51 protein-coding genes (2 of these 51 cut by a window edge) are annotated in these 57,671 nt (G+C 52.4%); 37 read left to right on the plus strand and 14 right to left on the minus strand.

Translation table 11 applies throughout. The features are described from left to right. Positions 1-93, plus strand: partial view of a methylated-DNA--[protein]-cysteine S-methyltransferase gene (locus QP938_00575; GenBank protein ID WIO74429.1) — the end only. It extends 375 nt beyond the left edge of the window; 93 of the gene's 468 nt are visible here — the last part of the coding sequence; its start codon lies beyond the left edge, outside the window; it ends in the stop codon at positions 91-93. Positions 94-106: 13 nt separating this feature from the next. Here QP938_00575 and QP938_00580 read toward each other — a convergent pair whose 3' ends face one another. Together QP938_00580 and ubiD are read right to left on the minus strand one after the other, a co-directional pair. Next, positions 107-424 carry a cupin domain-containing protein gene (locus tag QP938_00580; GenBank protein ID WIO74430.1) on the minus strand — a complete coding sequence of 106 codons (318 nt, stop codon included), beginning with the start codon at positions 422-424 and terminating at the stop codon, positions 107-109. Between the two features lie 1,175 nt (positions 425-1,599). Further along, complete coding sequence (gene ubiD, locus QP938_00585; GenBank protein ID WIO74431.1) at positions 1,600-3,066, minus strand: 4-hydroxy-3-polyprenylbenzoate decarboxylase; 1,467 nt, start codon at positions 3,064-3,066, stop codon at positions 1,600-1,602. A gap of 230 nt (positions 3,067-3,296) precedes the next feature. On the opposite strand from ubiD, the gene QP938_00590 reads away from it, so the two are divergent. After that, positions 3,297-3,512: a cold shock domain-containing protein gene (locus QP938_00590; GenBank protein WIO74432.1), complete on the plus strand. Its 216-nt coding sequence runs from the start codon at positions 3,297-3,299 to the stop codon at positions 3,510-3,512. A 64-nt stretch (positions 3,513-3,576) separates the two neighbouring features. On the opposite strand, the gene rho is transcribed toward QP938_00590, so the two are convergent. Then, on the minus strand, positions 3,577-4,836 hold the full coding sequence (gene rho, locus QP938_00595) for a transcription termination factor Rho (protein WIO74433.1): 1,260 nt from the start codon (positions 4,834-4,836) through the stop codon (positions 3,577-3,579). Positions 4,837-5,081: 245 nt separating this feature from the next. Further along, positions 5,082-5,402, minus strand: a complete 321-nt coding sequence (trxA, locus tag QP938_00600) for a thioredoxin (GenBank protein ID WIO74434.1) — start codon at positions 5,400-5,402, stop codon at positions 5,082-5,084. A gap of 175 nt (positions 5,403-5,577) precedes the next feature. On the opposite strand from trxA, the gene ppx reads away from it, so the two are divergent. Then, a complete protein-coding gene (gene ppx, locus QP938_00605; protein WIO74435.1) occupies positions 5,578-7,074 on the plus strand; it encodes an exopolyphosphatase in 1,497 nt (498 codons plus the stop codon). A gap of 8 nt (positions 7,075-7,082) precedes the next feature. Here ppx and ppk1 read toward each other — a convergent pair whose 3' ends face one another. Beyond that, positions 7,083-9,200: a polyphosphate kinase 1 gene (ppk1, locus tag QP938_00610; protein ID WIO74436.1), complete on the minus strand. Its 2,118-nt coding sequence runs from the start codon at positions 9,198-9,200 to the stop codon at positions 7,083-7,085. A 186-nt stretch (positions 9,201-9,386) separates the two neighbouring features. Between ppk1 and QP938_00615 the strand changes: the two genes are divergently transcribed. Further along, a complete protein-coding gene (locus tag QP938_00615; protein WIO74437.1) occupies positions 9,387-9,602 on the plus strand; it encodes a SlyX family protein in 216 nt (71 codons plus the stop codon). Positions 9,603-9,785: 183 nt separating this feature from the next. Further along, positions 9,786-11,150 carry a leucyl aminopeptidase family protein gene (locus tag QP938_00620; protein WIO74438.1) on the plus strand — a complete coding sequence of 455 codons (1,365 nt, stop codon included), beginning with the start codon at positions 9,786-9,788 and terminating at the stop codon, positions 11,148-11,150. Positions 11,151-11,218: 68 nt separating this feature from the next. Here QP938_00620 and QP938_00625 read toward each other — a convergent pair whose 3' ends face one another. Further along, positions 11,219-13,891, minus strand: a complete 2,673-nt coding sequence (locus QP938_00625) for an EAL domain-containing protein (protein WIO74439.1) — start codon at positions 13,889-13,891, stop codon at positions 11,219-11,221. Between the two features lie 108 nt (positions 13,892-13,999). Continuing rightward, the gene (locus QP938_00630) at positions 14,000-14,992 is read right to left on the minus strand and encodes a serine/threonine protein kinase (GenBank protein WIO74440.1); all 993 of its coding nucleotides are present in this window, start codon (positions 14,990-14,992) and stop codon (positions 14,000-14,002) included. Positions 14,993-15,175: 183 nt separating this feature from the next. Between QP938_00630 and gcvT the strand changes: the two genes are divergently transcribed. From gcvT to QP938_00655, 5 genes are all read left to right on the plus strand, one after another. Beyond that, positions 15,176-16,267 (plus strand): glycine cleavage system aminomethyltransferase GcvT, encoded by a 1,092-nt coding sequence (gene gcvT / locus QP938_00635; GenBank protein WIO74441.1) that lies wholly within the window; start codon positions 15,176-15,178, stop codon positions 16,265-16,267. Positions 16,268-16,339: 72 nt separating this feature from the next. Next, on the plus strand, positions 16,340-16,729 hold the full coding sequence (gcvH, locus tag QP938_00640; GenBank protein WIO74442.1) for a glycine cleavage system protein GcvH: 390 nt from the start codon (positions 16,340-16,342) through the stop codon (positions 16,727-16,729). Between the two features lie 141 nt (positions 16,730-16,870). Then, positions 16,871-18,061, plus strand: coding sequence for a class I SAM-dependent rRNA methyltransferase (locus QP938_00645; protein WIO74443.1), 1,191 nt, complete (start codon positions 16,871-16,873; stop codon positions 18,059-18,061). A gap of 24 nt (positions 18,062-18,085) precedes the next feature. After that, on the plus strand, positions 18,086-18,313 hold the full coding sequence (locus QP938_00650; protein WIO74444.1) for a DUF1653 domain-containing protein: 228 nt from the start codon (positions 18,086-18,088) through the stop codon (positions 18,311-18,313). A 195-nt stretch (positions 18,314-18,508) separates the two neighbouring features. Next, a complete protein-coding gene (locus tag QP938_00655; GenBank protein WIO74445.1) occupies positions 18,509-19,915 on the plus strand; it encodes a PhoH family protein in 1,407 nt (468 codons plus the stop codon). Between the two features lie 43 nt (positions 19,916-19,958). On the opposite strand, the gene QP938_00660 is transcribed toward QP938_00655, so the two are convergent. Further along, positions 19,959-20,612 carry an HAD family hydrolase gene (locus QP938_00660; GenBank protein ID WIO74446.1) on the minus strand — a complete coding sequence of 218 codons (654 nt, stop codon included), beginning with the start codon at positions 20,610-20,612 and terminating at the stop codon, positions 19,959-19,961. 124 nt (positions 20,613-20,736) lie between these two features. On the opposite strand from QP938_00660, the gene rppH reads away from it, so the two are divergent. From rppH to QP938_00715, 11 genes are all read left to right on the plus strand, one after another. Next, positions 20,737-21,225, plus strand: a complete 489-nt coding sequence (gene rppH / locus QP938_00665; protein ID WIO74447.1) for an RNA pyrophosphohydrolase — start codon at positions 20,737-20,739, stop codon at positions 21,223-21,225. A 13-nt stretch (positions 21,226-21,238) separates the two neighbouring features. Next, a complete protein-coding gene (gene ptsP, locus QP938_00670; GenBank protein ID WIO74448.1) occupies positions 21,239-23,536 on the plus strand; it encodes a phosphoenolpyruvate--protein phosphotransferase in 2,298 nt (765 codons plus the stop codon). Between the two features lie 108 nt (positions 23,537-23,644). Further along, positions 23,645-24,466, plus strand: a complete 822-nt coding sequence (gene lgt, locus QP938_00675; GenBank protein ID WIO75680.1) for a prolipoprotein diacylglyceryl transferase — start codon at positions 23,645-23,647, stop codon at positions 24,464-24,466. After that, the gene (locus QP938_00680; GenBank protein WIO74449.1) at positions 24,463-25,296 is read left to right on the plus strand and encodes a thymidylate synthase; all 834 of its coding nucleotides are present in this window, start codon (positions 24,463-24,465) and stop codon (positions 25,294-25,296) included. The genes lgt and QP938_00680 overlap by 4 nt, the downstream gene beginning before the upstream one ends. 15 nt (positions 25,297-25,311) lie before the next feature. Continuing rightward, positions 25,312-25,815 carry a dihydrofolate reductase gene (locus QP938_00685; GenBank protein WIO74450.1) on the plus strand — a complete coding sequence of 168 codons (504 nt, stop codon included), beginning with the start codon at positions 25,312-25,314 and terminating at the stop codon, positions 25,813-25,815. Between the two features lie 368 nt (positions 25,816-26,183). Beyond that, positions 26,184-26,972, plus strand: a complete 789-nt coding sequence (locus QP938_00690) for a DUF3450 domain-containing protein (protein WIO74451.1) — start codon at positions 26,184-26,186, stop codon at positions 26,970-26,972. Continuing rightward, the gene (locus QP938_00695) at positions 26,972-28,351 is read left to right on the plus strand and encodes a MotA/TolQ/ExbB proton channel family protein (GenBank protein WIO74452.1); all 1,380 of its coding nucleotides are present in this window, start codon (positions 26,972-26,974) and stop codon (positions 28,349-28,351) included. The genes QP938_00690 and QP938_00695 overlap by 1 nt, the downstream gene beginning before the upstream one ends. A gap of 2 nt (positions 28,352-28,353) precedes the next feature. Beyond that, entirely contained in the window at positions 28,354-28,884 is a 531-nt protein-coding gene (locus QP938_00700; protein WIO74453.1) for a MotA/TolQ/ExbB proton channel family protein, read from the plus strand. 53 nt (positions 28,885-28,937) lie between these two features. After that, the gene (locus QP938_00705; protein ID WIO74454.1) at positions 28,938-29,339 is read left to right on the plus strand and encodes a biopolymer transporter ExbD; all 402 of its coding nucleotides are present in this window, start codon (positions 28,938-28,940) and stop codon (positions 29,337-29,339) included. 5 nt (positions 29,340-29,344) lie between these two features. Further along, positions 29,345-29,962, plus strand: coding sequence for a TonB family protein (locus tag QP938_00710; GenBank protein ID WIO74455.1), 618 nt, complete (start codon positions 29,345-29,347; stop codon positions 29,960-29,962). A gap of 352 nt (positions 29,963-30,314) precedes the next feature. Continuing rightward, the gene (locus QP938_00715) at positions 30,315-31,796 is read left to right on the plus strand and encodes a hypothetical protein (GenBank protein WIO74456.1); all 1,482 of its coding nucleotides are present in this window, start codon (positions 30,315-30,317) and stop codon (positions 31,794-31,796) included. A gap of 82 nt (positions 31,797-31,878) precedes the next feature. Here QP938_00715 and argA read toward each other — a convergent pair whose 3' ends face one another. After that, a complete protein-coding gene (gene argA, locus QP938_00720) occupies positions 31,879-33,180 on the minus strand; it encodes an amino-acid N-acetyltransferase (protein WIO74457.1) in 1,302 nt (433 codons plus the stop codon). Between the two features lie 143 nt (positions 33,181-33,323). Here argA and QP938_00725 point away from each other — a divergent pair, with 143 nt between their 5' ends. Genes QP938_00725 through QP938_00750 form a run of 6 tightly spaced genes read left to right on the plus strand, consistent with a single transcriptional unit; the run spans position 33,324 to position 41,795 of the window. Beyond that, entirely contained in the window at positions 33,324-35,099 is a 1,776-nt protein-coding gene (locus QP938_00725) for a GspE/PulE family protein (protein WIO74458.1), read from the plus strand. Between the two features lie 8 nt (positions 35,100-35,107). After that, complete coding sequence (gene glnE, locus QP938_00730) at positions 35,108-38,014, plus strand: bifunctional [glutamate--ammonia ligase]-adenylyl-L-tyrosine phosphorylase/[glutamate--ammonia-ligase] adenylyltransferase (protein ID WIO74459.1); 2,907 nt, start codon at positions 35,108-35,110, stop codon at positions 38,012-38,014. A gap of 26 nt (positions 38,015-38,040) precedes the next feature. Then, entirely contained in the window at positions 38,041-39,096 is a 1,056-nt protein-coding gene (gene waaF / locus QP938_00735) for a lipopolysaccharide heptosyltransferase II (protein WIO74460.1), read from the plus strand. Then, positions 39,093-40,226 (plus strand): glycosyltransferase family 4 protein, encoded by a 1,134-nt coding sequence (locus tag QP938_00740; protein WIO74461.1) that lies wholly within the window; start codon positions 39,093-39,095, stop codon positions 40,224-40,226. The genes waaF and QP938_00740 overlap by 4 nt, the downstream gene beginning before the upstream one ends. Next, complete coding sequence (gene rfaP, locus QP938_00745; GenBank protein WIO74462.1) at positions 40,223-41,029, plus strand: lipopolysaccharide core heptose(I) kinase RfaP; 807 nt, start codon at positions 40,223-40,225, stop codon at positions 41,027-41,029. Before QP938_00740 ends, rfaP begins: the two co-directional genes overlap by 4 nt. After that, positions 41,022-41,795, plus strand: coding sequence for a lipopolysaccharide kinase InaA family protein (locus QP938_00750; protein ID WIO74463.1), 774 nt, complete (start codon positions 41,022-41,024; stop codon positions 41,793-41,795). The genes rfaP and QP938_00750 overlap by 8 nt, the downstream gene beginning before the upstream one ends. On the opposite strand, the gene QP938_00755 is transcribed toward QP938_00750, so the two are convergent. Further along, the gene (locus tag QP938_00755) at positions 41,756-42,847 is read right to left on the minus strand and encodes a glycosyltransferase family 9 protein (protein WIO74464.1); all 1,092 of its coding nucleotides are present in this window, start codon (positions 42,845-42,847) and stop codon (positions 41,756-41,758) included. The genes QP938_00750 and QP938_00755 overlap by 40 nt on opposite strands. 148 nt (positions 42,848-42,995) lie before the next feature. Between QP938_00755 and hldE the strand changes: the two genes are divergently transcribed. Then, positions 42,996-44,426 (plus strand): bifunctional D-glycero-beta-D-manno-heptose-7-phosphate kinase/D-glycero-beta-D-manno-heptose 1-phosphate adenylyltransferase HldE, encoded by a 1,431-nt coding sequence (gene hldE, locus QP938_00760; GenBank protein WIO74465.1) that lies wholly within the window; start codon positions 42,996-42,998, stop codon positions 44,424-44,426. Positions 44,427-44,511: 85 nt separating this feature from the next. Here the strand turns inward: hldE and QP938_00765 are convergent, their stop codons facing one another. The 3 genes from QP938_00765 to QP938_00775 are packed head-to-tail and all read right to left on the minus strand — an operon-like array spanning position 44,512 to position 47,296. Then, on the minus strand, positions 44,512-45,294 hold the full coding sequence (locus QP938_00765) for a polysaccharide pyruvyl transferase family protein (protein WIO74466.1): 783 nt from the start codon (positions 45,292-45,294) through the stop codon (positions 44,512-44,514). A 6-nt stretch (positions 45,295-45,300) separates the two neighbouring features. Further along, positions 45,301-46,098: an aldo/keto reductase gene (locus tag QP938_00770; GenBank protein ID WIO74467.1), complete on the minus strand. Its 798-nt coding sequence runs from the start codon at positions 46,096-46,098 to the stop codon at positions 45,301-45,303. Beyond that, on the minus strand, positions 46,091-47,296 hold the full coding sequence (locus QP938_00775; protein ID WIO74468.1) for an FAD-dependent oxidoreductase: 1,206 nt from the start codon (positions 47,294-47,296) through the stop codon (positions 46,091-46,093). Before QP938_00775 ends, QP938_00770 begins: the two co-directional genes overlap by 8 nt. 121 nt (positions 47,297-47,417) lie before the next feature. Between QP938_00775 and waaA the strand changes: the two genes are divergently transcribed. Then, entirely contained in the window at positions 47,418-48,689 is a 1,272-nt protein-coding gene (gene waaA / locus QP938_00780) for a lipid IV(A) 3-deoxy-D-manno-octulosonic acid transferase (protein ID WIO74469.1), read from the plus strand. 71 nt (positions 48,690-48,760) lie between these two features. Here waaA and QP938_00785 read toward each other — a convergent pair whose 3' ends face one another. Continuing rightward, the gene (locus tag QP938_00785; protein WIO74470.1) at positions 48,761-50,152 is read right to left on the minus strand and encodes a TolC family outer membrane protein; all 1,392 of its coding nucleotides are present in this window, start codon (positions 50,150-50,152) and stop codon (positions 48,761-48,763) included. A gap of 221 nt (positions 50,153-50,373) precedes the next feature. Between QP938_00785 and QP938_00790 the strand changes: the two genes are divergently transcribed. The 8 genes from QP938_00790 to parC form a co-directional block, all read left to right on the plus strand. Next, positions 50,374-51,012, plus strand: coding sequence for an NUDIX domain-containing protein (locus QP938_00790; GenBank protein ID WIO74471.1), 639 nt, complete (start codon positions 50,374-50,376; stop codon positions 51,010-51,012). Positions 51,013-51,078: 66 nt separating this feature from the next. After that, the gene (locus QP938_00795; GenBank protein ID WIO74472.1) at positions 51,079-51,486 is read left to right on the plus strand and encodes a DUF1249 domain-containing protein; all 408 of its coding nucleotides are present in this window, start codon (positions 51,079-51,081) and stop codon (positions 51,484-51,486) included. 36 nt (positions 51,487-51,522) lie between these two features. Then, on the plus strand, positions 51,523-52,329 hold the full coding sequence (locus QP938_00800; GenBank protein WIO74473.1) for a phosphodiesterase: 807 nt from the start codon (positions 51,523-51,525) through the stop codon (positions 52,327-52,329). Between the two features lie 62 nt (positions 52,330-52,391). Continuing rightward, complete coding sequence (locus QP938_00805) at positions 52,392-52,976, plus strand: YqiA/YcfP family alpha/beta fold hydrolase (GenBank protein WIO74474.1); 585 nt, start codon at positions 52,392-52,394, stop codon at positions 52,974-52,976. Positions 52,977-53,224: 248 nt separating this feature from the next. After that, positions 53,225-55,108 carry a DNA topoisomerase IV subunit B gene (gene parE / locus QP938_00810; protein ID WIO74475.1) on the plus strand — a complete coding sequence of 628 codons (1,884 nt, stop codon included), beginning with the start codon at positions 53,225-53,227 and terminating at the stop codon, positions 55,106-55,108. Beyond that, a complete protein-coding gene (locus tag QP938_00815) occupies positions 55,109-55,561 on the plus strand; it encodes a hotdog fold thioesterase (protein ID WIO74476.1) in 453 nt (150 codons plus the stop codon). A gap of 41 nt (positions 55,562-55,602) precedes the next feature. Beyond that, on the plus strand, positions 55,603-56,706 hold the full coding sequence (locus tag QP938_00820) for a peptide-N-glycosidase F-related protein (GenBank protein ID WIO74477.1): 1,104 nt from the start codon (positions 55,603-55,605) through the stop codon (positions 56,704-56,706). A 70-nt stretch (positions 56,707-56,776) separates the two neighbouring features. Then, positions 56,777-57,671, plus strand: partial view of a DNA topoisomerase IV subunit A gene (gene parC, locus QP938_00825; protein WIO74478.1) — the 5' portion only. The gene runs 1,358 nt beyond the window's last position; 895 of the gene's 2,253 nt are visible here — the first part of the coding sequence; the start codon lies at positions 56,777-56,779; the stop codon falls past the right edge of the window.

Genomic DNA, 57,671 nt, shown 5'->3' on the forward strand with positions numbered 1-57,671 from the left:
CGTGTTATTGGAGCCAACGGAACTCTGACTGGTTATGCTGGTGGTCTAAAGCGCAAGCAATGGCTGCTGGAGCATGAGCAGAACATGATTTGATAGTCGGTGATATTTATTGGTAAAAAATGGCCAGCCAGATAGTTTTTGGTGAGCTGCTGGTGGAAATGACACGGTGCTTGCAGTGGGCGGGAATGTTCAGGTGGTCGCCAACGTTTAGTTTTCTGGGTTTGTTTTCCCCTTCCAATAATAACTCGGCATCTCCTTGCAAAATTAGAACCCACTCATGTTCTTCCTGGTCATACCAGAAGTTCTCTGGGGAGCTATGTCCTTGGGACACAATGCGCTCGACTCGAAAGTTTTTTCCATTAATTAAATCGGTATAGAGTTCATTCGGTAATTGTGCGGGGATATCATTTAGCATGTTTTTCATGATCTTCTCCGAAAATATCTTTCGCTATTCTAATGAAGTTTTCTGATTGCAGGTAAACAGGTATTCACTCAATCCTGGAAAGTTGCGACGATTTGTGGGTTATATGAGGAGTGGCTTTTCAGGGTTGAGTGAATGCCGGGCTACGGAGTACTAAACCCGCCCCATTACAGCGGAAAGGCCTCACCCTCATATGACTGACAAATCGGGTGAAACCTTTCCGCTGAACTGGGGCTCACACTGTGAGTACTGAAAGTGGTGGGTTAACTTTTTTGGTTGTTTTTTTGGTTATGCCTTAGCAGGCATTTGCTCAATCCTGGAAAGTCGCGACGATTTGTGGGTTATATGAGGAGTGGCTTTTCAGGGTTGAGTGAATGCCGGGCTACGGAGTACTAAACCCGCCCCATTACAGCGGAAAGGCCTCACCCTCATATGACTGACAAATCGGGTGAAACCTTTCCGCTGCACTGGGGCTCACACTGTGAGTACTGAAAGTGGTGGGTTAACTTTTTTGGTTGTTTTTTTGGTTATGCCTTAGCAGGCATTTGCTCAATCCTGGAAAGTCGCGACGATTTGTGGGTTATATGAGGAATGGCTTTTCAGGGTTGAGTGAATGCCGGGCTACGGAGTACTAAACCCGCCCCATTACAGCGGAAAGGCCTCACCCTCATATGACTGACAAATCGGGTGAAACCTTTCCGCTGCACTGGGGCTCACACTGTGAGCGCTGAAAGTGGTGGGTTAACTTTTTTGGTTGTTTTTTTGGTTATGCCTTAGCAGGCATTTGCTCAATCCTGGAGAGTCGCGACGATTTGTGGGTTATATGAGGAGTGGCTTTTCAGGGTTGAGTGAATGCCGGGCTACGGAGTACTAAACCCGCCCCATTACAGCGGAAAGGCCTCACCCTCATATGACTGACAAATCGGGTGAAACCTTTCCGCTGCACTGGGGCTCACACTGTGAGTGCTGAAAGTGGTGGGTTAAATTTTTTGGTTGTTTTTTTGGTTATGTCTTAGCAGGCATTTGCTCAATCCTGGAAAGTCGCGACGATTTGTGGGTTATATGAGGAATGGCTTTTCAGGATTGAGTGAATGCCGGATCTACGGAGCACTGACCAGCCCTAATAAAAAGCCGGGAATTATCCCGGCTTTTACATATCGATTAAAAATTAATGGTGGTCAATCAATCCCTAAGCTGTCCCAGATCTCATCGACGCGATTTTTAATGTCGTCGCTCATGGTAATTGGCTCGCCCCACTCGCGATTCGTTTCACCGGGCCATTTATTGGTTGCATCAAAACCGATTTTTGAACCGAGCCCGGAAACCGGTGATGCAAAGTCCAGATAATCAATCGGAGTGTTGTCGACGATCACAGTATCGCGGCCCGGATCCATACGAGTGGTCATCGCCCAGATTACATCGTTCCAGTCGCGAGCATTTACATCGTCATCGGTAACGACCACAAATTTGGTGTACATAAACTGTCGCAGAAATGACCACACACCCATCATTACACGTTTGGCGTGACCGGCGTACTGCTTCTTGATTGTGACAACAGCAAAGCGGTACGAGCAGCCTTCTGGCGGCAGATAAAAATCTGTGATCTCCGGAAATTGCTTTTGCAAAATCGGCACAAAAACTTCGTTCAGTGCCACGCCCAGTATGGCGGGCTCATCTGGTGGCCGGCCGGTGTAGGTGCTGTGGTAGATCGGGTTTTCACGATGGGTAATTCGCTCAACGGTAAATACCGGGAACTGCTCAACCTCATTGTAATAACCGGTATGGTCACCAAACGGGCCTTCATCGGCCATCTCGCCAGGATAGAGGTAACCTTCGAGAATAAATTCTGCACTTGCCGGCACCTGTAAATCGTTACCAATACTTTTCACTACTTCGGTTTTGTCGCCGCGCAGCAACCCGGCAAAAGCGTATTCCGACAGTGTATCCGGTACTGGTGTAACAGCTCCGAGAATGGTGGCTGGGTCTGCCCCTAATGCGACGGAAACTGGAAATGGCTCGCCGGGGTGCTTGAGTTGCCAATCGCGAAAATCGAGTGCGCCGCCGCGATGCGCCAGCCAGCGCATGATCAGTTTGTTTTTGCCGATCTTCTGCATTCGGTAAATGCCGAGGTTCTGGCGTTCTTTCTCTGGACCACGGGTAATAACCAATGGCCAGGTTACAAGAGGGGCTGCATCACCTGGCCAGCACGTTTGAATGGGGATCCGGTCCAGGTCTACCTCATCGCCTTCCAGCACGACTTTTTGGCAGGGGGCTTTCTTCACCTCTTTTGCAGGCATATTCAGCACCTGTTTAAAGGTGCCCCGCTTTTCCCAGAGTTCTTTAAATCCTTTCGGCGGCTCAGGTTCTTTCAGGAAAGCCAGCAATTTGCCGACATCGCGCAGTGCAGTGACATTTTCCTGACCCATGCCCAGTGCGACCCGGTCCGGCGTGCCAAACAGGTTGGCCAGTACAGGAATGTCATAACCCACCGGGTTTTCAAACAGTAAGGCTGGGCCACCAGCACGCAACGTGCGGTCGGCTATTTCGGTCATTTCCAGGTTGGGGTCAACAGGCGCGGTAATGCGCTTTAATTCACCGCGTTTCTCCAGGGCGGTAATAAAATCGCGCAGATCTCGGTATTGCATGCACAAATCCAGCTAAATATTCGATAAGCGCCGACTTTACCATACTCGGATTCGGCATTTGGGCCCTTTTCAATACCGATCAGGGTTGAAAACTTGTAAATCGAATAATTCAACCCTAAAGTAAGCCGGTGTCCATGGTAGTAGGGCGCTGTTCCGTGTCTTCATATTCGAGTGTGGCGGCATGAAACAAAGGTTCCAAGACTAAATGATAATAAAACATGAGGTTTTCTATGTCTGAGTTGGTAACAGGCATCGTCAAGTGGTTTAACGATGCGAAAGGGTACGGGTTTATAGAACGAGAAGGCAGCGCTGATGTGTTTGTGCATTACCGCGCAATCAATGGCACTGGTCGCCGCACTCTGTACGAAGGTCAACAAGTGAGCTTTGAAGTGAGCGATGGTCAGAAAGGCCCGCAAGCTTCCAACGTTACAGTTGTTGGCGCCTGATAATATCGGGCAATAAAAAACCGGCTTAGGCCGGTTTTTTTATTGCTGGTGAAAACGCAGGTGGTTATTTGCGTTTCATTGCCAGGAAGAATTCGTCGTTGGTTTTGAAGCCTTTCAGGCGATCCACCAGGAATTCGGTAGCGGAGATGTCTTCCATGTCGTGCAGCAGTTTACGCAGAATCCATACCCGCTGCAGCTCGTCTTCTTTCATCAACAGGTCTTCGCGGCGAGTGCCGGAGCGGCGCACGTTGATGGCAGGGAAAACACGCTTCTCTGCGATCTTGCGATCCAGGTGAAGTTCCTGGTTACCGGTGCCTTTAAATTCTTCGTAAATTACTTCGTCCATTTTTGAGCCAGTGTCTACCAGTGCGGTGGCGATAATGGTCAGTGAGCCACCCTGTTCGATATTGCGCGCGGCACCGAAGAAACGCTTGGGCTTTTCCAGAGCGTGGGCGTCAACACCACCGGTCAGTACCTTGCCAGAGGACGGCTGTACGGTGTTGTAGGCTCGTGCCAGACGGGTGATGGAGTCGAGCAGGATTACCACGTCTTTTTTGTGCTCTACCAGGCGCTTGGCCTTTTCGATCACCATTTCGGCAACCTGTACGTGGCGCGAGGGCGGCTCGTCAAAGGTGGAGGCAACCACTTCGCCGCGCACGGTGCGCTCCATTTCGGTAACTTCTTCCGGACGCTCGTCGATCAGCAGCACCATAATGTGCGCTTCCGGGTTGTTGCGGATAATCGACTGGGCGATGTTCTGCATCATGATAGTTTTACCGGCCTTGGGTGGAGCCACGATCAGGCCGCGCTGGCCTTTGCCGATAGGGGAGATAAGGTCAATGATGCGACCGGTCAGGTCTTCGGTACTGCCATTGCCGGCTTCAAGTTTGAGGCGTTCATCCGGGAACAGCGGGGTAAGGTTTTCAAACAGGATTTTGTTGCGGGCGTTTTCAGGCTTGTCGAAGTTAATGGTGTCCAGCTTGAGCATGGCGAAGTAACGCTCGCCATCCTTGGGTGGCCGGATTTTGCCCGCCAGGGAGTCACCAGTGCGCAGGTTAAAGCGACGAATCTGGCTGGGAGAGACGTAAATGTCATCCGGACCTGCCAGGTAAGAACCGTCGGCGGAACGAAGGAAACCAAAACCATCCGGAAGAATTTCCAATACCCCTTCGCCAAAAATGTCTTCGCCGGATTTGGCGTGGCGTTTGAGGATATTGAAGATGATGTCTTGTTTGCGGGAGCGGGCCAGATTGTCGAGGCCAATGCTTTCGGCGATTTGAAGGAGTTCGCCAATGGGTTTGGTTTTCAGATCGGTCAGGTTCATAGAGGCGTGACTTTGTTGGAATTAGGAATTAACTATTTGCGCAGATTTGGCAATAGAGTCGTACAGAATTAGTTAGTTAAAAGAGCCGCAAAGATTGGCTGAACGGAGCGATTGGAAGCAAATCTTGGATTAAGGGCGGCAGGTTGATTCGTTTTATTGGGCTAAGTATACAGGCTATCAGGGATTGTGCAAACTCTGAGCATGTTGAAGCGAGACTTTATACCAGTCTCGCTTCAACTGGCTACTTAGCAGTTCTCTTCAACAAACTGGGTCAGTTGCGGCTTGGACAGTGCGCCCACTTTGCTCGCTTCCAGATTGCCGTCTTTGAACATCATCAGAGTTGGTACACCGCGCACATTGTACTTGGCTGCCATCTCTTTGTTGGTGTCTACGTCGATTTTGCAGATTTTAACTTTGCCTTCCAGTTCGCCAGCCAGTTGATCCAGGATCGGGGCGATCATTTTGCAAGGGCCGCACCAGGTTGCCCAGAAGTCTACCAGTACAGGAATGTCTGAATTCAGTACTTCTGCTTCAAAAGAGGCGTCGGTGATTTGCGCGATGCTCATAAACTATTCTCCAAATTTGAGGGGTACTGCGCAGGTGGCCGAAGCCGGCAGCGTTGATACAATGCGGGCGATAATAACACCCGCGGTCCCTGCTGAACAACGGTGTCAACATATGGTAGTGGACCTGTAATAGTCTTTAATATGGGTTAGCTCTTTATATTTCAAGGCATCGATAGTGGAACAACAAAACCAACCAACAACTCTGGCCGCGGTGGATCTCGGTTCAAACAGTTTTCACCTGATTGTGGCTCGTGAGGAGCACGGGGAAATCAGGCCCATTGAAAGGATTGGCGAAAAGGTGCAGTTGGCAGCCGGAATTGGCAAGAAAGGGAAGTTGTCCGCTGAAGCAATTGGTCGAGGCCTCTCCTGCCTGGCGCGCTTTCGCCAGGTCATCGACAGCCTGCAGCCGGATATGGTGCGGGTTGTGGGTACCAATACCCTTCGTGCCGCAAAAAACAGCAAAGAATTTACCGTGCCCGCCGAAGCGGTGCTGGGCTGTCCGGTGGAGATTATTCCTGGTCGTGAAGAGGCGAGGCTGATCTATCTGGGAGTTGCCCACACCCTGGCTGACGATGAGCAGTCGCGGCTGGTGGTGGATATCGGCGGTGGCAGTACCGAGTTTGCTATCGGCCAGCGCTTTGAACCCAAGCGCCTTGAAAGTCTGCACATGGGGTGTGTCAGCTATATGAAGCGCTTTTTCGACGATGGAAAAATCACCGAAAAAGCGTTTCAGAAAGCCGTTGAGGCAGCCAGCCTGGAGGTGCTCAATATTCGCGATGCCTATCGGCAGATGGGCTGGCAGGAATGTGTCGGTTCATCCGGAACACTGCTGGCAGTTCACCAGGTATTGCAGGAGCAGGGCTGGGCTACTGAGTCAATAACACCGGGCGGACTCGCCAAACTCAAACAGGCTGTGTTGGCAGTCGACTGTATGGATAACCTGGATTTTCCCGGCTTGAAAGAAAATCGTCGCACGGTATTTCCGTCCGGGTTGGCGATTACCTGTGCGTTGTTTGACGTGCTCGGCATAGAGAATATGACAGTCTCCAATGGCGCCCTGCGTGAAGGGGTTGTGTACGACATGATCGGCCGCCTGCGCCATGAGGATGTGCGTGAGCGAAGTGTCAATGCCCTGATGCAGCGTTGCGCGGTAGATGACAAAGTTGCCGGGCGTGTCGAACAGATGGCCGGGCAGTTGTACGAATTTGTTTGCGACAGCTGGAAACTCAATCAGGACGACCAGATGATGTTGTGCTGGGCAGCGCGATTGCATGAAATCGGACTGACCATTGCTCATAACCAGTTTCACAAGCACGGTGAATACCTGATTCACAATTCCGACCTGCCCGGCTTCTCGCAGCGGGATCAGCAGGTGCTGGCACTGCTGGTGCGCAGTCACCGCCGCAAGCTGCCAATGGATCTGTTTAAAGAATTACCCAAAAAGCGCCGCTCGGCTTTGCTGAAAATGGCCATGCTGCTGCGCCTTGCAGTGCTGTTCAAATACGTTGCCCAAGAAGAGGGGGAGCCGGAGTTTACGGTTTCGGCTGAGGGCAAAACCCTCAGCCTTAATTTCCCGCTCGACTGGCTGTCGCGACACCCATTGACCGCCAACGAACTGGAAAATGAAGCGGAGCTGATCTCCGACTCGGGGTATCAGCTCCACATTCGTTGACGCTGGATTTAACCGGAAAACAGCTCGAGCAATTGCTGTTGGGATGAGCTGGCCGGTTCGTCACCGGCCGGAGCCAGTCTCAAATAAGTTCCATCGGATTGCAGTTCCCAGCTGAAGGTGTTGTCATCCAGGTAGCAGTTCAGCTCATCCATAATGCGATTGTGCAGCTTATGATTCTCTACCGGGAAAGCGATCTCGACGCGATGTTTGAGATTGCGCTCCATCATATCGGCGCTGCCGCAGAACAGCTGCGGTTGAGCATTTTCAAAGTAATACACGCGGGAGTGTTCCAGAAAGCGGCCGACAATCGAGGTGACGCGAATATTTTCGGAAACTCCCTCAATACCGGGGCGCAGGCAGCACATACCGCGAATGATCAGGTCGATTTTGACTCCGGTCTGACTCGCCTTGTACAGCTCCTGAATAATGCCCTCATCGGTGAGGCTGTTGAATTTCATAATTATCCGCGCCGATTTGCCTTCCGCGGCTGCAGCTGCCTCGCCGCGAATCATGCGTGTGATTTTCTTGCGCAGGCTAAACGGAGCACTCAGTAAACGTTGTAAACCTTCCGCACGACCCATGCCGGTGAGCTGCTGGAAAATCTTATGAACATCACTTCCCAGCTCTTCGTCGCAACTGAGCAGGCTGTAGTCGGTATAAACACGGGCGTTCCCCGAGTGATAGTTGCCGGTACCCAGATGCACATAACGGCGCAGTTGTTTGCCTTCGCGGCGCACAATCAGCATGGTCTTGGCGTGAGTCTTGTAATTGACCACACCATAGGTGATTACCGCGCCAGCGTCCTGCAGGCGGCTGGCCAGCTGCAGGTTATCCGCCTCGTCAAAGCGGGCGCGTAGCTCCACCACCACAATAACCTCTTTGCCGTTACGGGCGGCTTCTACGAGGGCATCAACGATTTCCGAGCGGGCACCGGTGCGATACAAAGTCTGTTTGATCGCCAGTACATCGGGATCGCGAGCGGCCTGCCTGAGCAGGTCGATGATCGGGGTGAATGACTGAAACGGGTGCAGAAGCAGAATATCTTCTTTCTGAACAGCATCGAAAATGGTGGTTTCCGGTTTCAGCAGCGGTTTGGGTACGCCCGGAGTGATTGGCGGGAACAGCAGGTCAGGGCGGTCAACCTGATTCATCACCTCCATCATGCGGCCCAGGTTTACCGGACCGTTAACGCGATAGAGCTCGCTTTCGGTGAGGTTGACCTGATCAAGCAGAAACTCCACCAGCTCCTGCGGACAATCGTCAGTTACTTCCAGGCGAATGGCACTGCCAAAACGGCGTGAGTGCAGTTCACCTCGCAGTGCACGGGCGATATCTTCCACCTCGGCGGCGTTCAGGTCGAGGTCGGCGTCGCGGGTCAGGCGAAACTGGTAACAGCCAGTGGCGGTCATGCCCGGGAACAGCTCTCCGATGTGGGCGTGCATCATCGACGACAGGTAAACAAAGTTGTCACCGCCATCGCAGAGTTCGTCGGGAACGCGAATCAGTCGCGGCAGGGAGCGCGGTGCTGGCACAATGGCACGCTTCATCTCGCGGCCAAAGGCGTCGGTGCCTTCCAGCGAGACGATAAAGTTGAGGCTCTTGTTGGCCAGGCGCGGGAATGGGTGTGCCGGGTCGAGCCCAAGTGGACTCACCACCGGCTGAATCTGGGTGCGGAAATAGTCCTCTGCCCAGGCGGCGATTCGATCATTCCAGACTTTGCGTTGCAGGAAGCGCACACCCTGTGCATTCATCGCCGGAATCAGTGTCTCGTTGAGAATCCGGTACTGCTTGTCGAAACCCTCGTGACAAAGCAGGCTCAGCTGCTTGAGCACTTCCTGGGGGTGAATGCCGTCCAGCCATACGCTTTCGCGGGAAAAACTGATTTGACGTTGCAGGCCGGCCAGCCGAATCTCAAAAAACTCGTCCATGTTGCTGCTGAAGATCAGCAGAAAACGCAGTCGCTCCAGCAGCGGATAGTCCTCATTCAACGCCTGCTCCAGTACACGCAGGTTAAACTGCATCAAGCTGTGGTGACGATTGATATACAGTTCCGGGCTGTTGAGGTTGATGTCAGCCAGCTCCTCATGGAGAGGCGTCACATTGCTGGGCAAAGTGTCTTGGGACATGGGTCGTTCCGTGAGAGAAAAATGGACAGTAATGCTGTCAGAAGTTTATGACAGCTGTTATACAGAATAGACCCTGGTCTTGAATAGCAGCCAGTTAAAACAATTTCATCATTGATTCACCAAACGATTGCCGTCGGCTACCATGGGCGCGAATTTGAATATGGCAGAGCCAGGCTAGAGGCAAAGATGGATAAATTTGAAATTCGAATAGAAGAGCTGGAAACCCGTAGCGCCTATCAGGAAGATACGATTCAGGCGCTTAATGATGTGGTGGTCAAACAGCAAGTCCAGCTCGATAAGTTGCAACGATCACTGGAGACATTGGCCGAGAGATTGAGGGAGGCGATGACAGGGGACAGCTTTGACGATGCCCGTGACGAACCACCGCCGCCGCACTACTGATAGTTAATCCAATTCTTTTTTTCGGTTGCTCGATGATTTCGAGGCTCCTCAATTTGGAGTATCAGCCACTTACTTACAGAGAGACGGGCTCTTTCTCCAGTTACCACGCCGCTTGGGTCGGGGAGGTATCCCCGATATACTGGGCGACTCGTTTTACTCCTATTGGAATACGGTATCCACACTATGAACACGCTTCTGATTGCCGGTGATCACGGCACGCCACTGACTTTGGTTGAAACCAGCAACTACGACAACTGGTTTGAGCAGCAGCCCGAGGCGCTGCAAAACTGGCTGGCCAGCACTGAGTTCAAGGGCAAAGGTATGAGCCTGGTGCCCGGAGAGGACGGCGTTCTCAATCAGGTAGTGGTGGGTGTTCCAGCGATCGACAATCACTTTATCTGCGGAGATCTGCCCAACCAGCTGCCGGTGGGTGATTACAGGCTGGATGCTGAGGAAGCAACCCTGAAAATGGCCGCGTTCAGCTGGGGTATGGGTGCCTATCGTTTTGATCGCTACAAAAAAGCCGACTCACAGGAGCGCCCGCAGCTGGTTCTGCCAACTCAGGAACTGGTGGACGAAGCCAACAAGCTGGTGCTGGCGACTGCACTGGTACGCGATCTGGTGAATACTCCGGCCGCGGACATGATGCCGGAACATCTCGGGGAGACCATGGAAAACCTGGCCAAGGAATTTGGTGGCCAGGTGAAACAAATTGTGGGCGACGAGCTGTTGGCGCAAAACTACCCGACCATTCACGCGGTAGGTCGTGCCAGTGTCCATGCGCCGCGTTTAATTGATCTGCATTGGGGGGATGAGTCCCACCCGAAAGTGACCCTGGTTGGCAAGGGCGTTTGCTTTGACTCCGGAGGTCTGGACATCAAGCCGGGCGTTGGTATGCGGCTGATGAAAAAGGATATGGGCGGTGCCGCTCATGTGATTGGCCTTGCCCGCCTGATTATGTCTCACAACCTGCCAGTGCGTCTGCGAGTGTTGGTGCCGGCAGTGGAAAATGCGATTGCGGGCAATGCCTTCCGTCCCGGCGATGTGATCACCACCCGTCAGGGACTGACTGTGGAAGTGGACAATACAGATGCGGAAGGCCGTCTGGTGCTGTGCGATGCACTGACCGAAGCGTGCGAGGAGAAGCCGGAGATGCTGGTAGATTTCGCTACTCTGACCGGTGCTTGCCGCATTGCGCTCGGCACTGAGTTGCCGGGCTTTTTCACCGACGACGCTTCGCTGGCCTTTGACCTGATTGCTGCCGGCGACCAGGTGGACGATCCGGTATGGCACATGCCGCTGCACAAACCGTACAAGTACATGCTGGAAAGTGACATCGCCGATCTGGTGAACTGCGCCAGCGGACCGTTTGGTGGCGCAATCACCGCCGCTTTGTATCTGCAGGAGTTTGTTGGCGACGACATCCCCTGGGTGCATTTTGACATCATGGCCTGGAACAGCCGCAAGCAGTCTGGTCGACCAGTGGGCGGAGAAGCATTTGGTGTTCGCGCGACCTTTGAGGTGATCAAAGAGCGCTTTGCAGGTTAACTGTTCGTGTAAGAGTGATAGCGCAATAAAAAAGGGAGCAAATGCTCCCTTTTTTATTGGTTGGCTGATCAGGCATTTGCGTTTTCTGTTGCCGTTGCTGAATTGCTTATTCCGGTAATCATCTTTTTCATCTGGCGGGCATCTACCTGCAGCCACTCGGCAAACAGTTCCCCGTCCATCGGCTTTCCAAGCAGGTAACCCTGGCCCATATCGCAGTTGCGCTGTTGCAGATAGTGCAACTGGCCCTCGGTTTCGATGCCTTCGGCAACCACCAGCAAGGACATCTTTTTCGCCAGACTGATAATGGTGTCGGTAAGAGTGCTGGCGGATTCGTCATTAGTGGCATTGCGTACAAAGGAGCCGTCAATTTTCAGAATATCAATGGGGAAATTGTTGAGGTAACTCAGTGATGAGTAGCCGGTGCCAAAGTCGTCAATGGCAATTTCTACCCCGAACTCCTTGAGCCGGGAAAGTACGCTCATCGCCTGATCGGAGTTTTGGGTTAACAGGCGCTCAGTAATTTCTACGGTGATGGCAAGGTGGTTGGAGAGATCCTGAATAATCTCCATCCACAATCCCAGCGCGTTATCGCGGGCAGTAAACAGTCGCGGCGAGAGATTTACCGAGAGGCTAATGCTGTGGTCGAGCTTGGCGTTGAGGCGTCGAAAGTAAGCTCCGGCCTGCTGCAACACCAGTCGATCGATCTCGTTGATCATGCCGGTCTCTTCAGCCAGCGAGATAAAGTCGATGGTGGGAACCAGTGCGCCGTTATCAAACCAGCGCACCAGCGCCTCACACTTCACCACCTTACCGGTGCTGAGATTCATGATCGGTTGGTAATGTACATCCAGGGCTTTATCGGCAATCGCTGAAGAGAGTTTGTTGTGCAACAGGTGGCGACGCTCCGATTGGCGTTGCATTTCACTGGTGAAATAGTGCCATCCGTTGCGGCCTTCCTTTTTCACCTGGTACATGGCGTGGTCGGCGTTGCTGATCAGGTCTTCCGGCGTGTAGCCATCCTTGGGGTAGATGGAGATGCCAACACTGCCTGAACAGAATACCTGGTGGTTGAGAATGCTGTAGGGCTGGTTGATGACATTGAGAATTTTTTCTGCCACCGCAACCACGTCGTTTTTATGACCGGGATTGTCGAGTATCAGGGTAAATTCATCGCCGCTGTAGCGTGCCACGGTGTCAGAACTGCGCAGGCAGTTTTTGATTCGATTGCCCACTTCGCTGAGCAGCATATCTCCGGCTTTGTGGCCGAGGTTATCGTTGATTGACTTGAATTTGTCCAGGTCGAGAAACAGTACCGCCAGCTCCCGTTGTTCCCGATGGGCCTTGGCAATGGATTTGCTCAGGTAGCTTTCAAACAGGAAGCGGTTTGGCAGGCCGGTAACAATATCGTGAGTGGCCTGGTGCTGGATCATCTCGCTGAATCTCTTCTTCTCGGTAATGTCCTGAATCGCACCAACCACTTCGCTGACATGACCATTGCTTGAGATTGGGTTGCCTATCAGGCGAAGCCAGCGCAGCTCTTCGCTATCAGACATCTGCAGTTCAATATCAAACTTCCGTCCAGCGGTGATGGCTTCCTGAAGGTGATACTTGAGCGCATTGGCCTGGGAGGTATCAAACTTTTCGAGGATTTCTTCCAGGCTGCGAGCTGATTCTTTTTCGGACAGGTTGAGGATGCGGGTGGTTTGACGACTCAGGTGGGACAGCTCTCCGGAAGCGTGGATCTTCCAGCCCCCGATTTGGGCCAGCTCTCCAGCATCATTGAGTAGCTGTTCATTTTCGCGAATTGTTTTCTGGTATTTGCGAGTGTTCTGGATCTGTAGGTGGCGGCCCCGTAAAACCAGCAGATTGCCCAGTGCCAGCAAAATGGCTATTGAGCGCATGATCCAGATACTTGTTGGAGTTTGATTCCAGCCCATTAAAGGCCTGGCAGCGAGAGCCCATTTACCATCACCAACCGGTATGGATGAGTGAACCGCTCTCGGGTCGTCAAACACATCCGGATTGCCCCAAAAAATTTCACCGCTGGCACCAAGTCCGTCTCTACCGCGAATTGCAATGTCGATATCCAACTCTTCATCGGTTAAGCCCACCGAGTCAAACAGTGCATTTGCATCCAATGGGGCCGATACAATTCCCCAGAATTTCTCTTCGCCGGTCTCTGTGTCGGGAATAAAAACAGGTATGCGGCCGATGATGGCTTTCCCGCCCTGCACAATCTCCAATGGGCCTGCCACCACGATAGCCCGTTGTCGCTTGGCCTCCAGTACAGCGTCGCGCTGACCTGGTGTTGCCATATAGTCCAACCCTAAAGCGCTTCCATTGCCCTTGATGGGGTAAATCATCCGAATCACCATGTCTGGAGCGGCTGCAAGATTGATTAACATAGGATCCTGGCGAAATACCGCTTCAGCGTAGAGGGTGAATTCTGGCTGGGTGATATCGGGTTTAGTGGCTATGTGCGCTGCAAGGCCTCTGATCAGTGAGAAATTGGTGTTGATATTACTCACCATCTGGGCCGTTATTGAGCTCAGGTGATTGGAAACTTCCAGTTCAAGATCCTGGTTGTGTTCTTCGCGGGTAACGGATTCCAGTTTGTATTCGATCAAGCCTAAGGCGCTGAGCAGTAGCAGGCAGGTAGGCCAGGTAATTTCCCTGCGTACACAGAAGAACAAGCCGATCAAAACGACTAGAATGACAGTAATGAAAAAGAACAGGTTCATATTGTTGTATTCAGCCAAGTGTTCAAAATAGTAGCGACAACTATCCGCAGAAGTTTACCGTTCGCTCAACCTGCATAAAAAAATACAGTTTTAGAGTCCGTAAGAGCCCTAGGGTACGAGCCGCAAGGCAGGCTCCTGCAGCGCCGCTAATTGCTCACGCAGTTCGAGAATATGGTCCCCCCAATAGCGCGGCGTATTGAACCAACTAAACACTCTCGGAAATGCCGGGTCATCCCAGCGCCTTGCCAACCAGGCTGCGTAGTGCATGATTCTCAGGGTGCGCAGCCCCTCAATAAGTGACAGTTCTGCGGGGTCAAAATCACAAAACTGTTCGTACCCTTCAAGAATGTCGAGCATCTGGGCAGTTTGCTGTGCGCGGTCACCCGACAGCAGCATCCACAGATCCTGAATCGCCGGGCCAGATCTGCAGTCGTCGAAATCAACAAAGTTGGGCAGGTCGTCTCGCCAAAGAATATTGCCGGGGTGGCAGTCGCCGTGCAGTCGAATATTGCGAAAGGGCACGATATCAAACAACTGTTGCAGTTTGGCTATCAGATCCTCGCACAGGGTTCGGTAGCTGGTGGCAAGTTCAATGGGAATGAAATCGCTTTTGGTGAGGTATTCAAAGCTGTCGATGGCATACGATTGCACATCAATGCCCGGGCGGTGCGCGAAATCGCTGGCCTGTCCGGCGGCATGAATGCGGCCGAGGTAGCGACCGAGAATCTCCAAATTGTCGGGATTGTCGAGCTCCGGGGCGCGACCACCACGGCGCTCAAACAGGGCAAACCGAAAGCCGTGACATGACAACAGGGTCTCATTATTCGAATTCACCATTGGCGGAACCACAGGGATTTCGAGGTCAGCCAGCTCTCTGGTGAAAGCATGCTCCTCGAGTATCTGTGCATCACTCCAGCGCTCGGGGCGATAGAATTTGGCGATAATCGGCTGTGAATCCTCCAGCCCCACCTGGTAGACCCGGTTCTCGTAGCTGTTGAGAGGGTAGATGCGGGCATCACTGTGAAATCCCTGCTCTTCGACGGCATCAAGCACGCGATCCGGCGTTAATTCATCGTAGGGGTGCTGGAGATGGTTGGTCATGGCTGCAATCGTGTGATTTAAAAGCAGCCATTATGAACGCTGCCTATTAGTTGCGCGAGTGCCGCTTTGTAAGCTTTGCACTCAGAAACCGGGATTAACTTGCACGTTGGCTAGTTTTTGTGGGCTATAGCCGATAAAATCGCGCCACTTTGAAATAAGCAGAATGATATCGAGGCAATATCCATGGGAAATCGCACCGCACTGTTTGAAACACACCAGCAACTTGGTGGCAAAATTGTCGATTTTGGTGGCTGGGACATGCCGCTCAACTACGGCTCACAAATTGAAGAGCACAACGCGGTGCGTGAGAAAGCCGGGATGTTTGACGTCAGTCACATGACCGTGATTGACGTTGCCGGCGCTGACGCCCGCGCCTACCTGCGCAAGTTGGTAACCCATGATGTTGCCAAACTGGACGACAAGCCTGGCAAGGCTCTCTACAGCGGTATGCTGAACGAGCAGGGTGGTGTGATTGATGACCTGATCATCTATCACAACAGTCCTGTCGATTATCGTGTTGTTGTGAATTGCTCTACTCGCGAAAAAGATCTCGCCTGGATGAATAAGCAGGCAGAAGGGTTTGATGTAGCCCTGACCGAACGCCCGGAGTTTGCCATGGTGGCCATTCAGGGGCCGCAGGCAATTGAACTGACAAAAACTGTTGTCAGTCCGGCCGCAGCAGCCGCAATAGATGAGCTGAAGCCATTTGTGGCCAAGGACGTGGACGGCTGGTACATCGCTCGCACCGGTTACACCGGTGAAGATGGCCTGGAAATCATGGTGCCAGGTGAGCAGGCGGCTGATTTTTGGATGGCGTTGAAAGACGCTGGCGTTATGTCTTGTGGCCTGGCGGCGCGCGATACCCTGCGCCTTGAAGCTGGTATGAACCTGTACGGCAACGACATGACCGAAGAGGTTTCACCGCTGGAAGCCAATATGGGCTGGACTGTGACCTGGGAGCCGGAAGATCGCGACTTTATCGGCCGTGAAGCCCTGACCCAACAAAAAGCCGACGGTGTTCAAAACAAACTGGTAGGTCTGGTGTTCGAGGGACGCGGTGTACTGCGCGCTGGAATGCGCGTGGTTGCAGAAGGCGCCGGAGAAGGTGTTATCACCAGTGGTGCTTTCTCTCCAACGCTGGGGACTGCCATTGCCTTTGCTCGTGTGCCAAAATCCACGGGCGATGAAGTACAAGTTGAGCTGCGCGGCAAGTTAGCCCCGGCCCGAGTGATCAAGCCATGCTTTGTTCGTAACGGTGCCAAAGCATTTGACTAATTTTGCCAGTCAGCTACTTATTTAGCTGTTTGCTGGGTTAACGTTAATAAAGATTAGATAGAGGATAAAAAGATGAGCGAAGTAATTAGCGGCCTGAAGTACATCGCTTCCCACGAGTGGATTCGTGACGAAGGTGACGGCACTGTGACCGTGGGTGTTACCGACCACGCGCAGGAGGCCTTGGGGGATGTGGTATTTGTTGAGCTGCCGGAAGTGGGCAATACCGTGGAAGCGGGTGATGATGCCGGTGTGGTTGAGTCTGTAAAAGCGGCTTCTGACATCTACAGCCCGGTATCTGGTGAGATCATTGCTGTGAACGAAGATCTGGAAGACGCTCCGGAAACCGTTAACAGCTCGCCTTACGGTGACGGCTGGTTCTTCAAGATCAAGCTGAGTGATCCAGCAGAGCTGGAATCCCTGCTGGATGCTGATGCTTATCAGGAAGTGTGCGACAACGAATAAGCAGCCCTGGCTGGTCGGCATCGGCCAGTCCTGCTTTTTATGTTTGACGCATCACAGAAAAGCCGCCCCACAGGCGGCTTTATCATTTTTGGTTCACACTGTTAACCGGTAGTGAATAAAACAATCAACGAGAGATCAGTAATGACTGAACTGCGCATTAAGCTCAAACCTGGCTGTGACCGCCGTATTCGCGGGGGGCACCTGTGGGTATACAGTAACGAAGTGGATGTCGTTGCAACCCCGCTGAAAAGCCTGGAAGTTGGCGCCTGTGCAGTTATTGAGGATCATCGCGGTAAGGCATTGGGTGTTGCTACCATTAACCCCAACAGCCTTATTTGTGCTCGTATCTACAGTCGCGACCCCGAACAGTTGCTGGATGTAGAATTTTTGAAGCGCCAGTTGCAGTTGGCTATGGAGCGCCGCGAATCAGTTTACCCGCAACAATGCTACCGTCTTTGCTATGGCGATGCTGACGGTTTACCAGGCCTGGTGGTAGACCGCTTCGGCTGTTACCTGTCGGTGCAATTAACAACGGCAGGTATGGATCGCCATCGCGATCAGGTCACCGAGGCTTTGCTGGACGTGGTTCAGCCGCGCGGTATCGTATTCCGCAATCTCGGCCCGTTTCGCCAGATGGAAGGATTGCCCGAGTGTGTGGAGATTGGCTGGGGCGATGTGCCACAGATGGTGGAAATCGTCGAAAACCAAACTCTCTTTGAAGTACCACTACTGGATGGCCAGAAGACCGGCTGGTTTTATGATCACCGTGAAAACCGCGCTACCTTGCAGCGAATGTGCAAAGGAAAGTCTGTACTGGATGTGTTCAGCTATATTGGTGGTTGGGGAGTAGAGGCACTTACCGCTGGTGCAGAGTCTGCCATCTGTGTGGATGCTTCGCAGGATGCATTGGAAAGCGCCGAAAACAATGCGGCGTTGAACGGTGTCAGCGATCGTTTTCAAACCATTCAGGGCAAGGCTGCTGATGTACTTAAAGCGCTGGCTCAGGAAGGTCGTCAATTTGATGTTGTGGTGCTGGATCCTCCGGCATTTATCAAGCGCCGCAAAGACATCAAGCAGGGTGAAAAGGCCTATCACCAAATTAACCAGTTGGCGATGCGGGTTCTTAAGCCCGGTGGTCTGCTGGTGTCGGCATCCTGCTCAATGCATCTCTCTGACGAAATGCTGATGGACGTGGTGCGCCTGGCGGGCGCTCGCAGTGGTCGCCGCTTGCAAGTAATCGCGCAAGGAGGTGCTGGACTTGATCATCCAGTGCACCCATCCATTCCTGAAACTCACTACCTGAAAGCAATCTTTGCCAGGGATATGGGCTAATCACAATCGACTGGAATTACTTTAATGAGTACAAACATTACTATCCAGCCCGGTCGTTACCGCCACTATAAAGGCAACGATTACGAAGTTGTCGATGTTGCCCGTCACTCGGAAACCGAAGAGCTGTTGGTGGTATATCGCCCGCTTTATGGTGAACAAAAGCTGTGGGTGCGTCCGCTGTCGATGTTTACGGAAACGGTCGAGCGTGATGGTGAGCTGATCCCCCGGTTTGAATATCTGGAACCGATGTAATCCCTGTCATCAGGCTGTCGTTTAATTCGCATAATTTTTCGGTTGAGAGCTCAAAAAGTGATTTACATGTACTGATGACAGGCGCATAGTATTTCGCAAGCAAGCTCTAATTGGCAGGCTTCTGATTAACCACTGCCACCGGACAACCATAAGCCTGCCCGACTTCCAAAACGACAATAAATGGGAGAAGTGCTTATGGGAAAGCCCCAGCCCGTCGCGATGCCACCCCAGGCAGACCTGCCAACCCTCTACATCCTAGATACCAACGTCCTGATTCACGATCCAACTGCTCTGCTCAACTTTGAAGAACATCACGTCATCATTCCGATGACCGTCCTTGAAGAACTCGACAAACTGAAAAGCGGGCGTAACACACAGGCCGCAGATTGTCGGCAGGCGATTCGCGGGATTGACCAGATCCTCGGAGGAGCAACCTCGGCGGAAGTGGAAAAGGGGGTGCCGATTCGACGAGGGGAGCAGAGTGAACCTCTCGGCAGTCTCTCCATCCTGATGAGCCATGCCCCAGACAACGTTGCCATCCTTCCAACCCACCTCAACGACAACAAAATCATCAACGACATTTTCCTGCTCAAACAGAATCACCCCAACCAGAAAGTGGTGCTGGTCACCAAGGACATCAACATGCGCCTGAAGGCGCGTGGCTGCGGCATTGACTCCGAGGACTACCACAACGACCAGCTGGTCAGTGACATTGAGTTGATCAACAAAGGTTTTCTAGATTTTGAGGGCTGCTTCTGGGATCACATTGAATCAGTAGAAACCGAAGCGCGCGCTGGCTATGCCTTTCACAGGGTGCCACGCTGTGAGGTACTGAAAGACCTTTATTGCAACCAGTTCGTTCACGACGAACAGGGCTTTGTGGGCCGTGTTGCCGATATCGGCGACGACTATGTGGTGCTGAAGCAGTTCAGTTGCGAAGAGTTGTTAGGGCAGGAGGCCTGGGGGTTAAAACCGAGAGATATCTATCAGGCCATGGCGCTCAACCTGTTGATGGATCCGGATGTTCATCTGGTTAATTTAGTTGGCTCTGCCGGCTCCGGTAAAACCATTTTGGCGTTGGCGGCGGCCATCGAAATGACCGTGAATACCAAATTGTATCGTCGCATTATTGCCACCCGTAGCACGCAAGGCTTGGATGAAGACATCGGTTTCCTTCCCGGTACCGAAGAGGAAAAAATGGAGCCCTGGCTGGGTGCCATTACTGACAACCTCGAGGCACTTCACTACGATGATGAGGATTGCTCCGGCAGCGTCGACTACGTGCTTAATAAAGTGCCGCTGATGTTCAAGTCGCTCAACTACATTCGCGGACGCAGTTTCCAGCACAGCCTGATTCTGATCGACGAATCTCAAAACCTCACCCCGCACCAAATCAAAACCATTGTCACTCGAGCGGGTAAAGGCTCCAAAGTGGTGTGTCTGGGTAACCTTGCACAGATTGATACCCCGTACCTGAGTGCTACAAGTTCCGGCCTCACGTACCTGACCGAACGCTTTAAAGGTTTTGCCTACGGTGGGAATATACAGCTGCAAGGTGTGCCGCGTTCGATTCTGGCGGAGTATGCGGAGGCGAATCTGTAAAAGTTATTTAAATTAAAAAAGGCGGCCGTTTGGCCGCCTTTTTTTAACGCAATGAAATGATTTCCCACCCTCGCTGCTTAGCTTCCGCTCGCAATTTATCATCCGGATCTACCGCTACCGGATTGTCCACCACTTCCATCAGCGGCAGGTCGTTTATGGAGTCGCTGTAAAACCAGGCTCCTTCCAGATTTTCATCTTTCTCTTGCAGCCAACGGTTCAGCTGCTCGACTTTGCCGTGTTGAAAGGTGTGGCCGCCGGTAATTTTGCCGGTGTAGCTGCCATCAATCATTTCCGGACGTGCCGCAATGATTTCGGTAATGCCCAATTTGTGACATATGGGCTCCACGATAAAACGGTTGGTGGAGGTAATTACCAGCAGGGTGTCCCCGGCTGAGCGATGTTTCTCCAGCAAGGCTTCCGCCTTGGGCTGCCACATCGGGGCGATAACAGCTTCCATAAAGTCACGATGAAAGTCCGCCAGTTCATCAAGGCTGTATTGGGTCAGCGGTCCGACGGCGAATTCGAGGTAGGCCATCGGGTCGAGGGTGCTGTTTACATAGTCCTGATAGAACTGCTCGTTTTTGGCCTCGTATTCGGTTCTGTCCACCAGTTCTCTTTCAACCAGGAATTGTCCCCAGCTGTAGTCGCTATCGCCGTTGATAAGTGTGTGGTCGAGGTCAAAAATGGCCAGTGGCATAGGAATTATCCGGATGTGCGTATCTAGAAGGGAGGTATTGTAGCTCTAACAGCCTGGGAAAAGTAAATTGCCGAATATCAGTAAGTTATGGAACAATGGCTATCTAGGGTCAGGAGAGAGAGAAGTGGTCGATCGAGACGGTTTTCGCCCAAACGTTGGCATCGTGATCTGCAACGACCAAGGGCAACTGTTGTGGGCCAAGCGAGTCGGGCAGGATGCGTGGCAATTCCCCCAGGGGGGAGTAGACCGGGGGGAATCCCCGGAGCAAGCACTGTACCGCGAGCTCTATGAAGAGGTGGGGCTCACCGAAGCAGATGTTGAAATTCTGGCCAGCACACGTGGCTGGCTGCGGTACAAATTGCCGAAAAAGTACATTCGCCGAAATTCCAAGCCGCTATGCATTGGTCAAAAGCAGAAGTGGTTTTTGCTGAAGTTGACCGGTGATGAGCAGCAAATTCGTTTTGACTGTGGTCACAAAGCCGAATTTGATGGCTGGAAATGGGTGAACTATTGGTATCCGGTCGATAAAGTGGTGGACTTCAAGCGCGATGTCTACCGCCGTGCTTTAAAAGAGCTTGCCCAGACGCAGGTTGAGCTAGAGCGCCGACTATAAAGGAGACGTAATTGTGCTGGACCAGTTGCGCAGTATTGTTCAGGAGGTAAACACCGCCGCGAATCTGACGGAGGTACTGAATATTGCTGCGCAGCGGGTAAAGGAAGTGATGAATGTGGGCAGCTGCACAATCTTCCTTCACGAGCCTGAAAACAAACGTTTTGTACTTCGTGCTACCGATGGTTTCCATAAAGAGTCTATCGGTAAGGTAAAAATCCCTGAAGGGCAGGGTCTTGTTGGTCTTGTGGCCAGCAAGGAAGAGCCCATCAATCTGGAAAACGCTTCCGAACACCCCAGTTATGCCTACTTCCCGGAAACCGGTGAGGAGCGATACACGTCATTTCTGGGGGCTCCCATCATTCATCACCGCAAGGTGTTGGGCGTAATGTTTGCCCAGCAGGAGGAGCGCCGTCGCTTCGACGAAGGGGAGGAGGCGTTCATGGTGACTATTTGTGCCCAGCTCGCGGGTGCTATTGCTCATGCAGAAGCTACCGGTGAGTTGCGAGCCCAGTTGGCTCGTTCGCGAGGTGAAGGGCTGGCTGCTGGCAGGGTGCAGGAGATTGTTCTCAATGGTGTCCCCAGTGCGCCAGGAATTGCCATCGGTACAGCGGTGGTAGTGGCGGTAGCTGCGGATTTGCGAACGGTGCCCAGGCGTTATATTGAAGACGTGGAAGCCGAACTTAAGCTTTTCAAGCAGGCAATTCGTCGCACCAAAGAGGATCTTCACTCCCTGGACAGCAGTCTGGTTAACAAGCTCAGCTCCAGTGAGAGGGCGCTGTTTGGCGTTTATATCAGCATGCTGGATGATCACTCCCTCAGTGATGAGGTAACTAAGCTGATCAAAGGCAAGTTAGCCGCCCAGAGTGCCTGGAGTCAGGTGATCAAAGAGCATGTGCGCAACTTCGAGCAGATGCAGGATCCCTATTTACGAGAGCGCGCTTCCGATGTGCGTGACCTGGGTCGCCGGGTTCTGACTCACCTGCAACAAGCCCAATCCCCCAATATTGAATATCCGGACAATACCATTCTGGTGGGAGAGGAGCTGGCTGCCCCAATGCTGGCAGATGTGCCGCACGACAAGCTGGCTGGAATGATTTCTGTTCGCGGTTCGCGCAACTCTCACATGGCAATTCTCGGTCGGGCACTTGGGGTGCCAACGGTGATGGGTGCTGTGGATCTGCCGCTGGAAGAGCTCGATGGTTGTGAGCTTGTGGTCGATGGCCATCGCGGCCGGGTAGTGATCAACGTCTCTGACCCGGTTCGTAAAAGCTATGAGCACCAGCGCGAGGAAGAGTGCCTACTGGCAGCAGATTTGGAAGAGCTGCGCGACCAGCCCTGTGTCACTTCCGATAATCACCGCATCAGTTTGTGGGTAAATACGGGCCTTCGCATCGACACCATGCTGTCTCTTGACCGAGGTGCGGAAGGCGTTGGTTTGTATCGGACCGAAGTGCCATTTTTGATGCATGAGCGATTTCCCTCCGAGGAAGAGCAGCGCCAGATCTATAGAGAACAACTGGAAATGTTTGCGCCTCGTCCGGTCACAATGCGCACTCTGGATATCGGTGGTGACAAGGCTCTGCCCTATTTCCCTATCGAAGAAGCAAACCCGTTTCTGGGTTGGCGCGGAATAAGAGTCACTTTAGACCACCCGGAGATTTTTCTTAGCCAGTTACGGGCGATGATGAAAGCATCATTGGGCCTTAATAACTTGCGCATTATGTTGCCAATGATTTCCAGTGTGTCGGAGCTGGAGGCAGCTATCCTGTTGATCGATCGCGCCTATAATGAGCTGACTCAGGAAGAGGGTTTTGAGCTGGAGCGCCCTAAAGTGGGGGCCATGCTGGAAGTTCCGGCGGCGGTGTACCAGACGCGCGAAATAGCCAAAAGGGTGGATTTCCTGTCGGTAGGTACAAATGACCTTACCCAGTACCTTCTGGCGGTAGATCGCAACAACCCTCGTGTTGCAGACCTTTACCACACCTTTCACCCCGCATTGTTGAATGCATTGAAAATGATTATCGATGGCGCCCTTCAGGAGAACTGCCAGGTCAGTGTTTGTGGCGAGATGGCAGGTGATCCACTGGGGGCCGTATTGTTGATAGGCATGGGATACGACGTGCTGTCGATGAGTTCGGCCAACTTGCTAAGGGTTAAATCCATTTTGCGTTATGTCAGCCTTGAGGAGGCGCAGCAACTGGTGTCTGAGGCATTGCTGTTGCCGGATACCAGCTCGGTGCTGGCGCAGCTGGAGCAGAAGCTGTCACGTCCTGAACTGGAGCGTTTGTTGAGGACATCTGCAGTGAACTGAGCTGCAGACCAGGGATTAGCCCAGAGTGTTGCACGAGGTATCTCTAGTCATAGGTTGTTGTGTAGTATCATCTCCCTTCATATTTACGGTCAGTAGTCGGAAACCATAATAATGATTCATCCAAACTTTAACCCTGTGGCGCTCGACCTTGGGTTTGTCAAAATCCATTGGTACGGAATTATGTATCTTCTGGGCTTTGCTGCCGCCTGGCTGCTGGCTCGCAAGCGCTGTCGTCAGGATTGGTCGCCGATTAACAAGGCCCAGATAGAAGACCTGATTGTCTATTGTGCCTTCGGTGTGATTATCGGAGGGCGGCTGGGTTATGTCCTTTTCTACAATATGGGAACCTGGCTGGATGACCCAGTCTATCTGTTCCGCATTTGGGAAGGCGGTATGTCCTTCCACGGTGGCATGCTGGGGGTGGTAGGCGCAATTTGGGTGTACAGCCGCCGTATCAAAACATCATTCTGGAAGCTGGGTGATTTCGTAGTGCCATTGGTGCCTATTGGTCTCGGCCTTGGTCGTCTTGGCAACTTTATCGGCCAGGAGCTGTGGGGGCGTGAAACCGAGGGTTGGTGGGGCATGAAATTTCCGAACGACCCGGATTTTCTGCTCCGTCACCCATCCCAGTTGTACGAGTTTTTCCTGGAAGGTGTTGTGCTGTTCACAGTGCTGTTCTGGTTCAGTCGCAGGCAGCGGCCGACAGGCACAATTGCCGGGCTGTTTTTGCTGTTGTATGGCCTGTTCCGGTTCGCTGTGGAGTTTGCCCGCGAACCCGATAGTCATTTGAAAGACGAGCTCTTGTTTGGTTGGATGACCCGTGGGCAGACGCTCTGCCTGCCGATGATAGCTGTTGGCATCATATTAATTATCTGGGCTTGCTGGGCGCATCGTCGCCAGGCTGCCGTTGCTGAGGGGAGTAAAGCGTGAAGGCCTATTTGGATCTTTTGCAGGATGTGCTTGATAACGGTGTCGAGAAAGGTGATCGAACTGGCACTGGAACCAAATCGGTGTTTGGTCGCATGGTGCGCTACGACCTGGCGGAAGGGTTTCCGCTGCTGACCACCAAAAAGCTGCATATCCGCTCAATTCTTCATGAGTTGTTGTGGTTTCTCAACGGAGAAACCAATATCAAATACCTGAAGGATAATGGCGTCAGTATCTGGGATGAGTGGGCAACCCCGGAAGGTGAGCTGGGGCCTGTGTATGGTTATCAGTGGCGCCACTGGCCGGATGGCGAGGGTGGTCATATCGACCAGATTGCGGAATTGGTAGAGGGTTTGAAGAATAACCCGAACAGTCGCCGTCATATCTTTCATGCCTGGAATGTGGCGCAGTTGCCCGATGAGTCCAAAAAACCCTGGGAAAATGCCGCTGAAGGCCGTATGGCGCTGCCGCCTTGCCATCTGCTGTATCAGTTTTATGTGGCGGACAACAAATTGTCGGCAATGCTGTACATTCGCTCCAATGACCTGTTCTTGGGTAACCCCTACAACACAGCCAGTCTGGCGTTCCTCACTCATATGTTGGCTCAGCAGTGTGGCTATGAGCCGGGAGAGATTGTAATCAGTATGGCGGATTTACACCTCTACCAGAATCACCTGGAGCAGGCGCGTACCCAGTTGCAGCGTGAACCACGCAAGTTGCCGAAACTGGTAATTCATCGCAAGCCGGAGTCGATCTTTGATTATCGGTTCGAAGACTTTGAAATTGTCGATTACGATCCGCATCCACATATCTCAGCACCGATCGCGGTTTGATTCATGGGAGTTGATATGAAGATTGCACTCGTGGTGGCGATGGCCAGAAATGGCGTAATAGGACGGGAAAACCAACTCCCTTGGCACCTGCCGGAAGATCTTAAGTACTTTAAGTCGGTAACCATGGGGAAGCCGATCATAATGGGGCGAAAAACCTATGACTCCATTGGTCGGCCGTTGCCGGGGCGCACCAATATTGTGATCACCCGGGACACCAAGTGGCGAGCTGATGGAGTGGAGGTGGTTCATTCACTGGATCAGGCGCTGGCACTGGCGACAGAAGTGGCTGATCGTGATGGAGTCGACGAGTTGATCGTCATGGGAGGGGGCGAGATTTATCGTCAGTCGCTGGAGCGAGCAAATCGGCTTTACATTACAGAAGTAGATGCTGATGTCGACGGAGATGCGCGGTTTCCGACCTTCAATATTGACCAGTGGCCTGAGATAAAACGTACACCAGGCGCGCCGGGTGGGACTTATCCTTATGCATTTGTGGTCAGGGACAAGATAACCGCCTAAGCTAATAGGGCTAACGGGTTTAGGAAGCAGCTGTTACCTTTGTTTCTTAAAACCCTGTCACCTAAAACAATCAACTCTTTGAACGACTGGTCTCATGCTCGTCCAAAAGGGTGAAAACAGTAGTCGCATTCCTATGGGTATGCGCAATTTTTAGACAAAAATTTGGTTTGAATATGCTGTTACCTAAGGTAACAGGTGAGTTTTAGTTACAGGGCCAAACAGGCTTTTGATTGCTAAAACATGGTTGGGTTGTTAATAATGACGCCCCCCAGCTTCTATGAGAAGCGCAAATAGACCACCCGGAGAAACCGAGGTGGCTGGCAAAAAGACAGATTTCCAAACTGCTTAAGACCCACATCGAGGGAAGTATGAAACAGCATCGACTGAAAGTGATGGCTCTTGCCACCGCACTGGCGACCGGCGCTATGGGCGCTGTAACCGTGCAGGCTGGCAGTGTCAAAGACGTTCTCAAAGAAGGCAAAGAGAAGGTTGCTTCCTCTGCCGCGTCTCAGAAACGCATCGACAAGATTGCCGAGCAAACCGACAACATTGCGGTGGATTTCGACACTGTTAACAAACAGATTGAAAGCACCCGTCTCTATAACGAGACGCTGGAACTGCAAATTGCTCACCAAGAGCGTCAAATGGCCAACATCCGCAAGAACATCGACAATGTTCAGGAAACCCAGCGCGAAATGCCGCCGCTGACAATCCGCATGGTTGATGCTGTGGAGAACTATATTCAACTGGATCTGCCATTCCGTCTTGACGAGCGTCGTAATGCAGTTGAACAGCTGCGCAATGACATCGGCCGTTCCGATATGACCGTGGCTGAGAAATTCCGCCGTGTGCTTGAAGTTTACAAATATGAGCTTGAATACGGTGCCGTTGGTTCGCTGGATACCTACAGCCAGGAAATCGAGATCGACGGCGTGGTTAAGCAAGTAGATATCCTTCGCCTGGGTCGTGTCGCTCTGTGCTACCAGACCAAGGACAAAGAGCACACTGGTGTCTGGGATCAGGATAACCGTCAATGGGTTGAGCTGGACGCAGGTACTTACCGTAGCGCTGTTGCCAATGCCATTCGTATCGCCAAGAAAACGGCCACTCGTGACATCCTGACTTTGCCGGTTAAAGCTCCGGAGGTAGCACAATAATGAACAAGCGTATTTTACAACGTGGCCTGGCGGCTGTTTTCGCTGGCCTGATTAGTGTTTCAGCGATTGCAGCAAGTAGCGATGAGCCGGCTAAAAGTATTGATGAGCTGATTCAGCTGATCAAAAACAAAAAGCTCAGCGAAACCAAGGAACAGGCTCAACGTGAAGCCGAGTTCAAGCGTGAGCGTGCCAACCAGCAGCGTCTGCTGGATCAGGCAAAAGCTACCCTGAAAGCTGAAGAAGCCCGTTCAGACAGGCTGGAAAAACAGTTTGCCGATAACGAGCGCGCTATCACCAATCTGCAAGACCAGTATGAAGAGCGCCTGGGCTCCCTGAAAGAGCTGTTTGGTCACCTTTCTGCTGCCGCTGGCGACGTTGCATCGACTATTGATCGCTCATTGGTGAGCGTCCAGTACCCGAATCGCAGCAAACAGCTGGCTGATCTGATTACCAAAACTTCAGGTTCAGTAAAAGAGCTGCCTTCTGTAGAAGAGATCGAAGCCATGTGGCTGCTGATGTACGAAGAGATGGCAGAAGCTGCGAAAGTGGTTAAGTTCACTACCAGTTTCTACGATGAAGGTGAAAAAGTAGAGCGCGAAGTGGTTCGTATTGGTACCTACGGCATTGCTTCTGAAGGTGAATACCTCAACTACGATAATGGCACTTTGTCTACTTTGCCGCGTCAGCCGCAAACCAAGTACACCAGCTCCATTGAATCCCTGCAGAACTCTTCAAGTGGCTTCAATGCTACCGGTATTGACCCTTCCGGTGCCCAGGGTGACACCTTGATGACTGCCCTGGTGGACCTGCCGACCATTCCCGAGAAATGGCATGAAGGTGGCATCGTGGGTTACATTATCTCCGGTATCGGTGTGGTAGCTATCCTGCTGGCCCTGTGGCGCTACATGGTTCTTTCTGGCTTGTCTGCCCGTGTGAACAGCCAGTTGCGTGATACTACACAAGCTAACACCAATAACCCGCTGGGTCGCGTCTTGAAGGTAGCCCAGGAAAATCCGGGTATGGATGCTGAGTCACTGGAACTGAAACTCCACGAAGCCGTGCTGAAAGAGCGTCCGGCCATTGAGTCAGGTCTCAACCTGCTGAAGATTATCGCCATGGTTGCACCGCTGCTGGGTCTGTTGGGTACCGTGACCGGTATGATCGTGACCTTCCAGCAAATCACCATCTTTGGTGCTGGTGACCCGAAAAACATGGCTGGTGGTATCTCCCAGGCGCTGGTAACTACTGTACTGGGTCTGTGTGTTGCGATTCCAACTGTACTGCTGCACACCTTCGTTAATGGCCGCGCACAGCGCATCCTCCACGTGTTGGAAGAGCAAAGCGCCGGCATTGTGGCTGAGAACGCCGAGGGCCGTTAATCATGTACGCATTGATGGATGCCCTTGAAGGCATCGGGGACTTCATTAACATGGGCGGGGAAGTACTTAAGTACTGCATTGTCCCGCTGTTGTTACTGCTCTGGACCCTGATCTTCGAGCGCGTGTGGTACTTCAAGACATCCCTGAAAGGGGATGTCCAGGCCGCCATCGATACATGGGAGGAGCGTGCTGAACGCCGCTCCAAGCGCGCCCATCAGGTGCGTGAAGCCATCATTTCCCGAGTGAGCATAAAGATCGATGAAAATATGACACTGATCAAAACCCTGGTAGCCCTGGCGCCGCTGTTTGGCCTCATGGGTACCGTATGGGGGATGATCAATGTATTCGATATTATGGGAATCACCGGTGGTGGTGACGCCAAGTCGATGGCTAGCGGTGTGTTCAAGGCAACGATTCCTACCATGTCTGGTATGGTGACGGCAATCTCCGGGGTGTTTGGTTACACCTATCTGGACAGGGTTACCGCACGTGAGAAATCGTTGCTGGAAGACCATCTGACCATGGATCACTGATTGGGATACCTCCCTGCGGGGAGGTATTTCAGCCTGAAATATGAGAGTTAATCATGCGCGATAAGTCACGCAGAGCACCCGAGCAAGGCCAGGCCATTGACCTGACACCCATGCTCGACGTGGTGTTTATCATGTTGATCTTTTTCATTGTGACCGCGACATTTATCAAGACTCCTGGACAGGAAGTTGATAAATCAATTGCCAAAACCGACAAAATTATTGCAACGTCGGTACTTGTGGCAATTACCGATAGCAATGAAATCTATATCGACAAGAAGAAAATTGAAGAAAGTGAGGTCAAACTGGCTATCCAACGTCTTTACTTGGAAAACCCAAAAGGTGGTCTGGTGATAATTGCAGACGCTGCCTCAAATCTTGAAAAAGTCGCTCTGGTAGCCGACGCAGCCAAAGAGCTGAATATCCCCAAGATCGCCGTATCTACTAGGAAGGAGTAACAGATATGAAGTCAGCACGTTATGGGCTATCTGTGATCCTGGGAATCGCGGTCACAGGTGGATTACTTGTACTTATGTACACACTCATTGAAATGGGTGATGTTGATAAGAAACCGCCAGAAGATCGTCGAATTGTCGATATTTGGCAGGAAGATGTTGAGCTTGAAGCCAACCTGAAAGTACTTAAGCCGAAGAAACCCAACGAAGTCATTGAGCCGCCGCCCAAGGTGCCTCGTGAGAATCTGGATGTTAAAGATGTCGTTGAAGTGGTACAGCTGAACATGCCTGTGATGGATGTGAAAGGTGCCATTCAGGTCGGTGGTATGGGTGGCGATGGTGAATACATCCCCATTGTGAAGATTGCTCCACAGTACCCTCAAAATGCTCTCCAACGTGGAGTTGAAGGCTACGTGGTCGTCGAATTCACAATCACAACAAGCGGTTCGGTTGTTGATCCGGTTGTGGTTGAAGCGAAGGACAGCAAAGGGCGTGATACCAGCATCTTTAACCGCTCGGCACTTCGTGCGGCAACTAAGCTCAAGTATAAGCCTCGGGTAGTCGATGGCGACCCGGTGGAAGTGGCTGGAGTTCTTCACAAATTCACATTTGAACTTGAAAAGTAATAGTACTGTTCCAGGCTATTTGGCCTGGTTCGGGCGAAGTAATTACTTTTGTATGAATGCGTGAAAATAACTAGAACAACAATCACAAAATTGGCAGCCAGTTCGGGTGCTGCGGTGGTGCCAGGCATAACAATGCCATGACTGCCTGCAACGGCTTATGTAGAGGATGAAAATCATCACCTCAATCAGTTGCAGGTAGTCAGCCTCGCGGTCAGTTAGTGTCAACTCGAGCCCAAGGCGGTAGATGTGCCAAACGTGTTGCGCAAGATTGGCTTGATACTAGATTCACATTAATGATATTGAATTTGGCAAGTCATAGCGCACATTGAACATATCGGAGTAACGGTAAACGATGAGATTCACAATCAGAAACTTGCAAAAAGCCATCGGTATGGCTGCGCTGACCTTGGCAGTATATTCGGCGCCAGCAGTTTTGGCACCAATTGCTGATCTGGGTGGGGTAGTAGCTGCCGAGGAAGAAACACCGTCCAAGTATGCCAAAACCAAGACCAAGCGCTTTCAAGCAATGAGCCAGCGCTTTTACGAGATGCAAACCAAGATTTGGGAAGCTATCAACGGCAAAAAAGACGAAAAAACCGAGAAGGTTATTGAGCAACCGAACCTGCCAAAGGCTCGTGAGTATCTCGATGAACTTAAAGAGCGTTTTTCGCGCTATAACGATGCCGAGAAAGCTGCGTATTGGACAATGGAATCTGTCTATTGGTACAACAAGGAGCAATTCCCGAAAGTTATTCAGGCGTATGAGGAATTTCTCAAGTATCACGAAGCTGTGCCTCTGTCACAGGTTTCTAATGCCCTGAAAACTCTTGGCCAGCTCTATCTGCAGGATGGCAATTTTAATAAAGCCCTGGAGTACCTGTACGAGTGGAAAGGGATCGCTGAAATATTTACAGCTTCAGACAAGTACACACTGGCACAGGCACACTTTGTTGCTTTCCAGTACCACTCTGACCGTCAGGAAGAATTTCAAAAGAGTGGTCGCGCCAATGACGCTAAAACAGAATCTGCAAAAGCCAGCGACCACATGGCCAAAACATTGCGCTGGTTGGAACAGGCAATTGCCGATTTTGAAGCAGAAGCCAAAACTCCTGAAGAGTCTTGGTGGGTTCTGCAGCGTTACTGCTATTACTACAAAAAAGACATCCGCAAAGTCGCAGATATTCTCGTCAATCTGGTAAGCCATTACCCGAAGGTTAAGTACTGGGAACAGTTAGGTACTGTATACAGTGAGTTGGAGCGGCCGATGGATCATCTCGTCGCCCATGACAGTCTGTTTATGCAGGAGAAGCTGACACAGGAAGGCTATCTGAAAAACCTGGCCTACCTCTACCTGCAGATGGAAGCTCCTTACGAGGCGGCACAAGTTCTGCAGTGGGGTTTGGATAATGGGCACCTGCCTAAAACCATCAAAAACTACGATGTTCTGTCACAAGCTTATTACAATTCCCGGGAGACAGATAAAGCCATCCCGGTATTGGAACGTGCTGCAGACATGTCCGAAGACGGTCGTTTGATGGAGCGTTTGGTGACCATGTACAGCGTGGTGCGTAGAGACAAAGAAGTTATTGAAACTGCCAAGAAAGCCATTGCTAAAGGTAACCTGAAGAATGAAGGCCAAACCTGGATATACATGGGAATTTCCCATTATTACCTGAAGCAATACTCTGCTGCCGAAAAAGCGTTTGTTAAAGCAAAGAAATTTGACAAAACCAAAAAGCAAGCAGAGAACTGGGTTTCATATGTTGAAGATGAGCGCACTCGATTAAAAGCGTTGGATGATATGCGCAAGAGTTTGCAGCAAGCTGCTAACTAATAAAAAGCCGGCTGAAAAGCCGGCTTTTTTTTGAGTGTAAAGTGAGCGGAATTTGGTGGGGTGGGATTTAGAGAAACAACCCTTATATCCCTTTTACCAGCACCTTTGATTTACGCTGTAAGTTGTACAATGACTGACGCGGCTCGGGAAGCTGACTGGCATCAGTGAGCTGGAAACCTTGCTCAACAAACCAGTGTGCTGTGTGAGTGGTTAAAACAAATAGCTGGGTCATGCTCTGTCTGGATGCAATTTCTTCAATATGCGCCAGTAACCGTTTAGCAAGCCCCCGATTTTGAAATTCCGAATGACTTACCAGGCAAGCCAGTTCACCAGATTGCTTGTTAATCGGGTAAAGCGCCCCACACCCGACCAGCATACCTTCAGGGTGAACCATAACGAAAAAGCGGGAGATCTCTGCCTCCAGTAACTCCCTTGATCGCTTGACCAAAACGCCACGCTCTTCAAGGGGCGCGATCAAATCCAAAATACCACCAACATCGTCGATGGTTGCCTGACGAATGTGCTCTTGACTCTCCTTCAGGATAAGGGTGCCAGCGCCTTCACGGGTAAACAGTTCCTGCAAAAGTGCCCCTGAACTGGTAAAACCTAGAAGGTGACAGCGAGGTACTCCTTTACTCACGGCCTGATACGCACTGTTGAGTGCGGCAAATTGATCACTGTCGCTTGGCAGTTTTGACTGCCACTGGCTGACATCCGCTAGAGATATCATCTTCTGCAACTGCCCCTGAAGATCCTGAATGCCCTCACCTTCAATGAAATAGAGCAGCTTTTCGGCGTGCAGAGAAATGGCGACTTGCGAGGCAACCTCTTCCAGGCTGAGATTAAAGGCTTCACCAGTCGGGGAGTAGCCAAGTGGCGAGACAATTACTACAGCGCCTTGATTTAATTGATGCTCGATTGCTGTGCGATCGACACGCCTGACTTCGCCGGTATGGTGAAAGTCTACGCCGTTTCGAACACCCAGCGGCTTGGCAGTGACAAAATTTCCGCTGACGACACGAACACTCGCACCATGCATGGGAGAGTTGGGAAGGCCCATCGAAAGCAGCGCCTCAAGGCTGATACGGGTACTGCCAATGGCATCTTTGAGGCATCCCAGAGTGGCCTGGTCCGTAACTCGAATATTGTCGCAAAATTCACTCTTGAGGTTGCAATTGACCATGCGTGCATCTAATTGCGGGCGAGCACCGTGAACCAAAACCACGCGAATACCGAGGGTGTTTAACAGCGTTACATCGTGAATAATGTCGGCAATATTTGGGTGCTCAATAGCTTCGCCACTTAACGCGATAACGAAGGTTTTACCACGGTGGGCATTGATGTAAGGGGATGAGTCCCGAAAAAACTTTACGTAATTTTCCAATGAATCGATTCCTGACAAGGCTGATCAATATCCGCATCTTAACGCCACAAAGCCAATCCTCACAGCAGTTTGCAGGATGTTTGGTGTTCCTGTGGCAAGAGAGGCGCTACAATCGTTTAAAAGTATAACTGTTGGTGGCAAAAATGACTGAAGCGGCGACTTTTGATCGAAAGCTGGATCTGCGCGGTTTACTGCGTGATCTGGAAGAAGACGGTTTGATCAATCGGGAAACCGTGAATGTTATTGCAGGCAGCACGCGAAGTCGTGAACAGGCTTTGCTCCACCCGCTGGTCTACATCGCCAGTCAGCAGCCCGAGGATAATCGCAGGGAAGGCCGCACGCTAACCCTGGATCTGTTGACCGAATGGTTGGCGAATCGTGCCGGTCTTGAAGTGGCGCATATTGATCCGCTGAAAATTAATGTGGCGGCAGTCAGCGAAGTGATGTCCTTTGCGTTTGCAAAACGACATGGCATTTTGTGCATTGATGCGCAAAAGGATGAACTGCTGATCGTAACCGCCGAGCCGTACACGTCAGAGTGGGTGGCCGGACTGGAACAGGTAACCCGCAGAAAAGTGCGACGCGTGGTCGCCAATCCCGCTGATATTGAAAAATACCAGGTTGAATTCTATTCGCTGGCGCGCTCAATTGTGGGCGCCGACAAACAAACCGGAGGCAATACTTCGGCGGTAACCAATTTTGAGCAGCTGATGAAGCTGGGCAATCTCACCAATCCGGATGCCCAGGATCAGCACATCGTGGCGATTGTCGATTGGTTGCTGCAATACGCGTTTGAACAGCGAGCCAGCGATATTCACATTGAGCCGCGTCGCGAGAAGGGCAAAATTCGGTTCCGTATTGACGGCGTACTGCACCTTGTTTACGAGATGCCGTTGCAAATCATGGTGGCGATGACAAGCCGCCTGAAAGTGCTGGCGCGAATGAATGTCGCAGAAAAGCGCAAGCCCCAGGATGGCCGAATAAAAACCATGTCACCGGAAGGTCGCGAGGTGGAACTGCGTCTATCGACACTGCCAACCGCCTTTGGTGAGAAACTGGTAATGCGGATTTTTGACCCCGATGTACTGCTGCGTAGTTTCAGCGAGCTGGGCCTGGTGGGCGAAGACAGCAAGCGCTGGCAGGAAATGGTCAGCCGACCACACGGCATCGTGCTGGTTACCGGCCCGACCGGCTCTGGTAAAACCACCACGCTTTATTCCAGCCTGAAAATGCTGGCCACGGAAAGCGTAAATGTCAGCACCGTGGAAGATCCCATCGAGATGGTAGTGGATAGCTTCAACCAGACTCAGGTGCACCACAAGATTGATCTCGATTTTGCCGCCGGTATTCGAACCCTGCTGCGTCAGGATCCGGACATCATCATGGTGGGCGAGATTCGCGATAGGGAAACAGCTGAAATGGCTACCCAAGCGGCGCTGACTGGCCACTTGGTGATCTCTACCCTGCACACCAATGATGCACCGACGGCTATCAACCGATTACTCGATATTGGTATTCCTGCGCACCTGATTCGCGTGACACTGAACGGGGTGATGGCACAGCGGCTGTTGCGCACGCTCTGCCCGCACTGCAAGGAAAAAGTGCCGCTTGAAGCTGATGCATGGCAGCAACTGGTTCGTCCCTGGAAAGTGGCACCGCCGAAAGAGGTCTATCGCGCAGTAGGTTGTCTGGAGTGTCGCGGCACTGGTTATCTTGGTCGTCAGGGCATCTACGAAATTTTGCCGATGAGCGAAACACTGCGACCAATGATTCAGGAAAACGTCGATCTTGACCAGTTGCGCCTGCAGGCCATGAAAGAGGGGATGCGCACCCTGCGACTGTCCGGTGCCCAGAAAGTGGGCGTGGGGCTAACCTCGATTGAAGAAGTAATGCGGGTGGCTCCCGACTCCGGTAAATAAGGCTGGCGATGTCTACAAACCAAACCCTACCCGATGCCATTCTGGGCGAGTACCAGAAGTGGCGAGAACACTTTTGCCAGACGGGTGGCGAGACTTTGGCAGGCTGGCTCAATGAACAGTCCGCTGGCAATCCCAAATTTTTCCAACAGCTTCAGCTGGTCTGGGGCTGCAGCGACTTTGTTGCTGATTACGCCTGTCGACATTCGCAACGATTTCAGGAGCTGGTGGATAGCGGTGACTTGAACCGCCATTACCCTGCAAAAGAGTGGCGGCAATTTGGCCAAACCCTGCTCGGTAAAGTGAGTGACGAGACCAGCCTGGCCGCAGAGCTACGGCGCTTTCGCAACCGCGAAATGGCGCGCATTATCTGGCGTGACTTTGCCGGTGAGGCCAACCTTGATGCCACCACCGCCGATATGACGGCATTGGCGGAGTGCTGTCTGCAAACTGCACTTGATTACCTCTATCAGAGTGGCTGCACAACATCCGGAGTTCCAATTGGCCAGCGTTCCGGCAAACCACAGCAATTGGTGGTACTGGGCATGGGTAAGCTCGGTGCTGGTGAGCTAAATGTCTCGTCAGATATCGACCTGATCTTTGCATATCCGGAATCCGGTGAAACAGACGACAGTGGCACAGGTCGCTCTCGCAGCAATCACGAGTTTTTTGAGCGTCTGGGTAGAAAATTGATTCAGGCACTGGATGCACGCACCGTCGATGGGTTTGTGTTTCGTGTTGACATGCGGCTTCGTCCCTACGGCGGCAGCGGCCCGCTTGTAGGCAGCTTCGACGCACTGGAAACCTATTATCAAACCCAGGGACGAGACTGGGAGCGCTTTGCGATGATCAAGGCGCGGCCAGTAGCGGGTGATCTGGCCGCGGGACGCAAACTGCTGGAGGCATTGCGACCTTTTACCTATCGCAAATACATCGACTTTGGTGCCATCGAAGCACTGCGAGAAATCAAAGCTCTGATTGAGCACGAGGTACACCGCACGGGTGCGCATAATGATATCAAGCGCGGTGCTGGCGGCATTCGCGAGGTGGAGTTTATCGGGCAGGCATTTCAGTTAATTCGAGGCGGTCGCGATCCGCGGCTGCAGCAGCCGGCTTTGCTGACTGTATTGCCGTTACTGGAAGAGCTGCATGCACTACCCGAGGGTAAGTCCGACGAACTGATCAAAGCCTATCGGTTTTTGCGACGGGTGGAGCACGCAGTACAGGGAATAGCCGATCGTCAAACGCAACAACTGCCGAGTGATGAATTGGGCAGATGGCGGGTGGCAACGCTGAATGAATGTGGCAGTTGGCCCGAATTCGAAAGTGAGCTGTCTGCCCACCGAAAGGTGATTCAGGACGAGTTTGCTCAGGTGGTTTCGGTACCGGTAGGGGAGCGGGGGGCTGAGGACATTCAGGATGTGTCAGCTGGGCAGCTGTTGTGGCAAATGGTACAGCGGGAAAAACCGCTTGCCGAATCATTGGGGGAGCTCGGTTTTGAAGACCCCGAGGGCAGCGAACAGCAATTGTTCGCACTACTGGCCAGCAAACCTATCCAGTTGATGCAAGCCAGTGCCCGCGAGCGACTCGACCGTTTAATGCCCATTTTATTGCTGGGTTGTGCCGAGCAGGAAAATTCATCGCAACTGTTACAACGAGTGTTGAAGCTGGTGGAAGCGGTGGCGCGGCGCAGCGCCTATCTGGCACTGCTGGTAGAGAATCCGGGTGCTTTGCAGCAGTTACTTAGGCTCTGTGCAGCAAGCCCCTGGATCGGCGAACAGATAGCCAGCTGGCCGGCATTGTTGGACGAATTGCTGGATCCGCGCACCCTTTACAGCCCGCACGACAAATTCCAGTTGGCAGATGAATTACGCCAGCAATTATTGCGCATTCCCGAAGATGACCTGGAGGCCCAGCTGGAAGTACTGCGCTACTTCAAGCGCTCCAATAGCCTGCGGGTAGCGGCATGCGAAGTGACTGATGCGCTGCCGCTAATGAAGGTCAGCGACAACCTCACCTGGATTGCTGAAGTGCTGATCGAGCAGGTACTGCAATTGGCCTGGAAGCAACTGGTGGAACGCCATGGCGAGCCCGGTTGGAAAGAGGGCGAACCAAAACCCGGTTTTCTGGTAACCGGTTACGGCAAATTGGGCGGTATCGAGCTGGGCCACAGTTCCGATCTTGACCTGGTGTTTCTCTATCGGGCCGACCCGAACCTGCGCACCAGCGGTGAGCGACCTATCGACAACGCCACATTCTTTCTGCGCCTCGGACAGCGGGTGATACACCTGCTGACCACCCAGACCACTACAGGCGTGCTGTACGAAGTGGATATGCGCCTGCGCCCGTCCGGCAACTCCGGCATGCTGGTTACCACTTTGGCGGGATTTGCCAAGTACCAGCTCAATGATGCCTGGACATGGGAGCACCAGGCATTGGTGCGCGCTCGAGCGATTGCCGGCGATACTGAGCTGGTGAAAGAATTTAACCAGGTCAGGGAACAAGTAATGCTTCAGCCGCGCAGTCAAACAGCGCTGGCCAAAGAAGTGGCCGAGATGCGCAGTAAAATGGCCGAGCATCTCAATAACGCCCCGAGTGACCGCTTTGACCTGAAGCAGGGCAGCGGCGGTATCGTCGATATTGAATTTATGGTTCAATTTGCGGTTTTGGCGTGGGCCAATGAATGCCCCGCACTGGCGCGTTGGAGCGATAATATTCGTATTCTGGAGAGTCTGGCGGAAAGCGGCAAACTGGCCAGCGAACAGGTAGAGCAACTGATAGAAGCTTATAAAACCTATCGTATTGCTGGGCACAAGGCCCAATTGCAACAGCAGCCGGGCACAGTCGATGCCGAACAGTTTATCGAGCAGCGCCAGCAAGTGAGAGCGATCTGGAAGCAGCTGCTGCCAACGCTTTGATTGGCACCAACAGAAGTGAGAGCGCTTTGAGCTTACCCATTCCACAAAAAATTCTTATCATCGGCCCGTCATGGGTCGGTGATATGGTGATGGCGCAGTCGCTGTTTATCGCCCTCAAGCAGCAGTACCCGCAGTGCCAGATCGATGTATTGGCTCCAGCCTGGACCCGGCCTCTGCTGGTGCGCATGCCTGAGATTACCGAGGCCATCGCTATGCCTGTTGGTCACGGCAGCCTGCAGTGGGGTTTGCGTAAACAGGTGGCGCGTGAACTGCGTGACAAAAGCTACGATCAGGCAATCTTGCTGCCTAACTCACTGAAATCTGCACTGATTCCCTGGTTGGCAAAAATTCCTCTTCGCACGGGCTGGAAAGGGGAGATGCGCTACGGCTTGCTCAACGACTTGCGACCGCTGGACAAGCAGCGTTATCCACTGATGGTGGAGCGCTTCACCGCCCTGGCGTACCCCAAAAATCACGATCTGCCCGAGCCGCCAAAACCGAGCTTGCGGGTGGAGCCGGAAAGTGTCCCTGCGCTGTTGGAAAAGTTCGGCTTGAATCTCGACAGGCCTGTGCTGGTGCTGTGCCCGGGTGCCGAGTTCGGCCCCGCCAAGCGATGGCCGGAGTCCCACTATGCGGCGGTAGCGGAACAAAAAATTGCCGACGGTTGGCAGGTCTGGATTATGGGCTCCGGTAAAGACCAGCCAGTGGCGCAGGCCATAGTCGAGCAGCTGAGCGAACCGGATTGTGCCCATGTTCTGGCTGGGCATACAGAACTGGCAGATGCTGTGGATCTGATGGCGCAGGCCAGTGCTGTGGTCAGTAACGACTCGGGCCTGATGCATATTGCAGCCGCCCTCAACCGACCTTTGGTAGCGGTGTACGGCTCCACCTCGCCCGGCTTTACGCCGCCGTTGGCAGAGCAGGTTGCGATTGTGTCGATCCCGGTGGACTGCGGTCCCTGCTTTCAACGCGAGTGTCCGCAGGGACATCTCAAATGCCTTAATAATCTGTCACCAAGTCAGGTGCTGGAAGCGCTGACCACAATTTCCGAATCGCAACCGGTACAGATGGTGGATTCGTGAGGCTGGTTTTTTCCCTGTTCAAATACTTCCCTTACGGCGGCTTGCAGCGAGACTTTTATCGCATTGCCGAATGTTGTGCCAGGCGTGGTCATGAAGTACATGTGCTGACTCGCCAGTGGGATGGCACAAAGCCAGAGTCATTTCGAATTCACCTGTTGCCCGTTAAGGCGTTCAGCAACAATGGCAAAAACCGGCAGTTTTACCGTTTGGCGCAACAAAAAATCTCTGAGCTGAAACCGGATCTGGTAGTTGGCTTTAACAAGATGCCGGGGCTGGATGTTTATTTTGCCGCTGACCCTTGCTACGCCGCCAAAGTGGATGAGGCCAGGAAAAGCTGGTTGTACCGAATGACGCCTCGCTATCGCCATTTTAAAGAATTTGAGCAGCAGCTCTTCAGTGATAACAACGCCCATTTCTTTGTGTTGACCGATCAACAAGCCAACGACTACCAGCGCTACTACCAAACAGCTGCATCGCAATTTTATAAGTTGCCACCGGGTATTGCCCGGGATCGTCAGGCTGGCGAGAATGCAGAAGAAGTGCGTAAGAATTTTCGCAAAGAGTTCGGCCTTGCTGAACGCGATAATTTATTGCTTCTGCTCGGCTCCGGTTTCCGAACCAAGGGCGTTGATCGGGCTATTGACGCACTGGCAGCACTGCCAATTGAATTACGAGAAAAAACCCGATTGTTTGTGGTCGGTAAAGACAATCCTGCACGGTATCTGCAGCAAGCCAAACAGCTGGGCATCAATGAGCAGGTTCGGTTTTTTTCCGGACGCGACGATATACCAAGATTTTTGCAGGGCGCAGATCTGTTAATCCACCCTGCCTACAGCGAAGCAGCTGGCATGGTATTGCTGGAGGCGATAGTCGCTGGCCTACCGGTTCTGGTCACGGATGTTTGCGGCTTTGCATATTACATTGATGAGGCCGGGGCTGGTGTGATTCATAAATCACCATTTAATGCGCAGCTGTTCACTGAGCAATTGCAAACAATGCTGGAAGACACCAGGCAGCGTCAGCAGTGGCGCGAAAATGGTATTGGCTTTGGTCGCTCCGCAGATATATTTAACTTGCCAGAACGTGCCAGTGATTTGATTGAACAATTCGCAAGAGAAAAACAACAATGAAACTGTGGTTACGCGAAGAGTTCGCCAAAGAGTGGCAGGAGCAGGATCCGTTTGCATGTGCAGATCAGCTGGAGGGCAAAGTCTATCGCGCACTGGAAGGTCGAAAAACCCTGCGTTTTGAACTGTCTGGAAACAGTTATTTTATAAAAATTCACAAGGGCATCGGTTGGGGTGAAATAGTTAAAAACCTCACTCAGGGACGGTTGCCCATTCTTGGTGCTGGCGCAGAATATCGGGCCATTAATCGGTTGCACGAGTTGGGGGTCGACACCATGACGGCCGCTGCCTTTGGTGAGAGGGGAGTCAACCCAGCTACACAGCAGTCATTTCTGGTGACTGAAGATTTGGCGGGCTCTATCAGCCTTGAAGATTTTTGTGGCAACTGGCAGGAGCAGCCGCCAAAGTTAAAACTGAAGCGAGCGTTAATAAAAAAAGTGGCGACGATCAGTGCTCAGTTGCACAACCATGGCGTAAACCATCGGGACTATTATATTTGCCATTTTCACCTCTACCCGGAATCACTGCAGGAAGACCACGATAATATTCGCCTGCATGTGATTGACTTGCATCGAACCCAGCTCAGGAATCGAACGCCTTATCGGTGGCGGCTTAAAGATTTGGCCGGACTCTATTTTTCAGCCATGGATGTCGGGCTGACCAGGGGAGATCGACTCTGCTTTTTGAAGCACTACTTTCAGTCGTCGCTAAAGATGGTTATTCGTGATCAGGAAAAACTACTTTCAGATGTGGAGCGAAAGGCGCAGGCACTTTACGAGCGTGAGCAAAGGAAGCGTCGTGGCTAATCGTATTTCAAATATCACTCGACCGGAAATTGTTGATTGGCTGAGTAGCGACAGTAAATATTTCGAACTATTAAAAGAGTCGGCAATCAAGCGCGATGATGCAATGTTTTCAGCGCTTATTACCGTTGGCGAGCTGAAAGTTTTTTGTAAGTGCTTTCCACTGCAAGGCTTGAAAGGTAAGTTACAGCACTGGTTTGGAAAAGACCGTGCCCGGCGGTTGCATCAAATGACTCAACAGTTACATGCTGCGGGTGCGCCGGTGGCCGAATCCTGGGGCTATTCTATTGAGCCGGGAAGGGCATTGTGGTTTTCACAGGTACTGCCTTTTAAGAGTTTGTTGCACTGGTGCGGACCCGCATTACCCGGGGACAAAGAGCAACGAAAGACAATACTTGATTCTTCTCTGGCAGCGATGGTTGCCCTGCACCGTGCCGGATTTTTTCACGGCGACTTCAAATGGGGTAATTTACTCTTTGATGAGAGGAATCAAAAGATCTGGCTAGTTGATCTTGATCGGGTGAAACCGCGTAGTACCAGACAATTTGATAAATCAGCGGCTCGGGACGTGGCTCGTTTTATGCTGGATTGTGAAGAAGCGGGAATGCCGAAGGATGAATACCTGTCGATAGTATCCTCCTATGCCGAAAGGGTGGACGAGTCGGTCGCCAATATCCAGCTATTGGTAGAGCCGATTTATAACGTACTCAAAGCGCGACATGATGCCCGTTACGGGGCAGGGTTCAGGCTCTCGCCACCTGCAGATTGAATTTGTTCAGGAAAGTAGCCCAGTACATTCTCTACCGACAGCGAGCGCATACAGCGATAGTTTTGTGAGCAAACGCTGCGTTTACAATCACTGGCACAGGGTTCGCTGCCTCGAATAACCCGTGCATATTCTCCCATCGGGCTCCAGCGGCGATTGTCGGTAGGGCCGAACAGCCCCAATGTCAGTGTGCCGGTGGCCGCACTTAAATGCATGGGGCCGCTATCGTTACCTATGTAAATGTCAGCGCGCTCCAGCAGGCGGACCAGTTCCTGCAAATTTAGACGGTTGCAGCTGTCGATAAGCTGGCTGTGGTGTTTGTGTTGCATTTTTTCAACAATGGCGTCGATACTGCAGCGATCGATTTTGCCCGCTCCAATAAAAATGCAAAGCCAACCCTGTTCCAATATTTGGTCAGCGAGTGCAGCAAACTTTTCTTCACCCCATTGTTTGTAAGCTTTGGTGGCGCCGACATGCAGGCAGGCTACTTTGTGGCAGTCATTCAATAAAACCGGTTGCTGTAATTTATTCGCCAATGCAGGCAGGTCAACCGGCGAATGGAGCTGCTGGTAACCACTGCCCGGATCAGCAATACCCAGTGGCTTCAACATGCTGGTGTAGTCGCAATGCTTGTGAAGATTGACCGTATCCACGTCAACCAATTGCTGATATACACCCGGACGCTTGGAAAAGTGCGGCCCAATTTTGTGGCGCGCCTTGCACAAACGAGTCAGGCGGCTGGAGAGAATTGTGCCGTCCAGGTCGATGGCGATGTCGTATTTGTGGCTGCGTAGTTCCCCGATAAATTGGCGAAATGTGCCGAGTCTTGAAAGCCACGAACCCGCGGTTAACTTCGAACGCGGGTAAAACAGGGTTGGTGTAGTGCTTGCAGACATCTCAAGCAAATTGCGATAGCGGTCATCTGCCACTAATAAGCAGCGACCATAGTTACCACTTTGGTTAATGGTTTCAATGGTCTTCATGCTGATCAGCAGGTCACCAATATGCTTGGTGGGCATCATGATCAAAATGCTTGGACGGGTGCTATCAGTCATTGGTCGGAAGAGTCTAGCCAACAAAAGCGCCATTGTAGTCAGGCGCGGTTGCAAAGAACAGTCTGTTCTTTCTTGCGAGTAGAAGGTTGCGCGGACAATGAGCCATTGCACGGTTATAATGCCCGCCAGTAAAAAGGTGGATGGCTTTATGAAACTGAATTTCCCCAGCTTCCAGAATGGACAGGTTTTGGTTATCGGCGATGTCATGCTGGATCGCTATTGGCATGGCCCGACATCACGGGTTTCTCCGGAAGCACCGGTTCCGGTGGTGAAGGTGGAAAACCAGGAAGATCGAGTTGGTGGTGCAGGCAACGTGGCGCTCAATATTGCCTCGCTTGGTTCTGGTGCTTCGGTAATGGCTGCAGTGGGGCAAGACGAAGCTGCCCATACGTTGAGCAGCCGTTTACAGGCGGCAGGCATTCACTGCGATTTTCAGGTCAGTGAAAACAAGCCGACCATTACCAAGTTGCGTGTAATCAGTCGCCAGCAACAGTTGCTGCGGATGGACTTTGAAGAAGGCTTTGAGCCGGAAGACTCCACCCAGTTTGCCGATAAACTGGCCAAGCTGCTGCCGCATATGGGCGCGGTAGTGCTGTCTGATTACGCCAAGGGCACGCTCAATAATACCCAGCAACTGATCAAACTGGCTCGCGACGCTAATGTGCCGGTTCTGGTTGACCCGAAAGGCTCGGATTTCAGCCGCTATCGCGGCGCGACCTTGATTACGCCCAATCTTCACGAATTTGAAACTGTGGTTGGCCGCTGTTACAGCGAACAGGAGTTGGTGGAAAAAGGCCTGCAGTTGATGGCGACCCTGGAGCTGGGTGGTTTGTTGATTACCCGCGGCGAGCAGGGGATGACACTGCTGCAACCGAATCAGCCAGAACTGCATTTGCCGGCAAAAGCGCGGGAAGTTTACGATGTCACCGGTGCTGGTGACACAGTAATTGCCACCCTGGCCGCTTCATTGGCGTCCGGTGAGGCATTGCCTCAATCGGTGGCGCTGGCCAATCTTGCCGCCAGTGTGGTGGTAGGCAAACTGGGAACGGCCACCATCAGTGCGCCGGAGCTGCGTCGTGTTGTCAATCAGGTACAAGGTGTTGGCCGCGGGGTAATGACAGTAGAGCAGCTGAAAATTGCCCTGGAAGACGCCCGTGCCCACGGCGAAAAAGTGGTATTCACTAACGGCTGCTTTGACATCATTCACGCAGGTCATGTGGGTTACCTGGAACAGGCCCGCACCCTGGGTGATCGACTGGTAGTAGCGATCAACAGCGATGCTTCAGTGACTCGCCTCAAAGGTGAAGGTCGTCCGGTCAATCCGGTGGATCGCCGTATGGCAGTTCTGGCAGGTCTTGAAGCGGTGGACTGGGTTGTCTTTTTTGAGGAGGACACCCCGGAGAACCTGCTTAAGGAGCTGAAGCCGGATATTCTGGTTAAAGGCGGCGACTACAGTAAAGAGCAGGTGGTTGGCTGGGAAATTGTCGAGAGCTATGGCGGCGAAGTTCGCTCCCTGAATTTCTACGATAACTGCTCGACCACAGCAATTGTGGAAAAAATACAAGGCAGTAAAAAGTAGCTAGGGCCTGTAGATACTAGTCCAACGCAAAAAAGCCGCTGTATTGAAAAGTGCAGTGGCTTTTTTAATGAGGTTTTTTCGGCCCTTAAATTTCTGTTTTCTTAAACGGGAACGCATCGGCGATTTTCTGCTTCACCAAATCGATATTGGGACGTTGGTATTCGCTGGCGATGGTGTCCAGCCCTGAGCTGACCAGCTCATCTGAGAGGGTTAGGGGAGAGACGCCTTCCAACCCAAAAGCGCTGTAGTAGTCCGCAAATTTATAGCCGGCACCACGAACCCGATTGGACAGCTCAATCCATGCATTGGGAACACCCAGTGAATCAGCGGCAATCAAACCGTGCATCGCTGAGGAGAGGATCACTTCACAGCGGGCAATGTCATTCAGCACCTGCTGTACCGGTGCCATAATATCAATGCGTTTAATGTGTGGATGGCGCTCAATTAATTCTTTAACCAGCGGGCTGTTGGCATCTTCGTAATGGGTGATTAATCCCAGTTTCCACTGTTTGGATGGCATTTTATCCAGCAGCATAAAGCTGAGCAGACCGGGATCACCCAGAACACAATCTTCCAGCCCATTGATGCGATTCTGGCTCAGCTCGCCGCGCAGTGCATGGTAATAATGGCGATGCGCAACCTGGTCACCTGCTTCGATAAAGCCGGTACCCCAGACATGCACTCTCTTATTCCACCAGTTGTGTTTAAAGCGGTGCAACAGGCTGCCCAGTGCCACCAGGTCGCAAGAGCGGGGTGAGGCAAGCTTGACTGTTCGGCCAGACAAGCGCTCAACCAGTAGTGGTGAGAGACAGTCGCCAAAATTGGGTTTGGAACTGGACCAATGCAATTTGATGGGTTTGTCAGTCATGTCAAATCAGCGAGCCGATTGGATGGCGCAGAGCACATTGTCGCGCAGGTGTTTAGGGTTGATCGTACCGACAATGGCACTGCTCACCCCTTGATGACCCAGTACCAGATCAAAGCTGGCCTGCACCGGGTCTTCTCCGCTGTCCAGACAGGCGTGGCCACTGGCCAGGGCTTTCTTGATCAGTACGCCCTTGTTGTGGGCCAGGCAGTAATCAATGACTGGTACTTCTTCGCGCTGGTTGAGGTTATAAGTAACCATCACCCCGTCGGACTGTTTCGCAGCCAGCAGGCCGCCGGCAACAGTTTTGGTGGACATGCCAAAGGCGCGAATTTTCCCTTGCTGTTTTAACTCAGCCAGAGTTTCCAGAACACCTTCCTGCTGAATAATACGTTCGTCGTTGCCGTCGGAGTGCACCAGCACCATGTCGATGTAATCGGTGTGCAGGCGCTGCAGACTACGCTCAATGCTGAAGCGGGTGTGTCTGGTGGAGAAATCAAAACGGGACTGACCGTTCTCAAATTCTTCGCCCACTTTGCTGCAGATCACCCAGTCCTGACGCTGGCCGGTGAGAAGCTTGCCGAGTCTTTCTTCGCTGTTGCCATAGGCCGGCGCAGTATCGATCAGGTTGATGCCGAGGTCTTTGGCCAGGGCAATCAGATTCAAGGCGTCGCGATCATCGGGAATCTTGAATCCCTGCGGATATTTAACACCCTGATCACGGCCTAGTTTGACGGTGCCGAGGCCCACAACACTGACATTAATTCCGGTGCTGCCAAACGGCCGCTGTTGCAGTTGTTCAGTCAAAAGCATGCTCCCAGGGTGTTTCGGAAACCGGCGGCACTGGCAGAAAATCCAGTGCTGGAATCTCTGCGCCGGAGGTTGGTGTTACACCGCTCTCGGCCAGCAGCGCCAGAGTTTCGGTGGCGAGGTTGGGGGACAGGGTTAGCTTGGTGGGCCAGGCCACCAGTACATTGTCGCAGCCCTTGGCTGCGGCAACATAGGCTTTGTCCGGGCGGGCAAAGTTGCGTTGCAGTGGTTCAGCGCGGTCGATATTGAGGGTGGCCCAGCGAGCGTCTTCGCCGAGATCTACCCAAGGCAGCAAATCGGCCAACTCTCGCTTGGCGTCGTCAATGACTTTGTCAGCGGGTTTGCCGACACTGCGCTCGGCCAGCGAACCGCCCAGATACCAGACCTGGCTTCCGTCGGCGCAGGGGTGACTGGAAATGGTGAGGCGCGGGGTTTTCTCTGCACCGAGGCAGTGGCCATAAAAACGGTGCGGGTAGTTGTGCTTGACCATCACCTGCTGCAGCGGACGGCGCTGCATTCTTGGTGAGTCCACCTTCAGTGTTTGCAGCAGCGCTTCATTGCCTTGGCCGGCGCTGAGAATAACGCGCTTGCAATGCAATTGCGTACCGTTGCCAAACTGCAGCGACACTGTACCGTCACTGTTTTTATTCAAGCGGTCAGTAGACCAGTCCACCTGAAACAGGCGCCCACGACAATTATTGGCCAGAGCCTGCACCACGCTCGGCACGTCCAGAACCATATCCACCAGCTTGTACAGAGAGCCGTTAAAACGGTCGTTTTGGAACAGCCCCGGTCGATCTTTGGCTTTAACTTTTTCGACCCGTCCACGGGTTGCTTTACTGGCCAGGAAGGTGGTCATTTTCGAGGTGGCACTGGCGCTGGAGAACATATAGAAATGATCGCTGAGGGTCTGGGCACTACTCAGATCCACATCCCCTTCGCCTTGCAGGCAGCGACGCCAATGCTCTGGCATATCGGCAATGGCTTCGGACGCACCGGACAGTGCACCACCCAGAGTGTACTTGATGCCACCGTGGATCATGCCCTGGCTGGCTACAGTCTGAAAGCTGCCAAGTGCCCGCTCTTCAAACAGCACCGCGTTGTAGCCTTCTTTGCAGAGTCGGTTCAGCAGCCATAGCCCGGCAATACCGCCACCGATAATGGCGATGTCGGCGTGTACACTTTCCTGATCCATTAAAACCCCTGCATATTCCGGTGCTGACAACAAAGCTTGGTAGTATAAAGCCTTTGCGGGGATAATCCCGCTTTCGCCGCTGTTTATTCGGTATTCACAAGTAAAAAAACGGGAGTCTCGTTTGGCCCGCACGCTCTATACATTGCTGTTCTATCTGGTGACACCGCTGGTGTTACTGCGACTGTTAATCCGTTCCAGAAAGGCACCTGCCTATCGCCGCCGCTGGAAGGAACGATTTGGATTTGTGCCGTCACTGAAAGCGGAAAAAGTCATTTGGGTTCATTCCGTGTCAGTGGGTGAAACGCTGGCGGCGGTTCCACTGATCAAGCAGCTGCAGCAGCGTTACCCGAATGCGCACTTGGTGGTTACCACCATGACACCCACCGGCTCCGAGCGGGTGAAAGCCAGTTTTGGCGACAGTGTTTATCACGTCTATGCGCCATATGATCTACCGGATGTGGTAGCGCGGTTTTTGCGACGGGTTAAACCGAATCTGCTGGTGATCATGGAAACCGAGTTATGGCCCAATCTGATCGCCGGTTGTGCACGGCGCAATATTCCGGTGATAGTGGCCAACGCACGACTGTCGGAAAAGTCCGCGCAGGGCTACCAGCATGTTGCCGGATTAACAGCATCGCTGCTTGGTAATGTTTCGAAAATTGCCGCTCAACATCAGGATGATGGCAACCGCTTTGTCGAGCTGGGGTTGCCGACGGAAAAATTGTCCGTCACCGGTAATATCAAATTTGATCTGGACTTGGGGACGGAGTTAATCGAGAAGGCCGAGTCGTTAAAAACGCAATGGCGCGCTGACAGTGAGCGGCCAGTATGGCTTGTGGCCAGTACACACAAGGGGGAAGACGAGCAAATTCTTGCGGCGTTCAGGCAAGTGCTTTTGAAGCACCCAAACCTTCTGCTGGTACTGGTGCCGCGTCATCCGGAGCGCTTTAACGAAGTCGCCCAGCTTTGTGGTGATAGAGGCTTCACTTTGGTGCGTCGAAGTGAAGGTGCTGCGCCACGAGTAAGCGACCAGATTCTATTGGGTGACACCATGGGCGAGTTGTTGGCGTTTTGTGGCGCCAGTGACATCGTATTTATGGGTGGCAGTCTGGTGCCGGTGGGAGGGCACAATCTGATCGAGCCAGCAGCCTGGTCGGTGCCGGTGTTGTCTGGGCCCCATCTGTTTAACTTTGCCGAAGCCTCACGGTTGCTGTTGGCGGCTGATGGAATGCAGGTCTGCGAAAACAGTGATCAGCTGGCGGAAAAGCTGGAGGTTTTGTTGAGTGATCCTTCGCGCTGTCAGCAAATGGGGCTGGCCGCCAAAGCGGTGGCTGAACAGAATCGCGGAGCCCTGAATCGCCTGCTGACGGTTATCGACGAGACGGTGAATTAACGCCACTTCTTAGCCAGAGACAAAAAAGCCTGCGGTGTTGCCGCAGGCTTTTTTGTTTTCGTTTCGAGCAATTACTCTTTGCGAATATTGGCTTGCTCGTCCAGCCAGTCATTCAGCGTGTAAATATCTTCCGGACTCAGCTGGCCAGCTTCCAGTTTCAACCCCAGCAGGCTGTTGATGTAGTCATAACGGGCGTTAGTGTAGTTCTGCTGTGCCTGGAAAAGACGGTTCTGTTCGGACAGCACATCAAGAATGTTCTGGGTGCCCACTTCATAGCCAGCCTGGGTTGCCTCATAGGCACTCTGAGCCGAGGTAACTGCAGATTGCAGGGCTTTAACACGCGCAGCATTGGTTTTGGCAGTCAGGAATGCCGAGCGGGTACCCTGGACGATAGTGCGCCGTGCGTTCACATAATTCTCCTGAGCCTGCACTTGCTGTTGGGCGGCAACACGACGCTGGGAAGCGTTCAACCCCCAAGTGAAAATAGGCACCGAAATGCTGACATTGGCGTCGCGATAGGAGGCGCTTTCTCGTGCCGGAATTGGTTGTGGGCCGGCACCAAAATCGACAGTTGTGCCGGGAGTGTCAGTGTAGTTGTAGCCGCCAACGTTAACAGACACAGTAGGCGTGTAATTCAGTTTGGTACCTTCAGCCGAAGCGACGGAAGATTCTTTGGTCAGCTTTGCGACTTTCAGGTTGTTATTGTTTTCCAAGGCAAAGTCGACCCACTCCTCGCGATCAGCGGGTTCCGGAGTTTCAATGGGGAAATCATCTTTCAGGGGGGATACTTCATAGTGACGCTGGCCTGTCAGAATTTCCAGGGCTTCAAAACGGATGCCGTATTCGCCTTCGGCTTGCAGAACGGCAACGACGGCGTTGTCGTATGTGGCTTGAGCCTGGTGCACGTCGGTAATGGATACCAGGCCTACAGCAAAGCGCTCCTTGGCATTTTGCAGGCGTCGCTCGGACTCGCGCTCATTTGAACGGGCGATATCCAATGCTTCCTTGGCGCGCAATACATCCAGATAGGATTGCACAACACGGGTAATCAGGTTTTGCTGATCAAGAGCGAATTGTGCTTCTGCGCGTTCAACATCGTGTCCTGCAGCCTGAAAGTCAAACCAGTTTCGAACATTGAATCTATAGCTCAGGCCGCTGACATTGAAAGTTTTACGCCCTTCTGCTGTACGGCTCTTTTCAAGGTCCCCTCCATCAAGGCGAGATCGGCTTTTACCGGCGCCCAAGGAGTAGCCAGCGGTAGCAGTTTCGGCAATTCCCGGTAATAAGTTCTTGCGGGGAGAAACAATCGCTTCCTGGCCGATTCTGTATGTGGCCTGTGCGGCTTGGAAAGTTGGATCATTTTGCAGAGCCAGCTCATAGATTTCAGCCAGGGATTCGGCTTGAGCCGTGCTGCCAAGTGCCAGCAGAACAGATGAGGCCAAAACGCTCAAAGAAGTTTTCATCACTCGTCCTTTATTGGGTTTGTTCCATCTTGGGATGGAGGCAGTCTAGCAGGTTGTTGAAAAACTATCTGCGTTGCCACGGCGGCGTTAAAAAGCCTGCAAGCACATAGATTTGACGGCTCTCTACTGCAATTCAACGCATGTTGTGAAAAAGAGCGCTGGTAGACGTAACTATAATGGCGGGGTAGAGTGAAGTAACGCATGTTATCAAGGGGTTAACAATGAGTTGGCGCAAGCCTCGTTTGGGCGCACAAGACCTGCAGGTGATGGAAGAAACAACCCTGTTTCGGGGGTTTTACCATATGGTCAAATATCGCCTGCGTCACCGGTTGTTTGCCGGTGGCTGGAGCGAGCCCATTGATCGGGAGCTGTTCAAACGCGGCAGCTCGGTTGCGGTGCTGGCATTTGATCCGTGTCGTCAACGGGTGGCGTTGGTGGAGCAGTTCAGAGTGGGTGCGCTGCAAGAGCCATCCGGCCCCTGGTTATTGGAAGTCGTGGCCGGTATGGTCGATAAAGCCGAGTCTCCGGAGCAAGTGGCGCGCAGGGAGCTGTTGGAGGAAGCCGGCATTGATTGCGGAGAATTGCAGCCCATTATGGAGTACCTCTCCAGTCCAGGTGGTAGCAGTGAAAAGCTGCATCTGTTTTTGGCGTTTTCCGATCTGGATGATAAGGTCGGAGGTATACATGGACTGGATGTCGAAGGAGAAGATATTCTGGTGCATATTCTCAGCGTGGATGAGGCTTTCGAGGCCCTGCAGGCCGGTCGCTGCAAAGACGCAGCTACCACAATTTGCCTACAGTGGTTGCAGCTCAATCTGTCAGGGTTGGTCGAAAAATCACCAACAATGGCAACTGGTTAACAGAATCGGTAGGAGCCAGTGGCGGTTATCAGCAAATTTCGATACAAGGTGGACTTAAGGCGGTACATGGCTGACTGCGATGCCAACTACTTGCGTCTGATCAAGCTGTTTCCAGACTACCAGTTGGCTTCCTCGCGCACTTTTGCCCTGCCGGGACGACCGGCGCGCAAGATGACGGCAACCGTGTTGGAGCGGACACCCTACACCACCTTGATGACGTTGAAACAGAGTAAGGCAGATGGTATCAGTTGGTTGACACTGCCGGTAATGACAGTCCGTCTATACCATGATGCCAGGGTGGCCGAGGTGGTTTTCTGCGAGGGACAACGCAGTCCCTTCCCCAGAAACGACTACCCGAATGATGAGATGCACCAGCAGGATGAAAAAGCCCAGTGGGGACATTTTCTCGCTGAGCTCCTGGCACACAGTCTGGCGCACGGGTACGACCTCAACTATGAACCGACGTCAATTTAACGGTTTTTAAAAGGCATAGTGGGTGAGGCAATCTCAATGGCATTAATCGGAGCATCCAGAAATAAACAGGGTTTGCGTCTGATACAGATTACGGACCCCCACCTGGGTACTGAGCCGGGCTACCGTCTGGCTGGTATTCGCACGTTGGAGAGCCTTGCAGCAATTGTGGCAAAGGTTGCCGAGAGTGACCTGGCGCCACAAGGTGTTATTGCGTCAGGGGATATTGCCGGTCACGGTGAGGCAAAATCCTATCAAGCGTTTGATGATCAAATGGCGGCCTTGCCTTGCCCGTATCACTGGTTGCCAGGCAATCACGACGAACCCTCAGTGATGGAGCGAACCCTGTCGGTTCCGTTTCAGTTAGAGCTGCGCTTTGGCAACTGGCTGTTACTGATGCTCAACAGTAAACAGGTCAACAAGGTCGGTGGCAGAATCAGTGAAGAGGAGTTGCTGGCTGCCTGCACCGCAGCTTTGAAACACGAAGGTCCGGTTGCAGTATTCGTTCATCACCCGCCCATCTCGGTCAACAGCGAGTGGATAGATGCCCAGCAGATTGAAAATGGCGAAGACATGCTCAAACGCCTGGCGGATTGTGGCAATGTTCGCGCGATATTTACTGGCCATGTCCATCAGGAGTTTGTCGGTAAATCCCACGGTATTGATATCTACACAGCCCCTTCAACCTGTTTTCAGTTTGCTGCCAACAGTAAAGAGTTTGCCATTGGTGCCGGCGGCCCTGGCTATCGCTGGATTGATCTCTATGAAGATGGTCGCATTGATACAGGTGTCGTGATGCTGGAGACCGCCAATCAGGGGCTTGATCGTCACTGTATCGGGTATTAAGGGTTACAGCCCGCCCTGCCAGCCGTCTATAATCGGTGCCTTATCAGGCAACTGGCAGCAATATGCTTCTCTATCTGCATGGCTTAAACAGCTCTCCACAATCACATAAAGCAGTTCAGACTCAAAACTGGCTGGCGGAAAACCATCCGGATATCCCCTTTGTCTGTCCACAATTGAGCAATATACCGGAAGAGGCAATTGCCGATCTGGAGGCGCGAATTGAGGCCCATATTGACGCAAGCAAGCAGCCGGTAGCTCTGGCTGGTAGTTCAATGGGTGGTTACTACGCCACTTATCTGTCGGAAAAATATGGTCTGCGCGCTGTGCTGATAAATCCAGCGGTAAAGCCATATCTCGGCCTGCAACGTTACCTCGGAGAGAACATTAACTACCATACCGGTGAGTCATGGATTATGGAGCTTCACCATATTGAACAGTACCGTGCACTGGAGGTGGAGCAACTTCTGACACCAGAAAATTACTGGACCCTGTTGCAGACAGGGGACGAAGTGTTGGATTATCGACTCGCAGAACAAAAATACCGCGATGGCAAAATGACCGTCGAGCAAGGCGGGGATCACAGCTTTCAGAACTACCAGCGATTTTTGCCGGAAATTTATGCGTTCCTATTCGGGGGAAATAATTAAGCCTGGCTTGGTAACCTTGTAGCAGGAGGTCGCACGACGCACGTCAGATGTCGCACGCTAAAAGCACCACATCGGACATAATGTGACAAAGTTTTTTAAAGCAACGGGAAATAACCAAGAAAGAATTTATAAATGAATCGCAACTCTGCCATGCAAGCGTGCGACGTGCGTCGCCAGACGTGCGACCATATGAAAAGAAGTAAATTATATTCGGATAGCTACACAATAAACTTACGAAGTATTACTGAATGACCAAATATACCGCTGAAGATATTGAAGTCCTTACCGGCCTTGATCCGGTAAAAAAACGCCCGGGCATGTACACCGATACTGCCCGTCCCAATCACCTGGCTCAGGAAGTAATCGACAACTCAGTCGATGAAGCCCTGGCTGGACACGCAAAAAAAGTGGAGGTCGTCCTCCACAAAGACGGTTCGCTGTCAGTGACCGACGACGGTCGCGGTATGCCGGTGGATATTCACCCGGAACAGGGTAAGCCCGGTGTTGAGGTAATTCTCTCCACCCTTCATGCCGGCGGTAAATTCTCCAATAAGAACTACCAGTTCTCCGGCGGTTTGCACGGAGTGGGGGTGTCGGTAGTAAACGCACTGTCGTTAAAACTGGAAGTGACCATTCGCCGCGACGGCCAGGTCCACCAGATCGCTTTTGCCAATGGCGAAAAGTACTCAGACCTGAAAGTGATCGACAGCTGCGGCAAGCGCAATACCGGCACCTCAGTGCGCTTTCAGGCCGACCCGAAATATTTCGATTCGATAAAGTTCTCGATTCCGCGCCTCAAGCATGTGCTTCGCGCCAAAGCGGTATTGTGCGCCGGCTTGCAGGTCACTTTTAAAGACGAAGCCAGTGGAGAATTGGAAGAGTGGTGCTACGAAGATGGTCTGAATGACTACCTGACCAGCGCCACCCAAGGTTGGGAAGTACTGCCAGCCGAGCCGTTCCTGGGCACCTTTTCGGCCCAAACCGAAGCAGTGGACTGGGCGGTGCAGTGGCTGCCTGAAGGCGGTGAGCTGACCCAGGAGAGCTACGTTAACCTGATTCCTACCGCCCAGGGCGGTACGCACGTCAACGGTTTGCGCACGGGACTGCTGGAAGCAATGCGGGAGTTCTGTGAATTCCGTAATCTGCTGCCCCGTGGCGTCAAATTGACACCGGATGATATCTGGGACAAGTGCTGTTACGTGCTCTCATCCAAGCTGGCCGACCCGCAGTTTTCCGGGCAGACCAAAGAGCGACTCTCTTCCCGCGAAGCAGCGGCGTTTGTCTCAGGGGTGGTGAAAGACGCCTTTAGCCTGTGGCTGAACCAGCACACCGAAGATGCAGAGAAGCTGGCCGATCTGTGTATCAGCAACGCCCAGAAACGGATGCGTGCCAGCAAGAAAGTGGCCCGTAAAAAAGTCACCCAGGGGCCGGCGCTGCCGGGCAAACTAGCGGATTGTTCTGGTGATGACCCCAGTCGCAGCGAACTGTTTCTGGTGGAAGGGGACTCGGCGGGTGGATCCGCCAAACAGGCCCGCAATCGCGAAAACCAGGCCATCCTGCCGCTGCGAGGAAAGATCCTCAATACCTGGGAAGTCGACTCCCAGGAGATCCTTGCCTCACAGGAAGTTCACGATATTGCGGTGGCGTTGGGTATTGATCCTGCCAGCGACGACCTCAGCGGGCTGCGCTATGACAAAGTCTGTATTCTTGCCGATGCCGACTCCGACGGTGCCCACATCGCCACCCTGATCTGCGCGCTGTTTGTGCGTCACTTTCGCAAGCTGGTGCAGGAAGGGCATGTGTATGTAGCAATGCCGCCGCTGTATCGCATCGACCTCGGCAAGGATGTTTACTACGCCCTCGACGAGTATGAAAAACAGGGCGTACTGGATCGCATTCAGGCCGAGGGCAAGCGCGGTAAAGTCAACGTGCAGCGCTTTAAAGGCCTGGGTGAAATGAACCCGTTGCAGTTGCGTGAAACCACCATGGACCCGGATACCCGCCGACTGGTGCAACTCACCATCGAACCCGGCGACGACACCAACCAGATTATGGATATGCTGCTGGCCAAAAAGCGCGCTTCAGACCGCAAGAGCTGGCTGGAATCCAAAGGCGACCTGGCGGAGGTGTAAATGGTGGTTTCAGCAAACAACATCTGGTTTAACCCACAGGCAGTCGATCTAAAACGTCTCAATCAGCGAATAACAGGCACCGCCTGTGAGCAGTTGGGCATACAGATAACCGAGGTGGGAGACGATTTTATTCGCGGCACCATGCCGGCAGATCACCGCACCTTTCAACCGGAAGGGCTGGTGCATGGTGGTAGCAATGTAGTGCTGGCTGAAACCCTGGGCTCCTTGGGAGCAAATTTGGTGGTGGACAGCAGCAAGCTTTACTGCGTCGGTCAGGAGATAAACGCCAACCACGTGCGCGGAGTGCGCAGTGGCGTGGTGACTGGCACCGCACGCCTCGCTTACAGGGGCAGAACATCACAGGTATGGGACATTCGAATCGAAGATGAACGTGGACGCCTGACCTGCATATCCCGCCTGACCATGGCGGCAGTGAAAAAAACAAACCAATAAAGATTACTTTCGCATTATTTACGTTTTATGAGGGGGAAGTTATGCGCTTGATTACAGCTTTACTATTTGCCGTTGTGGTTGGGGTTTCTACGACTCAGGCCGAAGAGGGAAAAAAGTCCACGTCAATTGAGCTCTATAATGGCGTGGTTTTTTACGACGGTTATGCCAAGTCGATTGCCGAGCCGGTCCCGGAAGGGTTAATACGGTTGAAAAGCACACTCTACAGTACTCGGCTAGGTGCCGATAAGCTCGCACTGCTGCGCGATTCATTGACTCTAGAAGTAACAATCGGCGCACTTTGTGACAACTATGATCGCATTGGGAGCGTGCATCTGGCGATGGTGCCCAAAGGTGCGGACCGCTACGATCCGGATAAAGTGGAGCGCATAGAATTAGGACGCTTTATCACGCCCTTTATGAATAAGAACAAGCAGCCAGATAAGGTGCCTTACCGATTTAATATCGATCATATTGTGCCCATCCTGAAAGATGTCTCCCTGCTGGCAAACAATGATTTCTGGGTTGAGTTCCAGGTGTTTGGCAGTACTGGGGCAGGTCGCAAAGAGGTAGCCGGTTGCAAAGGACGTATGGATACGTTTCAGGGATGGATGTCGTTGACTACCGATAGTGGTGAAGCAGCAAATAACTTTGATGTCTTTTTGCCATTGAGTTTTCAGCAACACCTGAACAACTACAAACAAGGTGCCAGTGACCAACTTGGAGTGAGTAAGAAAACCTTTGAAATAAAGGTGCCAGTGGATACTCACAATGCCCAGTTGGTGCTGATTACCTCCAATCACGGCGCCAATAGCGGTGGCGAAGAATATAATCGCCGTCAACATTTGGTCTACTTCGATGGCTCCCTGGTTCACGAATACACACCGGGGCGGAAAAGCTGCGAACCGTTTCGCCAGTTCAATACACAGGGTAACGGCATTTACGGCCGGTATATGAAGACACCAAAAAACTGGCAGTCGTTCAGTAATTGGTGTCCCGGCGATCGGATCAAAATTCGTATTATTAAGCTAGGTGAGGTTAAGGCTGGCCAGCATAGATTAACCCTGGATGTGCCCGAGGCAGTCTTTAAAGATAAGCAAGGGTATATTCCCGTGTCACTCTATTTTCAGGGAAGCAAAAAGCACTGACAGAGCCTGCTTGTTAAGCAAGACAAATAGGCAACACTGATACAGACAGCATTAAAGTTGGCGACAATAAATGACAGATATTATAAATATTGACCCGGATGGTATTGAGAAGGCCCGGCTCAGCAGCTTTGCCGAGAAGGCTTATCTCGATTACTCCATGTACGTTATTCTCGACCGCGCACTGCCGCATATTGGCGATGGCCTCAAGCCGGTGCAGCGTCGAATCGTTTACGCGATGAGTGAATTGGGCCTGAAGGCCACGGCCAAGTACAAAAAATCTGCCCGTACCGTCGGTGACGTGATTGGTAAATTCCACCCGCACGGTGACAGCGCCGCCTACGAGGCGATGGTGCTGATGGCACAGCCTTTCAGTTACCGTTACCCGCTTGTGGATGGCCAGGGTAACTGGGGTTCGCCGGACGATCCAAAGTCGTTTGCGGCGATGCGTTACACCGAGTCGAAGCTGACCAAGTATGCCGAGGCGTTGCTCTCGGAACTGGGTCAGGGTACGGTGAATTGGGTACCCAACTTCGACGGTACCATGGACGAGCCGGAAGTGTTGCCGGCGCGAGTGCCCAATGTACTGCTCAACGGCACCACCGGTATTGCGGTGGGTATGGCCACCGATATTCCGCCCCACAATCTCAATGAAGTGGTCACAGCTACGGTTCACTTGCTGGAAAACCCCAAGGCGTCGGTGGCGGAACTGTGTGAGTTTATTCAGGCTCCGGACTTTCCTACCAATGCGGAAATCATTACTCCGCGCGATGAGATTCAAAAAGTCTACGAGAGTGGCCGTGGCTCGCTGAAAATGCGCGCGGTGTGGCACAAGGAAGATGGCGACATTGTCGTTACTGCGCTGCCATACCAGGCTTCTGGCTCCAAGGTGCTTGAGCAGATTGCCGCCCAGATGCAGGCGAAAAAATTGCCGATGGTGGCAGATCTGCGCGACGAGTCGGATCACG

It is taken from the genome of Porticoccaceae bacterium LTM1, assembly GCA_030252795.1.
Taxonomy (GTDB): domain Bacteria; phylum Pseudomonadota; class Gammaproteobacteria; order Pseudomonadales; family Porticoccaceae; genus SCSIO-12696.

Excerpts from the sequence above, each read along its gene's own strand:
- QP938_00580 (WIO74430.1), bottom strand. The coding sequence starts at position 424 with ATGAAAAACATGCTAAATGATATCCCCGCACAATTACCGAATGAACTC.
- ubiD (WIO74431.1), bottom strand. The coding sequence starts at position 3,066 with ATGCAATACCGAGATCTGCGCGATTTTATTACCGCCCTGGAGAAACGC.
- QP938_00590 (WIO74432.1), top strand. The coding sequence starts at position 3,297 with ATGTCTGAGTTGGTAACAGGCATCGTCAAGTGGTTTAACGATGCGAAA.
- rho (WIO74433.1), bottom strand. The coding sequence starts at position 4,836 with ATGAACCTGACCGATCTGAAAACCAAACCCATTGGCGAACTCCTTCAA.
- trxA (WIO74434.1), bottom strand. The coding sequence starts at position 5,402 with ATGAGCATCGCGCAAATCACCGACGCCTCTTTTGAAGCAGAAGTACTG.
- ppk1 (WIO74436.1), bottom strand. The coding sequence starts at position 9,200 with ATGTCCCAAGACACTTTGCCCAGCAATGTGACGCCTCTCCATGAGGAG.
- QP938_00615 (WIO74437.1), top strand. The coding sequence starts at position 9,387 with ATGGATAAATTTGAAATTCGAATAGAAGAGCTGGAAACCCGTAGCGCC.
- QP938_00620 (WIO74438.1), top strand. The coding sequence starts at position 9,786 with ATGAACACGCTTCTGATTGCCGGTGATCACGGCACGCCACTGACTTTG.
- QP938_00625 (WIO74439.1), bottom strand. The coding sequence starts at position 13,891 with ATGAACCTGTTCTTTTTCATTACTGTCATTCTAGTCGTTTTGATCGGC.
- QP938_00630 (WIO74440.1), bottom strand. The coding sequence starts at position 14,992 with ATGACCAACCATCTCCAGCACCCCTACGATGAATTAACGCCGGATCGC.
- gcvT (WIO74441.1), top strand. The coding sequence starts at position 15,176 with ATGGGAAATCGCACCGCACTGTTTGAAACACACCAGCAACTTGGTGGC.
- gcvH (WIO74442.1), top strand. The coding sequence starts at position 16,340 with ATGAGCGAAGTAATTAGCGGCCTGAAGTACATCGCTTCCCACGAGTGG.
- QP938_00645 (WIO74443.1), top strand. The coding sequence starts at position 16,871 with ATGACTGAACTGCGCATTAAGCTCAAACCTGGCTGTGACCGCCGTATT.
- QP938_00650 (WIO74444.1), top strand. The coding sequence starts at position 18,086 with ATGAGTACAAACATTACTATCCAGCCCGGTCGTTACCGCCACTATAAA.
- QP938_00655 (WIO74445.1), top strand. The coding sequence starts at position 18,509 with ATGGGAAAGCCCCAGCCCGTCGCGATGCCACCCCAGGCAGACCTGCCA.
- QP938_00660 (WIO74446.1), bottom strand. The coding sequence starts at position 20,612 with ATGCCACTGGCCATTTTTGACCTCGACCACACACTTATCAACGGCGAT.
- QP938_00685 (WIO74450.1), top strand. The coding sequence starts at position 25,312 with ATGAAGATTGCACTCGTGGTGGCGATGGCCAGAAATGGCGTAATAGGA.
- QP938_00690 (WIO74451.1), top strand. The coding sequence starts at position 26,184 with ATGAAACAGCATCGACTGAAAGTGATGGCTCTTGCCACCGCACTGGCG.
- QP938_00695 (WIO74452.1), top strand. The coding sequence starts at position 26,972 with ATGAACAAGCGTATTTTACAACGTGGCCTGGCGGCTGTTTTCGCTGGC.
- QP938_00700 (WIO74453.1), top strand. The coding sequence starts at position 28,354 with ATGTACGCATTGATGGATGCCCTTGAAGGCATCGGGGACTTCATTAAC.
- QP938_00705 (WIO74454.1), top strand. The coding sequence starts at position 28,938 with ATGCGCGATAAGTCACGCAGAGCACCCGAGCAAGGCCAGGCCATTGAC.
- QP938_00710 (WIO74455.1), top strand. The coding sequence starts at position 29,345 with ATGAAGTCAGCACGTTATGGGCTATCTGTGATCCTGGGAATCGCGGTC.
- QP938_00715 (WIO74456.1), top strand. The coding sequence starts at position 30,315 with ATGAGATTCACAATCAGAAACTTGCAAAAAGCCATCGGTATGGCTGCG.
- QP938_00725 (WIO74458.1), top strand. The coding sequence starts at position 33,324 with ATGACTGAAGCGGCGACTTTTGATCGAAAGCTGGATCTGCGCGGTTTA.
- glnE (WIO74459.1), top strand. The coding sequence starts at position 35,108 with ATGTCTACAAACCAAACCCTACCCGATGCCATTCTGGGCGAGTACCAG.
- rfaP (WIO74462.1), top strand. The coding sequence starts at position 40,223 with ATGAAACTGTGGTTACGCGAAGAGTTCGCCAAAGAGTGGCAGGAGCAG.
- QP938_00755 (WIO74464.1), bottom strand. The coding sequence starts at position 42,847 with ATGACTGATAGCACCCGTCCAAGCATTTTGATCATGATGCCCACCAAG.
- hldE (WIO74465.1), top strand. The coding sequence starts at position 42,996 with ATGAAACTGAATTTCCCCAGCTTCCAGAATGGACAGGTTTTGGTTATC.
- QP938_00765 (WIO74466.1), bottom strand. The coding sequence starts at position 45,294 with ATGACTGACAAACCCATCAAATTGCATTGGTCCAGTTCCAAACCCAAT.
- QP938_00775 (WIO74468.1), bottom strand. The coding sequence starts at position 47,296 with ATGGATCAGGAAAGTGTACACGCCGACATCGCCATTATCGGTGGCGGT.
- QP938_00785 (WIO74470.1), bottom strand. The coding sequence starts at position 50,152 with ATGAAAACTTCTTTGAGCGTTTTGGCCTCATCTGTTCTGCTGGCACTT.
- QP938_00790 (WIO74471.1), top strand. The coding sequence starts at position 50,374 with ATGAGTTGGCGCAAGCCTCGTTTGGGCGCACAAGACCTGCAGGTGATG.
- QP938_00795 (WIO74472.1), top strand. The coding sequence starts at position 51,079 with ATGGCTGACTGCGATGCCAACTACTTGCGTCTGATCAAGCTGTTTCCA.
- QP938_00800 (WIO74473.1), top strand. The coding sequence starts at position 51,523 with ATGGCATTAATCGGAGCATCCAGAAATAAACAGGGTTTGCGTCTGATA.
- QP938_00805 (WIO74474.1), top strand. The coding sequence starts at position 52,392 with ATGCTTCTCTATCTGCATGGCTTAAACAGCTCTCCACAATCACATAAA.
- parE (WIO74475.1), top strand. The coding sequence starts at position 53,225 with ATGACCAAATATACCGCTGAAGATATTGAAGTCCTTACCGGCCTTGAT.
- QP938_00815 (WIO74476.1), top strand. The coding sequence starts at position 55,109 with ATGGTGGTTTCAGCAAACAACATCTGGTTTAACCCACAGGCAGTCGAT.
- QP938_00820 (WIO74477.1), top strand. The coding sequence starts at position 55,603 with ATGCGCTTGATTACAGCTTTACTATTTGCCGTTGTGGTTGGGGTTTCT.